This window comes from Streptomyces sp. NPDC002156 (assembly GCF_053593675.1).
In genome coordinates this window covers 1-55,491 of the sequence record NZ_JBSFDA010000037.1, presented here as the reverse complement: position 1 = coordinate 55,491, position 55,491 = coordinate 1, and the positions used below count along the sequence as shown (strand labels likewise).

General features: G+C 70.8%; 53 protein-coding genes, 1 tRNA gene and 1 pseudogene (1 of these 55 only partly in view). 29 read left to right on the top strand and 26 right to left on the bottom strand.

Translation table 11 applies throughout. From position 1 onward, the window contains the following. Positions 1-267 carry the 5' portion of an N-acetyltransferase family protein gene (locus ACWCRB_RS17855; protein WP_450996932.1) on the bottom strand. Its footprint begins 252 nt before the window's first position, so only the first 267 of its 519 coding nucleotides appear in the window; the start codon lies at positions 265-267; its stop codon lies off the left edge, out of view. A 189-nt stretch (positions 268-456) separates the two neighbouring features. Here ACWCRB_RS17855 and ACWCRB_RS17850 point away from each other — a divergent pair, with 189 nt between their 5' ends. Together ACWCRB_RS17850 and ACWCRB_RS17845 are read left to right on the top strand one after the other, a co-directional pair. Continuing rightward, on the top strand, positions 457-1,458 hold the full coding sequence (locus ACWCRB_RS17850) for a sigma-70 family RNA polymerase sigma factor (protein WP_450996931.1): 1,002 nt from the start codon (positions 457-459) through the stop codon (positions 1,456-1,458). Between the two features lie 511 nt (positions 1,459-1,969). Further along, positions 1,970-2,626, top strand: a complete 657-nt coding sequence (locus ACWCRB_RS17845) for a TetR/AcrR family transcriptional regulator (protein WP_450996930.1) — start codon at positions 1,970-1,972, stop codon at positions 2,624-2,626. Positions 2,627-2,732: 106 nt separating this feature from the next. Here the strand turns inward: ACWCRB_RS17845 and ACWCRB_RS17840 are convergent, their stop codons facing one another. Continuing rightward, the gene (locus ACWCRB_RS17840) at positions 2,733-3,701 is read right to left on the bottom strand and encodes a helix-turn-helix transcriptional regulator (RefSeq protein ID WP_450996929.1); all 969 of its coding nucleotides are present in this window, start codon (positions 3,699-3,701) and stop codon (positions 2,733-2,735) included. 62 nt (positions 3,702-3,763) lie between these two features. Here ACWCRB_RS17840 and ACWCRB_RS17835 point away from each other — a divergent pair, with 62 nt between their 5' ends. From ACWCRB_RS17835 to ACWCRB_RS17815, 5 genes are all read left to right on the top strand, one after another. Further along, positions 3,764-5,275, top strand: a complete 1,512-nt coding sequence (locus ACWCRB_RS17835; RefSeq protein WP_450996928.1) for an MFS transporter — start codon at positions 3,764-3,766, stop codon at positions 5,273-5,275. 212 nt (positions 5,276-5,487) lie between these two features. Further along, positions 5,488-6,249 (top strand): DeoR/GlpR family DNA-binding transcription regulator, encoded by a 762-nt coding sequence (locus ACWCRB_RS17830; RefSeq protein WP_235477891.1) that lies wholly within the window; start codon positions 5,488-5,490, stop codon positions 6,247-6,249. Then, positions 6,246-7,193, top strand: a complete 948-nt coding sequence (gene pfkB / locus ACWCRB_RS17825) for a 1-phosphofructokinase (RefSeq protein ID WP_450996927.1) — start codon at positions 6,246-6,248, stop codon at positions 7,191-7,193. The genes ACWCRB_RS17830 and pfkB overlap by 4 nt, the downstream gene beginning before the upstream one ends. Continuing rightward, the gene (locus ACWCRB_RS17820; RefSeq protein WP_450996926.1) at positions 7,190-8,053 is read left to right on the top strand and encodes a hypothetical protein; all 864 of its coding nucleotides are present in this window, start codon (positions 7,190-7,192) and stop codon (positions 8,051-8,053) included. Before pfkB ends, ACWCRB_RS17820 begins: the two co-directional genes overlap by 4 nt. Then, positions 8,050-10,077 carry a PTS fructose transporter subunit IIABC gene (locus ACWCRB_RS17815; RefSeq protein WP_450996925.1) on the top strand — a complete coding sequence of 676 codons (2,028 nt, stop codon included), beginning with the start codon at positions 8,050-8,052 and terminating at the stop codon, positions 10,075-10,077. Before ACWCRB_RS17820 ends, ACWCRB_RS17815 begins: the two co-directional genes overlap by 4 nt. Positions 10,078-10,203: 126 nt before the next feature. Here the strand turns inward: ACWCRB_RS17815 and ACWCRB_RS17810 are convergent, their stop codons facing one another. From ACWCRB_RS17810 to ACWCRB_RS17790, 5 genes are all read right to left on the bottom strand, one after another. Then, positions 10,204-10,950, bottom strand: coding sequence for a DUF6227 family protein (locus ACWCRB_RS17810; protein WP_235477896.1), 747 nt, complete (start codon positions 10,948-10,950; stop codon positions 10,204-10,206). A 190-nt stretch (positions 10,951-11,140) separates the two neighbouring features. Next, positions 11,141-12,382 (bottom strand): Ig-like domain-containing protein, encoded by a 1,242-nt coding sequence (locus tag ACWCRB_RS17805; protein WP_450996924.1) that lies wholly within the window; start codon positions 12,380-12,382, stop codon positions 11,141-11,143. Between the two features lie 168 nt (positions 12,383-12,550). Beyond that, positions 12,551-12,958 carry a HEAT repeat domain-containing protein gene (locus ACWCRB_RS17800; protein ID WP_450996955.1) on the bottom strand — a complete coding sequence of 136 codons (408 nt, stop codon included), beginning with the start codon at positions 12,956-12,958 and terminating at the stop codon, positions 12,551-12,553. Positions 12,959-12,998: 40 nt separating this feature from the next. After that, the gene (locus ACWCRB_RS17795) at positions 12,999-14,042 is read right to left on the bottom strand and encodes a P1 family peptidase (RefSeq protein ID WP_450996923.1); all 1,044 of its coding nucleotides are present in this window, start codon (positions 14,040-14,042) and stop codon (positions 12,999-13,001) included. A gap of 39 nt (positions 14,043-14,081) precedes the next feature. Then, complete coding sequence (locus ACWCRB_RS17790) at positions 14,082-15,311, bottom strand: low temperature requirement protein A (protein WP_450996922.1); 1,230 nt, start codon at positions 15,309-15,311, stop codon at positions 14,082-14,084. Positions 15,312-15,436: 125 nt separating this feature from the next. Between ACWCRB_RS17790 and ACWCRB_RS17785 the strand changes: the two genes are divergently transcribed. Beyond that, complete coding sequence (locus ACWCRB_RS17785) at positions 15,437-15,622, top strand: hypothetical protein (protein ID WP_235477903.1); 186 nt, start codon at positions 15,437-15,439, stop codon at positions 15,620-15,622. A gap of 40 nt (positions 15,623-15,662) precedes the next feature. On the opposite strand, the gene mscL is transcribed toward ACWCRB_RS17785, so the two are convergent. The 6 genes from mscL to ACWCRB_RS17755 form a co-directional block, all read right to left on the bottom strand. Further along, positions 15,663-16,133: a large conductance mechanosensitive channel protein MscL gene (gene mscL / locus ACWCRB_RS17780; protein WP_450996921.1), complete on the bottom strand. Its 471-nt coding sequence runs from the start codon at positions 16,131-16,133 to the stop codon at positions 15,663-15,665. A gap of 138 nt (positions 16,134-16,271) precedes the next feature. Then, entirely contained in the window at positions 16,272-16,838 is a 567-nt protein-coding gene (locus ACWCRB_RS17775) for a hypothetical protein (RefSeq protein ID WP_450996920.1), read from the bottom strand. A gap of 144 nt (positions 16,839-16,982) precedes the next feature. Next, positions 16,983-17,843, bottom strand: coding sequence for an S-methyl-5'-thioadenosine phosphorylase (locus ACWCRB_RS17770; protein WP_450996919.1), 861 nt, complete (start codon positions 17,841-17,843; stop codon positions 16,983-16,985). A gap of 87 nt (positions 17,844-17,930) precedes the next feature. Continuing rightward, positions 17,931-18,284, bottom strand: a complete 354-nt coding sequence (locus ACWCRB_RS17765) for an FmdB family zinc ribbon protein (RefSeq protein ID WP_450996918.1) — start codon at positions 18,282-18,284, stop codon at positions 17,931-17,933. Between the two features lie 69 nt (positions 18,285-18,353). After that, complete coding sequence (locus ACWCRB_RS17760) at positions 18,354-19,631, bottom strand: MFS transporter (protein WP_450996917.1); 1,278 nt, start codon at positions 19,629-19,631, stop codon at positions 18,354-18,356. Positions 19,632-19,859: 228 nt separating this feature from the next. Next, a complete protein-coding gene (locus tag ACWCRB_RS17755) occupies positions 19,860-21,365 on the bottom strand; it encodes a potassium/proton antiporter (protein ID WP_450996954.1) in 1,506 nt (501 codons plus the stop codon). A 257-nt stretch (positions 21,366-21,622) separates the two neighbouring features. On the opposite strand from ACWCRB_RS17755, the gene ACWCRB_RS17750 reads away from it, so the two are divergent. Continuing rightward, the gene (locus tag ACWCRB_RS17750) at positions 21,623-24,382 is read left to right on the top strand and encodes a penicillin acylase family protein (RefSeq protein WP_450996916.1); all 2,760 of its coding nucleotides are present in this window, start codon (positions 21,623-21,625) and stop codon (positions 24,380-24,382) included. A gap of 56 nt (positions 24,383-24,438) precedes the next feature. On the opposite strand, the gene ACWCRB_RS17745 is transcribed toward ACWCRB_RS17750, so the two are convergent. Further along, on the bottom strand, positions 24,439-25,047 hold the full coding sequence (locus ACWCRB_RS17745) for a 5-formyltetrahydrofolate cyclo-ligase (RefSeq protein WP_450996915.1): 609 nt from the start codon (positions 25,045-25,047) through the stop codon (positions 24,439-24,441). Between the two features lie 110 nt (positions 25,048-25,157). Between ACWCRB_RS17745 and galU the strand changes: the two genes are divergently transcribed. From galU to ACWCRB_RS17700, 9 genes are all read left to right on the top strand, one after another. After that, complete coding sequence (gene galU, locus ACWCRB_RS17740; RefSeq protein ID WP_450996914.1) at positions 25,158-26,060, top strand: UTP--glucose-1-phosphate uridylyltransferase GalU; 903 nt, start codon at positions 25,158-25,160, stop codon at positions 26,058-26,060. Positions 26,061-26,065: 5 nt separating this feature from the next. Beyond that, on the top strand, positions 26,066-27,409 hold the full coding sequence (gene glp, locus ACWCRB_RS17735; protein WP_450996913.1) for a molybdotransferase-like divisome protein Glp: 1,344 nt from the start codon (positions 26,066-26,068) through the stop codon (positions 27,407-27,409). Between the two features lie 61 nt (positions 27,410-27,470). Further along, positions 27,471-27,953: a cyclic pyranopterin monophosphate synthase MoaC gene (gene moaC / locus ACWCRB_RS17730; protein ID WP_235477922.1), complete on the top strand. Its 483-nt coding sequence runs from the start codon at positions 27,471-27,473 to the stop codon at positions 27,951-27,953. Further along, positions 27,950-28,501 (top strand): MogA/MoaB family molybdenum cofactor biosynthesis protein, encoded by a 552-nt coding sequence (locus tag ACWCRB_RS17725; RefSeq protein WP_450996912.1) that lies wholly within the window; start codon positions 27,950-27,952, stop codon positions 28,499-28,501. Before moaC ends, ACWCRB_RS17725 begins: the two co-directional genes overlap by 4 nt. Positions 28,502-28,527: 26 nt before the next feature. Next, the gene (locus tag ACWCRB_RS17720; protein ID WP_235477925.1) at positions 28,528-29,133 is read left to right on the top strand and encodes a GNAT family N-acetyltransferase; all 606 of its coding nucleotides are present in this window, start codon (positions 28,528-28,530) and stop codon (positions 29,131-29,133) included. A 166-nt stretch (positions 29,134-29,299) separates the two neighbouring features. Next, positions 29,300-30,547, top strand: a complete 1,248-nt coding sequence (gene sepX / locus ACWCRB_RS17715; protein ID WP_450996911.1) for a divisome protein SepX/GlpR — start codon at positions 29,300-29,302, stop codon at positions 30,545-30,547. 138 nt (positions 30,548-30,685) lie between these two features. Further along, positions 30,686-30,759, top strand: a tRNA-Ala gene (locus tag ACWCRB_RS17710). A 169-nt stretch (positions 30,760-30,928) separates the two neighbouring features. Beyond that, positions 30,929-32,239, top strand: a complete 1,311-nt coding sequence (locus ACWCRB_RS17705) for a sensor histidine kinase (RefSeq protein ID WP_450996910.1) — start codon at positions 30,929-30,931, stop codon at positions 32,237-32,239. Between the two features lie 17 nt (positions 32,240-32,256). Beyond that, positions 32,257-32,871: a response regulator gene (locus tag ACWCRB_RS17700; protein ID WP_450996909.1), complete on the top strand. Its 615-nt coding sequence runs from the start codon at positions 32,257-32,259 to the stop codon at positions 32,869-32,871. 59 nt (positions 32,872-32,930) lie between these two features. Here ACWCRB_RS17700 and ACWCRB_RS17695 read toward each other — a convergent pair whose 3' ends face one another. Next, complete coding sequence (locus tag ACWCRB_RS17695) at positions 32,931-33,419, bottom strand: GNAT family N-acetyltransferase (protein ID WP_450996908.1); 489 nt, start codon at positions 33,417-33,419, stop codon at positions 32,931-32,933. Positions 33,420-33,488: 69 nt separating this feature from the next. On the opposite strand from ACWCRB_RS17695, the gene ACWCRB_RS17690 reads away from it, so the two are divergent. Next, positions 33,489-34,292, top strand: a complete 804-nt coding sequence (locus ACWCRB_RS17690) for an exodeoxyribonuclease III (protein WP_450996907.1) — start codon at positions 33,489-33,491, stop codon at positions 34,290-34,292. A gap of 16 nt (positions 34,293-34,308) precedes the next feature. Here ACWCRB_RS17690 and ACWCRB_RS17685 read toward each other — a convergent pair whose 3' ends face one another. Beyond that, positions 34,309-34,929, bottom strand: a complete 621-nt coding sequence (locus ACWCRB_RS17685) for a MerR family transcriptional regulator (protein WP_450996953.1) — start codon at positions 34,927-34,929, stop codon at positions 34,309-34,311. A 211-nt stretch (positions 34,930-35,140) separates the two neighbouring features. On the opposite strand from ACWCRB_RS17685, the gene ACWCRB_RS17680 reads away from it, so the two are divergent. The 4 genes from ACWCRB_RS17680 (at position 35,141) to ACWCRB_RS17665 (ending at position 38,874) form a co-directional block, all read left to right on the top strand. Beyond that, on the top strand, positions 35,141-36,661 hold the full coding sequence (locus ACWCRB_RS17680) for a flavin-containing monooxygenase (protein ID WP_450996906.1): 1,521 nt from the start codon (positions 35,141-35,143) through the stop codon (positions 36,659-36,661). Further along, positions 36,658-37,608, top strand: a complete 951-nt coding sequence (locus ACWCRB_RS17675; protein ID WP_450996905.1) for an alpha/beta fold hydrolase — start codon at positions 36,658-36,660, stop codon at positions 37,606-37,608. Before ACWCRB_RS17680 ends, ACWCRB_RS17675 begins: the two co-directional genes overlap by 4 nt. Next, on the top strand, positions 37,605-38,501 hold the full coding sequence (locus ACWCRB_RS17670) for an SDR family oxidoreductase (RefSeq protein ID WP_450996904.1): 897 nt from the start codon (positions 37,605-37,607) through the stop codon (positions 38,499-38,501). The genes ACWCRB_RS17675 and ACWCRB_RS17670 overlap by 4 nt, the downstream gene beginning before the upstream one ends. 88 nt (positions 38,502-38,589) lie before the next feature. Next, positions 38,590-38,874, top strand: coding sequence for a hypothetical protein (locus ACWCRB_RS17665; RefSeq protein ID WP_450996903.1), 285 nt, complete (start codon positions 38,590-38,592; stop codon positions 38,872-38,874). 121 nt (positions 38,875-38,995) lie between these two features. Here ACWCRB_RS17665 and ACWCRB_RS17660 read toward each other — a convergent pair whose 3' ends face one another. Then, complete coding sequence (locus ACWCRB_RS17660; protein WP_450996902.1) at positions 38,996-42,265, bottom strand: S41 family peptidase; 3,270 nt, start codon at positions 42,263-42,265, stop codon at positions 38,996-38,998. Positions 42,266-42,449: 184 nt separating this feature from the next. Here ACWCRB_RS17660 and ACWCRB_RS17655 point away from each other — a divergent pair, with 184 nt between their 5' ends. The 4 genes from ACWCRB_RS17655 (at position 42,450) to ACWCRB_RS17640 (ending at position 46,949) form a co-directional block, all read left to right on the top strand. Beyond that, positions 42,450-43,058 carry a TetR/AcrR family transcriptional regulator gene (locus ACWCRB_RS17655; RefSeq protein WP_450996901.1) on the top strand — a complete coding sequence of 203 codons (609 nt, stop codon included), beginning with the start codon at positions 42,450-42,452 and terminating at the stop codon, positions 43,056-43,058. A 182-nt stretch (positions 43,059-43,240) separates the two neighbouring features. Further along, positions 43,241-45,466 carry an MMPL family transporter gene (locus ACWCRB_RS17650; RefSeq protein ID WP_450996900.1) on the top strand — a complete coding sequence of 742 codons (2,226 nt, stop codon included), beginning with the start codon at positions 43,241-43,243 and terminating at the stop codon, positions 45,464-45,466. Positions 45,467-45,621: 155 nt separating this feature from the next. Next, entirely contained in the window at positions 45,622-46,107 is a 486-nt protein-coding gene (locus ACWCRB_RS17645; RefSeq protein ID WP_450996899.1) for a YbaK/EbsC family protein, read from the top strand. Beyond that, positions 46,104-46,949 carry an EamA family transporter gene (locus ACWCRB_RS17640; protein ID WP_450996898.1) on the top strand — a complete coding sequence of 282 codons (846 nt, stop codon included), beginning with the start codon at positions 46,104-46,106 and terminating at the stop codon, positions 46,947-46,949. The genes ACWCRB_RS17645 and ACWCRB_RS17640 overlap by 4 nt, the downstream gene beginning before the upstream one ends. 19 nt (positions 46,950-46,968) lie before the next feature. On the opposite strand, the gene ACWCRB_RS17635 is transcribed toward ACWCRB_RS17640, so the two are convergent. From ACWCRB_RS17635 to ACWCRB_RS17625, 3 genes and pseudogenes are all read right to left on the bottom strand, one after another. Beyond that, positions 46,969-47,379: a RidA family protein gene (locus ACWCRB_RS17635; protein ID WP_450996952.1), complete on the bottom strand. Its 411-nt coding sequence runs from the start codon at positions 47,377-47,379 to the stop codon at positions 46,969-46,971. Positions 47,380-47,499: 120 nt separating this feature from the next. Next, positions 47,500-47,961: pseudogene (locus tag ACWCRB_RS17630) on the bottom strand (GNAT family N-acetyltransferase); the annotation flags it as partial. Then, complete coding sequence (locus ACWCRB_RS17625; RefSeq protein WP_450996897.1) at positions 47,958-49,439, bottom strand: metallophosphoesterase; 1,482 nt, start codon at positions 49,437-49,439, stop codon at positions 47,958-47,960. The pseudogene ACWCRB_RS17630 and the gene ACWCRB_RS17625, both read right to left, overlap by 4 nt. 229 nt (positions 49,440-49,668) lie before the next feature. Here ACWCRB_RS17625 and ACWCRB_RS17620 point away from each other — a divergent pair, with 229 nt between their 5' ends. Further along, positions 49,669-49,947 (top strand): DUF1876 domain-containing protein, encoded by a 279-nt coding sequence (locus ACWCRB_RS17620; protein ID WP_235477959.1) that lies wholly within the window; start codon positions 49,669-49,671, stop codon positions 49,945-49,947. Positions 49,948-49,985: 38 nt separating this feature from the next. On the opposite strand, the gene ACWCRB_RS17615 is transcribed toward ACWCRB_RS17620, so the two are convergent. The 6 genes from ACWCRB_RS17615 to ACWCRB_RS17590 all read right to left on the bottom strand — a co-directional run bounded on the left by ACWCRB_RS17615 (position 49,986) and on the right by ACWCRB_RS17590 (position 54,899). Then, positions 49,986-51,176, bottom strand: coding sequence for a serine hydrolase domain-containing protein (locus ACWCRB_RS17615; protein WP_450996951.1), 1,191 nt, complete (start codon positions 51,174-51,176; stop codon positions 49,986-49,988). Between the two features lie 60 nt (positions 51,177-51,236). After that, complete coding sequence (locus tag ACWCRB_RS17610) at positions 51,237-51,641, bottom strand: organic hydroperoxide resistance protein (protein ID WP_450996950.1); 405 nt, start codon at positions 51,639-51,641, stop codon at positions 51,237-51,239. Between the two features lie 152 nt (positions 51,642-51,793). After that, complete coding sequence (locus tag ACWCRB_RS17605; protein WP_450996949.1) at positions 51,794-52,249, bottom strand: MarR family winged helix-turn-helix transcriptional regulator; 456 nt, start codon at positions 52,247-52,249, stop codon at positions 51,794-51,796. Between the two features lie 58 nt (positions 52,250-52,307). Further along, on the bottom strand, positions 52,308-53,081 hold the full coding sequence (locus ACWCRB_RS17600) for an energy-coupling factor ABC transporter ATP-binding protein (protein ID WP_450996896.1): 774 nt from the start codon (positions 53,079-53,081) through the stop codon (positions 52,308-52,310). After that, positions 53,069-53,830, bottom strand: a complete 762-nt coding sequence (gene cbiQ / locus ACWCRB_RS17595; RefSeq protein ID WP_450996895.1) for a cobalt ECF transporter T component CbiQ — start codon at positions 53,828-53,830, stop codon at positions 53,069-53,071. Before cbiQ ends, ACWCRB_RS17600 begins: the two co-directional genes overlap by 13 nt. 1 nt (position 53,831) lies before the next feature. Beyond that, entirely contained in the window at positions 53,832-54,899 is a 1,068-nt protein-coding gene (locus ACWCRB_RS17590) for an energy-coupling factor ABC transporter permease (RefSeq protein ID WP_450996894.1), read from the bottom strand. Between the two features lie 143 nt (positions 54,900-55,042). Between ACWCRB_RS17590 and ACWCRB_RS17585 the strand changes: the two genes are divergently transcribed. Then, positions 55,043-55,393: an SsgA family sporulation/cell division regulator gene (locus ACWCRB_RS17585; RefSeq protein ID WP_450996893.1), complete on the top strand. Its 351-nt coding sequence runs from the start codon at positions 55,043-55,045 to the stop codon at positions 55,391-55,393. Positions 55,394-55,491: the final 98 nt, after the last annotated feature.

Here is a 55,491-nt window from a genome sequence, read left to right as displayed (position 1 = left end):
GGTGCCGTACGCCGGCTTCGCCCGGAAGGCGCCGGATGTGGCGTACCCCAGAATCCGCTGTGAGTCCACCTCTGTGGCAACCATCAGGCGATGCGGGCCGTCTTCAGGGTAGGAGAGCAGCCAAGGGCGGCGCTCTTCCGGTGTGAAGACCTTGGTGTCGAACGTGGTGGGTGTCTCGCGCACGTAGTGGTTGTAGAGGTCGGTGAGAGCTGTGAGATCAGCCTCGACTCCCGGCCTGACCTGCACCTCTGCATGTTCCGACGGCATCACGCCTCCTTTGCGCGCGGCACAGGGTACTGCAAGATCAGAAAAATAGGAGGGCGCGGTGGGAATTCTGTCCTGATTCCAGTCGTTGTTTCCTTCGGATGCCGGGCACGCGAGGAGTGTGCTGAGCGTTCAGAGACAAACAGGAACATCCAGGACCACCCGCTGACCTACCATCGCAAGGGAGCACGCATGGCAACCCGTGCCGTCGCCCGTCGTACGTCGTCCGCCACCGGCGGATCCGTCGGCGGCGCACGCAGTGTTCGCGCCCATGGCGGCGAGATCGCCGACCGCGACCTGGTCGGCATGTACTTGGACGAGATAGCGCGAACCCCGCTGCTCGACGCCGCGAAAGAGGTCGAACTGTCGCAGACCATCGAGGCCGGTGTGTTCGCACGCCAGATCCTCGACGGCGAGACAGAGGCCAAGGCGGACGCGACCGTCGAGGAGCTGGAGGCGCTGGTCGCCGAGGCCGAGCGGGCCAAGGACGTCTTCATCCGTTCCAACCTCCGGCTGGTCGTCGCCGTGGCGCGCCGCTACCCCCGCAGCGGCCTGCCCCTTCTCGACCTGATCCAGGAGGGCAACGCCGGCCTGGTGCGCGCCGTCGAGAAGTTCGACTACCGCAAGGGCTTCAAGTTCTCGACGTACGCCACCTGGTGGATCCGTCAGGCCATCACCCGCTCCATAGCCGACCAGTCGCGCACGATCCGCCTCCCCGTCCATCTGGTCGAGGAACTGGGCCGGATCCGCCGCGTGCAGCGCGAGTTCAACCGCAAGAACGGGCGGGACCCGGAGCCGGCGGAGATCGCCGCCGAACTGGACTCCAACCAGGAGCGCGTGATCGACGTCCTGGACTGGGCCCGCGACCCGGTCTCGCTGAACATGCCGGTGGACGACGAGGGCGAGACACAGTTCGGCGACCTCCTGGAGGACACGTCGGCGGTGTCGCCGGAGCAGTCCGTGCTGACGCTGCTGCGCAGCGAGGAACTGGACGACCTGATCGGCCGCCTCGACCAGCGCACGGCGTCCATCATCAAGATGCGGTACGGCATCGACGACGGGCGCGAGCGGACGCTGACGGAGGTCGGCAAGGAGCACGGGCTGACCCGTGAGCGGATTCGGCAGATCGAGAAGCACGCGTTGCTGGAGCTGAAGAAGTTGGCTCGGGACACCGGGTTCGACGCGGCGGCGTAACTCCGTTGGGTGCGTGGTTCTTTGGCCGCGCGCCCGGTGGGGGCTGGGCGCGCCCGCGCGGCGGTAGCCGCACATCGGATACAGCCCCGCGCCTCTGTCGGGGCGCGTCGGAGGGGGCGCGTTTACGTGCTGCGCGCGCCCTCGGCGTACGACTGTTGGGGGTCGCGTGCGCGGGGTGGCGGGGGGCCGCGCAAAGATAGCGGTGTCACGCTGCTTCAAACCAGCGGGTCCGGGGCACAAGACCTCAGGGCCCAGGACTTCCGGGTCCGGGCGGCAACGCCCCTGGACCCCCTGAGCCAGGTTCCGACGCAACCCCCCCCCGCGTCGGGACCTTCCCAAGCCGGGCTTCGGTACCTAACCCCCCCCAGGTACCGGAGCCCGGCTCACTTCTGCTTCCGCTCGCAGGCTCGTCTGTTCGCCCGCCTCGCTCAAGGGCGGGGCACCCCGTACCTGAACCCCGGGGTGGCCCGCCGGATGGCAGATTGTGCCACAGCGGCATAACCTGGCGTCCGTGTCCCACCCCGATATCTCCGGTTCCTCCGGCTTCTCCGGTTCGCTCACCGAACGGCGCAAGTACGCGACGCGGATGGAGATCGCCCGAGTGGCGGCGAAACTCTTCGTGACCAACGGGCTGCGGGCCACCCGCGCCGAGGACATCGCCCAGGCGGCCGGGGTCGCGCCGCGCACGTTCTACCGCTACTTCGCCACCAAGGAAGAGGCCGTCGGCCCCCTGTTCGGCGCGGGCATGGAGCACTGGGCGGACACGGTGCGCGCGGCGCCGGCCGCGCTGTCCGTGCCGCAGGCCCTGGAACACGCGGCACGGCATGTGCTGACACCGGGCGCCGGGGTGCCGCCGGGCGCCCTGGACTGGGCCCGCACCCTGCTCCGGCTGGCCGAGGAGAGCCCTGCCCTGCTGCGGGTGTGGGCGGAGCGGTGCCGTACGTCGGAACGCGCGCTCGCGGAGGCGCTGACCTCCCGGGGCGCGGGCCCGGCCGACTCACCCGAGGCCCGCTTCACGGCCGCCGTCGCCAGCGCGGCCGTACGCGTCGCCTTCGAGACCTGGGCGGCCGGGGACACCCCGGCCGACGGCCCGACGGGCCCGGCGGCACTGGCGGTACGCAACCTGGGGACACTGCGGGACTTCCCGTGGAGCGGCGCGAGTTCCTGAGGGGCGGGTTTGATGGCCGCCGCAGCGTCGGCTTCTGCGGCGGGAGTTCCTGAGGCGCGAGTTACTCGCGAGTTACTGAGGTGTCGGTCCCGGTGGGCTGCCGGGGTCAGCTCCCCGCCGCCGCCTGGGTCAGCCGGGCCCCCAACTCCCGTACCCGCGCCACCAGTTCGGGCGGTTCCTGGACCGTGAAGGCGCAGTCGACCGACGCGAGCCGTACCGCCAGCCACTCCACCGCGTCGCCGGTCGAGGAGCGGATGCGGCAGCTGTGCTCGTCGAGGGGCTCGGGGGTGCCGAGCCAGGCCGGGACGCGGGCGGCGACATACGCGGCCGGGGCGGCGAACGTCGCCTCGAACGCGTACTCCTCCCGCCGTACGTGGATCGACCGGCGCAGATACTCCGCCGCATCGCCGGTCGGCAGCTCGCGCGGGGCGAAGCGGACGCCCGTGGCGAAGGGGTCGGAGACCCGGTCGACGCGGAAGGTGCGCCAGTCGGCGCGGTCGAGGTCGTAGGCGACGAGATACCAGCGGCGGCCGGTCGACACCAGTCGGTACGGCTCGGTCAGCCGCTTCGTCGCCGTACCGTCCTTGGCGCGGTAGGCGAACCGCAGCCGCTCCTGCCCGGCCACCGCCGAGGCCATCACGGTCAGCGTCTCGGGCGCGATGACCGCACCGTCGCCGCTGGTCAGCGGGGTGGTCGCGGCCTGGAGGGTGGACACGCGCCGGCGCAGCCGGGACGGCAGGACCTGCTCCAGCTTCGCCAGCGCCCGTACGGACGCCTCGTCCAGCCCCTCGACCGCGTGCCCGGCGCCCGCCCGCAGCCCGACCGCGATGGCCACCGCCTCCTCGTCGTCGAGCACCAGCGGCGGCAGCGCCTTGCCCGCGACCAGCCGGTACCCGCCGTCGGACCCCTTGCTCGCCTGCACGGGATAGCCGAGTTCCCGCAGCCGGTCGATGTCCCGCCGCACGGTGCGCCGGGACACCCCGAGCCGGTCGGCCAGCTCGCCGCCGGGCCACTCGCGGGGCGTCTGGAGGAGCGAGAGGAGCTGAAGGAGCCGGGCCGGGGTGTCCGTCGTCATGGGTACGAGGATGCCGTACCACTAGGACAGGATCTGACCTAGTGGGGTCCTAGCGTGAAGCCATGAACTCCACCGAGACCCCCTTGGGCACGCCAACCGCCGTGCCCGACCGGCGGCGCTGGTTCGCCCTCGCCATCGTGATGACCGCGGCCTTCATGGACCTCGTCGACGTCACGATCGTCAACATCGCGATCCCGTCGATCCAGCGCGAGGCCGGCGCCTCCTTCAGCCAGATCCAGTGGATAACGGCCGGATACGCGCTCGCCTTCGCCGCGGGCCTCGTCACCGGCGGACGCCTGGGCGACATCCACGGCCGCAAGCGGCTGTTCCTCGTAGGGATCGGCGGTTTCACGCTGGCCTCCGCCCTCTGCGGCTTCGCCGCGAACCCGGAGATGCTGGTCGCCTCCCGCATCCTCCAGGGCGCCATGGCCGCGCTGATGGTGCCGCAGGTCCTGTCGATCGTCCACGCGACCTTCCCGGCGCACGAACGCGGCAAGGTGTTCGGCCTCTTCGGCGCGATCGTGGGCCTGGGCGCGGTGTCCGGCCCGCTGCTGGGCGCGCTGCTGACGGAGTGGAACCTGTTCGGCCTCGGATGGCGGCCGATCTTCCTGATCAACCTGCCGGTGGGCATCGCGGGCCTGATCCTGGGCCACCGCTTCATCACGGAGTCCAAGGCCCCGCGCGCCCTCAAGCTGGACCTGGTCGGCGTCGCCCTGGTGACCCTGGGCCTGCTGATGCTGCTCTACCCGCTGACCCGCGGGCGCGAGCTGGGCTGGCCGCTGTGGGGGTACGTGTCGATGGCGGGCGCGCTCGTCGTGTTCGGCGCGCTGGTGGCGTACGAGAAGCGGAAGACCCGGATCGACGGCTCCCCACTGATCGAACTGTCCCTGTTCAAGGTGAAGAGCTTCGCCGCGGGCATCGCGGTACAGACCGTCTTCGGCGTCGGGCTCGGCATCTTCTTCCTGGTGTGGACGCTGTACATGCAGTACGGGCTCGGCTGGAGCCCGCTGAAGGCCGGGCTGACCGGCGTGCCGTTCTCGATCGCGGTGTCGGTGGCGGCCGGCATGTCCGTCCAGAAACTGACCCCGCGCTTCGGCCGCAAGGTGCTCCAGGCGGGCGCCCTGGTGATGGGCCTCGGTGTGCTGCTCTACATCTGGGAGTCGGGCAGGTACGGCATGACGATCGCCCCCTGGCAGATGGCCCTGCCCCTGGTCGTCATGGGCGCCGGCATGGGCCTGATCGTCGCCCCGCTGACGGACGCGGTGCTGTCGGAGGTGCCGAGGGAGCACGCCGGGTCGGCGTCCGGGCTGATCAACACCGTGCAGCAGATGGGCAACGCGCTGGGACTCGGGCTGGTGTCGGTGGTGTTCTTCGGCGTGATGGGTGACCGGCTGGCGCCGAGCGAGGTGGGCCCGGCGTTCGTGGACGGCTTCCAGAACGCGCTGGGGTGGGTGGCCGGGTTGATGGGCCTGATCTTCGTGGTGATGTTCGCGTTGCCGGGGCGGGCCGCTGCGGTGACCGGCGGGCCGGAAGAGGCGGTGGAGGACGAGCAGGAGAAGGTCCTCGTCGGCTGAGCGAGGCGCGGTGGAGCAGGGCCCGGCACCTCAGGCATCAGGCCTCAGGTGCCGGGCCCTTTCCCGTGCGCGTATCCGTGCCGCACCCATACAGAAGCCTGATTGTGTCCGTATCACGCCCGAACTTGTTTACTTTCCGGAAATCCGGGCGTAGCCTCCGGATGAAAGCAGCCGAAACAACAAGTTCGGGCATGAGTCGGAGGCGAACGGACATGTACGCACCGGAGCGGCAGCAGGAGATCCTGCGGCTCGCCCGTGACGGCGGGCGGGTGGACGTGCTGTCCCTCGCCGAGCAGTTCCAGGTCACCGCGGAGACCATCCGCCGGGACCTGAAGGCGCTGGACCGCGCGGGCCTCGTACGGCGTGTGCACGGCGGCGCCATACCGGCCGGTCGCCTCGACTTCGAGCCGGACCTCACCGAGCGCGAGTCGACCTACGCCGACGAGAAGGACCGCATCGCCAAGGCCGCCCTCGCCGAACTGCCCACCGAGGGCACGCTCATCCTCGACGCGGGCTCGACGGTCGCACGCCTCGCCGCCGCCATCCCGCTGGAGGCGACGCTCACCGTCGTCACCCACAGCCTCCCGATCGCGGCCCGCCTCGCCGACCACCCCGGCATCCAGCTGCACCTCGTCGGGGGACGCGTCCGGCACCGTACGCGCGCCGCCGTCGACGCCTGGGCGCTGCGGGCGTACGGCGAGATCCGCGCCGACGTGCTGTTCGTGGCCGCCAACGGGTTCTCCGCCGAGCACGGGCTGACCACGCCCGACCTCGCCGAGGCCGCCGTGAAGCGGGCCGCCGTGGAAGCCGCCCGCCGAGTGGTACTGCTCGCCGACTCGACGAAGCATGGCGAGGAGCACTTCGCCCGCTTCGGGGTCCTGGGCGACGTGGACCTGCTGATCACGGACAGCGGCCTGGACCCCGAGGACGCCACCGCGATCGAGCGCGGCGGCACGGAAGTGGTGCGCGCATGATCCTCACCGTCACTCCCAACCCGTCCCTCGACCGTACGTACGAGGTCCCGTCGCTCGACCGTGGCGAGGTCATCCGGGCCACCGGCGAACGCATGGACCCGGGCGGCAAGGGCGTCAACGTCTCGCGTGCGGTGGCCGCCGCAGGTCAGCGCACGGTGGCGGTGCTGCCGCTGGGCGGCGCACCCGGAGCGCTGGTGGCAGACCTCTTGGACGCCCAGGGCATAGAGGTGGCACCGGTACCGATCGCGGGGGCGACCCGCTCGAACATCGCCCTCGCCGAATCGGACGGCGTCCTGACGAAGATCAACGCACCCGGCCCCGAACTCTCCGCCGCCGAACAGGAGTTGCTCCTGGAGACGGTACGCGTGCAATCGGCCGACGCCGACTGGATAGCTTGCTGCGGCAGCCTCCCGCGCGGCCTGGCCCCTTCCTGGTACGCCGACATAGTGGCCCGTACGCACGCCGCAGGCGCCCGAATCGCCCTGGACACCTCGGGCCCGGCCCTCCTGGCGGCCCTGCGCGAACGCCCGGACGTGGTCAAGCCGAACGCCGAGGAGCTCGCGGAGGCGGTAGGCCGCCCGTTGGCCACGATCGGCGACGCGGTGAAGGCGGCGGAGGAACTCCGCGAACTGGGCGCGGGCGCCGTCCTGGCCAGCCTCGGCGCCGACGGCCAACTCCTCGTCAACGGCACGGGCACCTGGTTCGCCAGCGCCCGCGTCGACACCGTACGCAGCAACGTGGGCGCCGGCGACTCCTCGCTCGCCGGCTTCCTGATCGCCGGCGGCAGCGGCCCCGAGGCCCTGGCCTCCGCCGTCGCCCACGGCGCCGCCGCCGTCCAGTTGCCCGGCAGCGTGATGCCGACCCCGTCCGACCTCGATCCATCGGCGGTGACGGTGACGAGCGAGATACCGGTGGACCGGGCGCTGAGGGAGCCGGTGTCATGAACACCCACCTGAGCGCCCGCCCCGGCCCGGCCCTGCCGCGGCCGTCCGCCGCCATGCACGGTGCTGCTGCCGTGCGGTTGCCGGGCAACGTGATGCCGACGCCTGCCGACCTGGGCCTGGGGGCCGGTGTCATGAGCGCCCGCCTGAGTGCCCGCCCCGGCCCGGCCCTGCCGTGGTCGTCCGCCGCCACGCACGGTGCGGTTGCCGTGCGGTTGCCGGGCAATGTGATGCCGACGCCTGCCGACCTCGGCCTGGGGGCCGGTGTCATGAGCGCCCGCCTTGGCCCGGCCCTGGCGCGGTCGGCCGCCGCCATGCACGGTGCGGTTGCCGTGCGGTTGCCGGGCAGCGTGATGCCGACGCCTGCCGACCTGGGCCTGGGGGCCGGTGTCATGAGTGCCCGCCTTGGCCCGGCCCTGGCGCGGTCGGCCGCGGCCATGCATGGTGCGGTTGCCGTGCGGTTGCCGGGCAGCGTGTTGGCGACGCCTGCCGACCTCGGTCTGGGGGCCGGTGCCATCAGGGCTCGTCTGCTCGTCCTCCCTGATCCTGCCCCGACTCGGCGCTCCGCCGCCGTCCAGTTGTCCGGCAGCGTGATGCCGACCCCGTCCGACCTCGACCCGTCCGCCGTGACGGTGACGGGCGAGGTGCCCTTGGACCCTCGTACCGGGGGAGCCCGTCTCGTGACGGCGCCCGCCCGCTGCGCCCGTCCCCCTGAACCGGCCCTGACGCGGCGGGGTTTCCCCGGCCCCGCCGCAGCCACCCCCCTCCCCAAGAGCCCCCACCGCAGTACCCGTACCACCCCCGTCCCCAGCCCCGCCCACCCCACTTCCCGGGCGATACGCGTGCGAAGGAGCCCGCGATGAGCGAGATGATCACCGCGGACCTGGTCGACCTCGACCTGTCCGCCCAGACCAAGGATGCGGCGGCCCGTGCCCTCGCCGAGCGCATGGTGGCGAAGGGGCGGGTGACCGACCTCGACGGTTTCCTCGCCGACGTGGCCGCCCGTGAGGCGCAGATGCCGACCGGCCTCGACGGCGGCATCGGCATCCCGCACTGTCGCAGCGAACACGTGACCGAGCCGACGCTCGCCTTCGGGCGCAGTGCCGCCGGGATCGACTTCGGTGCGGCCGACGGTCCCGCCGACCTGATCTTCCTGATCGCGGCCCCGGCCGGCGCCGACGACGCCCATCTGACGATCCTGTCGGCCCTGGCCCGCCAGTTGATGAACGACGAGTTCACGGCGGCGCTGCGAGCGGTCGGCGACGCGGAGACGGCCGCCGCGCTGATCCGCGGCGACGAGGCTCCGGCCACCGATGACTCCGCGGTGGCTTCGGCGGCGGCCTCCGCCGAAGCCGCCGCGGGTACCAGCGACAGCGACGGGGGCGCGCGTCCGTTCCGTATCGTCGCCGTCACCTCCTGTCCGACCGGTATCGCCCACACGTACATGGCCGCCGAGGCGCTGGAGAACGCGGGCCGCGAGGCAGGCGTCGAACTCGTCGTCGAGCCGCAGGGCTCGGCCGGGTTCACCCGGCTCGACCCGGCGGTCATCGCCGCCGCGGACGGCGTGATCTTCGCCCACGACGTGCCCGTACGGGAGAAGGAACGCTTCGCCGGGAAGCCCACCGTCGACGTCGGCGTCAAGGCCGGCATCAACAAGCCCGCCCAGCTCATCGCCGACGTACGCGGCAAGGCCGAGCGCGGCGAGAGCAGTGCGCCCGCCACCGGCGGTACGCCCGTCGAGCGGGCCGGCGAGTCCGGCGACAGCTACGGCACCAAGCTGCGCAAGTGGCTGATGACCGGCGTCAGTTACATGGTCCCGTTCGTCGCCGCGGGCGGTCTGCTGCTCGCCCTCGGCTTCGCGATCGGCGGCTGGGAGATCAACAAGGCGCCCTCGGTCATGGAGCACTTCTCGTGGACCCAGGTCGACAGCTGGGGCGCGCTGCTCTTCCAGATCGGCGGAGTGGCCTTCGGGTTCCTGATCCCCGTCCTGGCCGGCTACATCGCCTACGGCATGGCCGACCGCCCCGGTCTCGTCCCCGGCTTCGTCGGCGGCATGATCGCCTCGAACATCGCGGCCGGCTTCCTCGGCGGCCTGGTCGCCGGTCTGCTGGCCGGTGGCATCGTCCTCGCGATCCAGAAGATCAAGATCCCACCGGTGCTGCGTGGCATCATGCCCGTCGTGGTGATCCCGCTGATCTCCTCGCTGATCGTCGGCTTCCTGATGTTCGTCGTCGTCGGCAAGCCCATCGCCGAGGCCCAGAAGGGCATGACGGACTGGCTCTCCGGCCTCTCCGGCACCAACGCGATCTTCCTCGGCATCCTCCTCGGCCTGATGATGTGCTTCGACCTCGGCGGCCCCGTCAACAAGGTCGCGTACGCCTTCGCCACCGCCGGGATCGCCGTCCAGGACCCGAGCGACGCCGCCATGAAGGTCATGGCCGCCGTGATGGCCGCCGGTATGGTCCCGCCGCTGGGCATGGCGCTGGCCACCGTCGTCCGCAAGAAGCTCTTCACCCCGGCCGAGCAGGAGAACGGCAAGGCCGCCTGGGTCCTGGGCGCCTCCTTCATCTCCGAGGGCGCCATCCCGTTCGCGGCGGCCGACCCGCTGCGCGTCATCCCGGCCTCGATGGCGGGCGGCGCGGTCACCGGCGCCCTGTCGATGGCCTTCGGCGCCACGCTCCGCGCCCCGCACGGCGGCATCTTCGTGGTCCCGCTGATCGGCAGCCCGTTCCTCTACCTGATCGCCATCGCGGCCGGCACCTGCGTCACGACGGCCCTGGTCATCGTCCTCAAGAGCATGCGCAAGCCGGCAGCGGGCGCCACGGCGGCCGAGTCGCCGGAGGACACGGTGGCCACGCCGGCGAAGAAGGAGCCGGTGGCGGCGTAAGCAGAGCGATGCGCGGGCGCGCTGGGCGAGCCCGCGGGTACCACCGGAAACGCCACGGTCCCGGACAGGAGTTCCCTGTCCGGGACCGTGGCGTCTGTGTCATCGGGTAGGAACAGCGTGCCGGGGTTACGACGCCCGCGCCGCCCGCCGCTCCATCGCGTCCCGCGCCCCGTCCTCCGTCGGATACACCTCGCACATGTGCCGGCCGTCGGGCGTCGCCGTGTGCTCGACCTCCCACAGGGAGATCTCCTCACCGCCCGGCAACAGGAAGGCGTGCTCGTAGAGCGAGAAGCCGATACCCGACCGGCCCGCCCGGCACGGCCGCCCGAACGCCTGGGTGATCTGGTGCGCGAACGCCGTACGCAGCAACTCGGCCGTCTCCGTCCCCGGCCGGTCCGTGTTCTCCGCCCGGCGCAGTAAACGGCGCGCGTGGTCCGCCGAGTCGTCAGGAACGTACACATGCCGAGGCTGGACGACCGGCGTGAGCTGAACCGTCACCGGCAGCTCGAAATCCGGGCCGTCGGCGGGCAGCGGGAGCCGGGCCGTGGCGGCGCGCAGCTCCTCCTCGTCCACATACACCTCGTGCTGCGGACCCGCCCCGGGCGCCGTGTTGTGCACCAGCTCCCAGAGGGTGAGCGCCGAACCGTCGGCGAGCAGCCAGGTGTGACGGTACGTCTCGCGGTGCAGCCCCGCGCTGTGGTGCGCCGAGTGCAGCGAACTGTCGTGCGCCAGCGCGCAGTCGAGCCGCCGTATCGCCTCGTCGGGCAGCTCGAAGGAGTTCAGGGCACGACCGAGGAGCCGCTCGAGGTGCTCCTCCGGAGACTCGGGCGACTCGGGTGGTTCGTACGCTGCCGTCTCGTACGGAACGCTCAAGGCTTCTCCCGGCGTTGCTGCATGTCACCTTGTGGGTGCATACCGTAGCCCCTCGGTCGGACATCATGTCCGGGAACCGAGAAAACATACGCCTAGGAGACGCCCGGGCCGCACGAAAAGTTCCCGCACGGCCCCGAAAACCGTCAATGATCCATCAACACGCCCTGATCGGACGGTACTTCACGCCCTGTCAGGACGTGGCTCCCGCCGTCCACTCGCTCCACGGCAGATTCCAGCCGTTGAGACCGTTGTCCGGCGCGACCTGCTTGTCGGCGGAGTTCTTCACGATGACGACGTCCCCGACCATCGAGTTGTCGAAGAACCACTTGGCGGGCGTGTCCCCGTCGGCACCCTGAACATCCTGCAACCCCACACACCCGTGGCTGGTCCCCGTCCGCCCGAACGGCGGATTGCCCTTCTGGTACCAGTAGTTGCCGTGGATGAACGTCCCCGACGTCGTCAACCGCATCGCGTGCGGCACGTCCGGGATGTCGTACGCGTTGGCCAGATCGACCGTACGGCTGTCCATCCGCGTCTCCTTCAGCTTCTCGGAGATCACCATCTGCCCGTTGTAGGTGGTGAATTCCGGGCTGCCGGCCGAGATCGGGACGCTCTTGAGGGTCTGCCCGTCCCGTACGACCGTCATGGTCTGCGTGTTGACATCGACCGTGGACACCTGCGAGCGCCCGATCGTGAAGCTGACGGTCTTCTTCTGCACCCCGACCACACCGTTGGCGCCCTCGACCCCGTCCAGGTCGATCTTCATCGTGACCTTGGAGCCGGCCTTCCAGTACTCCTCGGGCCGGAAGTCGACCCGCTGCGCCCCGAACCAGTGCCCGACGACCTCCTGCCCGCTGCTCGACGTGACGGTGATGTGCGACCGTACGGCGGCCTGATCACTGATCGCCTTGTCGAACGTGAACGACACCGGCATCCCCACGCCGACCGTCGTCCCGTTGTCCGGCGTGTACGTCCCGATGAAACTGTTCGCCTTGGTGACGGTGGTGAAGGTCGAATCGGCTGCCTGAGTCCGCCCGTCGGAGTCCTTCGCGGCCGCCGATATTCGGTACTGCGTCCCCCGCTCCAGTTGCTCGGCCGGCTTCCAACTCCGCCCGTCGGCGGCTATCGCCCCCGCCACAGCGGCCCCCGTCCCCGCGACGGTCATCTTCACCTCGGTCAACGTGCCCCCGCTGACCTTCACACCGGTCGTGTTGATCGACGCACCCGCCGACCCGTTCTTCGCGGAGATGGCGATCCGGGCGTCCGACGTCGCGACGGACCCACTACCGCCCTTACCGCTACCGCCCTTGCCCCCCTTCCCGTCGTCGCCACCGCTGCTGCCACCGGCGCACGCGGTGAGGGACAGGGCACCGACCATCAGGACGGCACAGGCCCCCAGCGCGCGCCGAGCTGTCGTGTCCGGCGTTGTCACGGGCTGCTCCAGGTTTGTGTGATCCGGGGTGTCCGGGTTCTTTGGGTGATCCGCCCCACTTACGTGAAGAAGGAGGGGGACACCGACGGCCCGGGTTCCCGACGGACCGCCTTCACACCCATCACGTGACAGAACCGCGACAATCGACGTCCCCTGTTCACCCCGCCATCAGCGTCCTGTGTCGTCTGCCCACCCAGACATCTCCGCGGCGCCCCGACGGACAGCTGCCTCCGGGTCCCGGGCGAGCTGCCCGCAGACCGCTGCGACGTCCGGCCCACCGCCCGTTCCTGCGAACGCGTCACGCACCCCGGTCTGTATCCAGTCGGCCTGGTTGTCGTCAGCCTCGGCAACCGCGCGAGCGACGAGTCTCATGGCACCCGTCGTCCCCACCCGGGTCAGGGCCTCTGCCGTCTGGCGGGTCACCGCCGTGTCCTCGACGTCCAGCAGCAGCCCGGCCAACACCTCCGCGACATCAGGATCATCAGCGAAGGAAGCAAGGTCGCGCCCAGCACGCGCACGCCGCGACCACAGAGGAGACGAGGCCTCGGCCAGAGCCGCCGCCAACCCACTCACCATCTCCGGCACGACCGGATGGTCGCCCGCCCACCCCCTCCCGTTAGCGTCCCCCATACAACTCCCCATACGAAGGCCACCCTCCACCCGCCCCCGCCCCCGCCCCCGCCACCGGCCCCGCCGCCCGTACCGCCCGGACGATCGCCCGTGTCACCAGGTCCGCGCTCGCCTCCAGGATCTCGTTCAGTGCGAGGGGGTTGTCCTCGGACAGTGGGCGGGCGCCTGTCGCCAATGTGAACACCGTGTCCCCGTCGGTCAGTAGATGCACCGGACGTACGGCACGTGCGATGCCGTCGTGTGCCGTGCCGGCCACCTTCTGTGCCTGTGCCTTGGACAGCGCCGCGTCGGTCGCGACCACCGCGAGGGTGGTGTTCAGCGGAGGTAGGGGTGACTGTGCGGCGGCTTCGGCCAGTCGCCGCCGCGCCGCCTCGTGCACGTCGGCCGACGGATACTCGACCCGCCGCCCCTCGAACAACTCCCCGTACAGCACCCCCGTTTCCGGATCCACCGAGTACCCCGCCGCGTTGGCCACCACCAGCGCCGCCACCGTGATCCCCGAGCCGAGCGCGGTGCTCGCGGTGCCGACACCGCCCTTGAGATGCCCGACCACCGCCCCCGTACCGGCGCCCACGCACCCCTCCGGCACGGGCGCGCCCAGCTCGCTCGCGGCGGCCGCCTCGACGGCTGCCCGACCGGTGGCCGCGTCCGGCCGCGCCTGGAAGTCGCCGCCCCGGCCCAGGTCGAAGACGCAGGCGGCGGGCACCACCGGCACGACGTGTCCGGGATCGGGCCCGACCCGTACCCCGCGCTCCTGCTCCTCCAGCCAGGCCATCACCCCGGACGCCGAGTCCAACCCGTACGCGCTGCCGCCCGTCAGCACCACCGCCTCGACAGTGCGCACCACGTTCCGCGGATCCAGGGCGTCGGTCTCCTTGGTGCCGGGTCCGCCGCCCCGGACGTCCACGGCCGCCACGGCTCCGCCCTCCGGTGCGAGCACGACCGTCGTGCCGGTGAGCCATCCGTCGCCGATACGCGTCGCGTGCCCCACTCGCAGGCCGGCCACATCTGTCAGAGCGTCAACTGTCATGACGCCCAGTCTTGTCCAGCGCTCCTTTCCGCCGCTTCCTCAGCTGTTCTTCGTCGCTTCCGTGTCTTCGGCCCGGTGCTCCCCGGCCACCGTCCGCGCGGTCAGCGTCACCCCGGTCGCCACCGCGAGCGCCGACAGGAGGCCCGCCGCGAGCACCGCCCAGTCGCCCAGGAACGTGCACACGATCACCAGCAACGCCGTGGTCGGCAGGACCAGTTGCTGGACCGTGCCCACCTTGAAGTGGCGCGAGTGCAGGGCCCAGACCGTGAGGAGGTAGAGCGCCGTCGGCAGGGTCACGGCAGCCGACGCGGCCAGCGTGGAGATGTGCGCCTTGCCGACCGTGTCCTCGACCGCGACCTCCAGGCCCGCCCCGATCGCGGCGACCGACGCGAAGATCAGATAGTGGCCGTAACCCCACAGGAACGACTGCCTGTTGGAGCGCAGATGCCCATGGATGGGGACGGCGAAGTAGATCCACCAGGCGGAGAACACGATCAGCAGCCCACCCACCGCGATCGGCAGCAGATCGCGCAGCGCGTCGTTCTCCTCCACACCCGTCTTCACGGCCACCGTCGCCGCCGCGACCGCCTCGCCCAGCACGATGATCGTGAACAGCCCGTACCGCTCGGAGATGTGGTGCGGGTGCCAGGACGTGGCGAAGCTCCTCTCCGCGTAGAGGGGGACCGCCAGTTCGGCGAGCGCCATCACCAGGAACAGCCACGGGCGGGCGGACTCCGGCAGGAGCACGAGACCCAGCCAGCCGACCAGGCACAGGAGCACGCCACCGGCGTAGCGCAGTGCCATCGTCCGCTCGGCGCCGGTGGCCGAGCGGGCGACCCGCAGCCACTGGGCGGCCATCGGCAGCCGCATGATCAGATAGCCGAGCCAGACGATCAGGAAGTCGTGGCTCTCGAAGGCCCGTGAGATCCCGGCCGCCAGTACCAGTACGCCGGCGATCTGGACCAGCGTGACGATCCGGTACAGCACGTCGTCGTTGTCGTACGCCGAGGCGAACCAGGTGAAGTTCATCCAGGCCCACCAGATGGAGAAGAACACCATCGCGTAGTTGAGGATGCCCTCGCCCGCGTGCCCCTCGGCGACGGCGTGCACCAACTGGACGCCCGCCTGGGCCACGGCCACCACGAAGCAGAGGTCGAAGAAGAGTTCCAGCGGCGAGGCGACCCGGTGCGACTCGCCGCGTCCGCGCGCGGTCAGCTTGCGCAGGGGCGCATCGCGGCCGACACCGTCGACTGCGGGGGAAGACGTCATACGACCCAGCACAGCAGATGAGCCCGCCGTGCGCAGGCCGAAGGGCGGCGCCGGAGCGTGATCGTGATCCGGCGTGCGCCCCACGGCCCGGACCGGGCCCGGCAGGTGGGACGTACCCTGGACTCATGAGCAGCCCCGCCGCCCCCGAACCGCGCGCCCCGAAGCCCGCGCTGATCTTCGACGACCCGCTGGACCAGCAGTCGTCGGACGACACGGACCGTGGGTGGGGCGAGCGCCCGGCTGACGGCGGCGGCGACAGCGCGGCCGACCTGAAGCGCTTCCTCGACGAGAAGCCGCCCCACCACATCTGAACCGGGCCGAGCGACCTCCGAACGAGGCCGAGCGCCCTGCCTACCGCTCGTCGTGCCCGGTGCCCCGCTGGGCCACGAGGGCGTCGCGGATCTCCTTGAGGACCTCCAGCTCGCTCAGCTCGACGACCTCCTGCGCGCCCTCCTTCGCCTTCTGGCGCGCGGCCACCCGGGCCAGGTACTTCGACATCGGCAGGACCATCAGGAAGTAGACGACGGCCGCGGTGATCACGAAGGTGAGCGTGGCGCCCAGGACCGAGCCCCACATGATCTTGACGCCGGTCGCGGTGTCGCCGGTGCCGGTGCAGGGGTCCTTGATGCAGGAGCTGTAGTTGTCGAGGTTCTTCGTCCCGAACGCCCCCACCATCGGGTTGATGACGCCCTTCACCACCGAGTTCACGATGTTGGTGAACGCGGTGCCGATGACTACCGCGACCGCCAGGTCGACGACGTTGCCGCGCGTCAGGAAGGCTTTGAAGCCGTCCCAGACGCTCGGTTGCTTCTTCTCGCTCACCGCGGGGCCTCTCCTCGTACACGCAAATGGGGGAACAAACAGTTCCGCAACCTACGTCAACCTGTGGCGGCCATGTCCAATTGGCCGACTCCAACGAGGGACTTGACGCCAGACGGTTCGAGACGATCATCCAACCGTTCACCACACCGTCACCGCCAACCGTGCCGTCGCACCCGCGCCGGCCAGCCGGGACGCCGTGGTGCGCGGCACCGAGAGCACGACCAGGGCCCCGCCCTCGGCCACGCTGTCCTCGGGCGTCATGGCAGGCGGCACCTTCGTCACCCGGGCCCGGTGCGCGACCACCTGAGCGTCCGTGCCCGTCGGCGACTCCTCGGCCGCGATGACGTCGACCCGGTCACCGGGCCGCAGCAGCCGGACCGTTGCCGCGTCGGCGATCCGCACCGGCGCCGTCACCATCTCGACCGCGCGCCGCTCCCGTACGGGATCCGCCACGGGATGGCCCCGGACCCGTCCGACATCGGGCGGCGGACCTGACGCCCCACGTGGACCCGCCGCCACGATCGCGGCAGCCGTGACGGCGAGCCCGAGGGCCAGCGCCCGCCTCCGATTCCGTACCAGGCGCCGCAGTTGACCCCGCCCGCCGCGCACCCGCACGGGAGCGAAGTGCGGCACCTCGCAGGGCGGGGGGACGAGCGAAACGGAGTGCACGGGACGTACGGGAGACATGGGACGTACGGATGACATGGGGACCACCACCTGTGACGAGGGAGCTGCTTGCGCCCCCACGATGAGGCTTTTCCGCGAACCCCGCTCAGGCCTGTGTGTTACTCACCGGTTGTGGACAACTCGCTCACCCGAACGGGAAGTTCCACCTCTGCCGGTGTCGCTTCAGGGCAGCTCGAACCCCGGATCCATCCCGCCCAGCGCCTTCGTGCACAGGCAGTCCCGCGTCTCGCCCGCAGGCAGCGCCGCCACCGCGTCGGACAGCACGCCCCGCATCCGGTCCACGTTCGCCGCGAACACCTGGAGCACCTCCTCGTGCGAGACGCCCTCACCGGTCTCCGCGCCCGCGTCGAGGTCGGTGACGAGGGTCAACGACGTGTAGCACAGCTCCAGTTCACGGGCGAGCCCCGCCTCGGGATGGCCCGTCATGCCCACCACCGACCAGCCCTGCGCCCGGTACCAGAGCGATTCGGCACGGGTGGAGAACCGCGGCCCCTCGATCACGGTCAGCGTGCCGCCGTCCACCGGCTCCCAGTCGCGGCCACGCGCCGCCTCCAGCGCGACCTTGCGGCCGACCGGGCAGTAGGGGTCGGCGAGGGACACGTGCACCACGTTGGGGACAGCCCCGCCCGGCAGCGGCAGGCCGTCGAAGAAGGTCCCCACCCGGGACTTCGTACGGTCGACCAGCTGGTCCGGCACGAGCAGTGTGCCCGGACCGTACTCGGGCCGCAGACCGCCCACCGCGCACGGCGCGAGCACCTGGCGGACGCCGACCGAGCGCAACGCCCACAGGTTGGCGCGGTAGTTGATGCGGTGCGGCGGCAGATGGTGTCCGCGCCCGTGCCGGGGCAGGAAGGCGACCCGGCGGCCGGCGAGCTCGCCGAGGAACAGGGAGTCACTGGGGGATCCGTACGGCGTGTCCACATGTATCTCGGTCACGTCGTCGAGGAAGGAGTAGAAGCCGGAGCCGCCGATCACGCCGATCTCGGCGCTCGTGGCGCTCACGGGATTCGCCTGATTCACCATGCACCGCACCCTAGCCGCGCGTGGAAACACCGAAGACCCCGTCGCCGTAGGGCGGCGACAGGGTCCCGTGGGCCAAGAGGTGGTGCTTTACGCGGCCGAGCTGGTGCTCGACGAGCTGCTGGAGCCCGACGAGGAGCTGGACGAATTCGACGACGAGCCCGAGCCGGACGACGAGGAGCCCGACGAACTCGACGACGAGTCCGAGGACGACGACGAAGAAGCGGCCGTCGACGGCTTCGACGCGGGCGCGCTGCTCGACGAGGAGCCGCGGCTGTCGTTGCGGTAGAAGCCGGAGCCCTTGAAGACGATGCCGACCGCGGAGAACACCTTCTTGAGGCGGCCGTTGCAGCTGGGGCACTCGGTCAGGGCGTCGTCGGTGAACTTCTGCACCGCTTCAAGGCCCTCGCCGCACTCGGTGCACTGGTACTGGTAGGTCGGCACTGTGTCTTCCTCCTGGCACTCTCACTCGATGAGTGCTAACGATCGTCCATAGTGACGTATTCCCGCCGATCAGTCCACTGTCACCGGCGTGCGGTGACCGACGCCACGTGCGACGGTCAGGGTCGCCGGACGGATCGTGACCCGTGGTGCGAGCCGTGAACGCAGCGCCACCAGGGTCGTCAGGGCCAGCAGAGTGCCGCCCATGGGGACCAGGAATCCGGCGCCGGCCCAGAGGCGGTCCTCCAGCTGGCCCGCGGCGGTGACGGCCGCCGCCTGGCCGAGGGCGACCGCGCCGGTCAGCCAGGTGAACGCCTCGGTGCGGGCGCCGGCCGGGACCAGAGAGTCGACCATGGTGTAGCCGGTGATCAGTGCGGGCGCGATGCACATGCCGACCAGGAGGCCGAGCCCGGCGAGGGTCAGGACGGAGTCGGCCGCCCACAGGCCGGAGGCGGTGACCGCGAGGGCCGCGTACCCGGCGACCAGGCGCCGCTGCGGGGCCATGCGCCAGGCGACGGCTCCGCAGACCAGGCCGGAGAGCATGTTGCCGGCGGCGAAGACCCCGTACAGGACGCCGTTCAGGCCGGGGTTGCCGGTGGACTCGCTGAACGCGGCGAGCGAGACCTGCATGCCGCCGAAGACGGCGCCGATGCCGAGGAATGCGACGATCAGAACGCGCACCCCGGGGACGCTCAGTGCGGAAACGCGCTCCACGCGCGCGTGCCGCCCATTCAGCGAACCGGCCGTCGTCACCGACGGCTGGGTGCTTCTCTGGGCCGCGAACAGCAGGCCGCCCAGCAGAGTCAGCGCGGCCTCGGTGACCAGGCCGGCCGCCGGGTCGACGGCCGTGCACAGGGCGGTCGCGAGCAGCGGGCCGAAGACGAAGGTCAGCTCGTCGGTGACGGACTCGAAGGCCGCCGCCGTCGGCATCAGGGGCGAGTCCTGGAGTTTCGCCGCCCAGCGGGCGCGGACCATGGGGCCGATCTGGGGCGTGGAGGCGCCGGTCAGGACGGCGGCGGCGAACAGGGTCCACAAGGGGGCGCCGGTCAGCGCCAGCGTCGTCAGGGCGAGACCGGACAGGGTGTGCAGGACGACACCGGGGACGAGGACCGCGCGCTGTCCGTGGCGGTCGGCGAGGCGGCCCCCGTAGGGTGCGCACAGGGCCATGGAGACGCCGGTGACGGCGGCCACGGCGCCGGCGGTGCCGTACGAGCCGGTGGTGTGCTGGACGAGCAGCACGATGGAGATGGTGAGCATCGCGAACGGCTGTCGCGCGGCGAAGCCGGGGAGCAGGAACGTCCAGGCGCCGGGGGTACGGAGCAGCTGTCCGTAGGTGACCGTGGATGCCACGGCCGTGCCTTTCTGCTGCCTGGTAGCGCGACCCCTTGTGTGCGGGCGGCGCCGAGAGCTGTCCTCTTGCGCGGACTGCGGTAGATGCCGACGCCCCCGCAGAGGATGTCCCGGCCGCCATACGGTCGCGCCAGCTCTGCTTCAGACAGAGTTGGTTCGATCAGGGTGCGCCTTCACTGTACAGGGGCAATGGGGCCCCGTACCTCGGAAAGGAAGCGGAGAGGTGCGTCACGCCTCTGCTCCGTTGCCGCCCGTCCCCAGCCACTGGGCCAGCTTGCCGCCCTGGCCGACGGCCCGCAGGCGGCGTTCCGTCGCGTCGCGGACCGGGTCGGTGGTCACCACGAGGAGTTCGTCGCCTCGGCGCAGGACCGTGGTGGGAAGCGGAACGAACGATTTTTCATCGCGGACGACGAGGGTGACGGCGGCGCCCGGCGGCAGCCTCAGCTCGCCCACCTCGACGCCGTGCATCTTGGAGCCGTCGGGGATCGCGACGGACAGCAGATGCCCGCGCAGCCGCTCCAGGGGTGCTGATTCGATGCCGAGGTCGGCGGGCCCCTCGCCCTGGCCCAGGTGCAGTTTGCGGGCCAGCCAGGGGAGCGTCGGTCCCTGGACGAGGGTGTAGACGACGACCAGGACGAAGACGATGTTGAAGATGCGGCGGCTGTCCTCGATGCCGCTCACCATGGGGATCGTCGCCAGGATGATGGGCACGGCGCCGCGCAGCCCGGCCCAGGACATCAGGGTCTGCTCCTGCCACGGCACCCGGAACGGCGTCAGGCTGACGATCACGCTGAGCGGGCGCGCCACCATGGTCAGGACCAGGCCGATGACGAGCGCGGGCCAGATGTCGTCGCCCATCTCGTGCGGGGTGACCTGCAGGCCGAGCAGGACGAACATGCCGATCTGGGCGATCCAGCCGAGTCCGTCGGCGAAGCCGCGGGTGGCCGGCCAGTGCGGCAGCTTGGCGTTGCCGAGGACCATGGCGGCCAGGTAGACCGCGAGGAAGCCGCTGCCGTGGGCCAGTGCGCCGGCGGCGTACGCGGTGACCGCGATCGCCATCACGGCGATGGGGTAGAGGCCGGACGCGGGCAGGGCCACGTGCCTGAGGCCCCAGGAGCCGAGCCAGCCGACCGTGATGCCGATGGCGGCGCCGATGGCCAGTTCCAGCACGATGACGCCCAGCAGCGTGTACCAGTGCTCGACCGGGCCCGCGGTGGACAGCGAGACGACCAGGATGACCACGGGGGCGTCGTTGAAGCCCGACTCGGCCTCCAAGGTGCCCGTCACGCGCGCGGGGAGGGGGATTTTCCGCAGGACGGAGAAGACCGCCGCCGCGTCCGTCGAGGAGACGACCGCCCCGATGATGAACGCCTGCCGCCATTCCAGCCCGATCAGGTAGTGCGCGGCCGTCGCCGTGATCCCGACACTGACCGCGACCCCCGCCAGCGCCAGCGCGGAGGCGGCCGGGAGGGCGGGCTTGATCTCCTTCCACTTCGTGGCGAGTCCGCCCTCGGCCAGGATCACGACCAGGGCCGCGTATCCGATGACTTGGGTCAGTTCGGCGTTGTCGAAGTGGATGTCGCCGATGCCGTCCTGGCCCATGGCGACGCCGATCCCCAGGTATACGAGCAGGCTGGGGAGCCCGCTGCGCGAGGAGATCCGGACCGCTGCCACAGCGATGAGGAGGACGAGCGAGCAGACGAGCAGGAGCTGGTTGAGATGGTGGACAGTCAGCGGCCGTTCCCTTCACTGGCCCGGCGCGGCACGCGCGCGGGTCATGTACATCGGACACGACGTGAGGTCACCGCGTACCCGAGTACTTCGTTACCTTACCTAACTCTTGACGATTTCTTGACGCTTCCGCAGGCATGATCGAACGCCCGTCCGTTCGCGTACCCGACTCCGCGTCAAGTCGCGTCGGGCCCTGCGCCTATGGTTGCTCCAGCACTCCAGTACCGCCTGCCGCTCGCGTTAGGACAGCAAGGACAGCGATGCCCCCCACTACCACCAGCTCTTCCGGCCACAAGCCCGGCAAGTCCGGCAGGAAGAAGGGGCGCAAAGCCCGACTGTTCGTGATCGTCCTGGTTCTGGCGATCATCGGAGGCGTCGCCTACGGCGCGTTCTGGTCCGTGAGTACCGTCCGGGCCTCCTTCCCGCAGACCAAGGGATCGATCTCGCTCGAGGGCCTGTCGGGGCCCGTCGACGTCAAGCGCGACAGCTACGGCATCCCGCAGATCTACGCCTCCTCCGACGAGGACCTGTTCATGGCACAGGGCTACGTCCAGGCGCAGGACCGGTTCTACGAGATGGACGTACGCCGGCACATGACCTCGGGCCGGCTCTCCGAGATGTTCGGCAAGGGGCAGGTCGACAACGACGAGTTCCTGCGCACTCTGGGCTGGGACCGGGTGGCGAAGGAGGAGTACGACAAGACCCTGTCGGCCGCCACGAAGAAGTACCTCCAGGCCTACGCCAAGGGGGTCAACGCCTACCTCAAGGGCAAGGACGGCGCGGAGATCTCCCTGGAGTACGCGGCTCTCGGGTTCAGCAACGACTACAAGCCGCAGGAGTGGACCCCGGTCGACTCGGTCGCGTGGCTGAAGGCGATGGCCTGGGACCTGCGCGGCAACATGCAGGACGAGATCGACCGCTCCCTGCTGACCAGCCGCCTCGGCCCGCAGCAGATCGCCGACCTGTACCCGGAGTACCCGTACAGCCGCAACAAGCCGATCGTCCAGGAGGGCGAGTACGACGCCTCCTCCGGGACGTTCGTCAAGAGCGGCACAGGTACGAGCACGCAGACCGGCTCCTCGGGGTCGGGTACGTCGTCCTACGCCTCCGTGGACTCCGCGGCGCTCCAGAGCCAGCTGGAGGGCCTCTACCGGGTCCTGGACGACGTCCCGACGGCCGTCGGTGTGAACGGCAACGGCATCGGCTCGAACTCCTGGGTCGTCTCGGGCGCCCACACCATCACCGGCAAGCCGCTGCTGGCCAACGACCCGCACCTGTCCCCGTCGCTGCCGTCCGTCTGGTACCAGATGGGCCTGCACTGCCGCAGCGTCTCCGCCAAGTGCCAGTACGACGTCTCCGGGTACACCTTTGCGGGCATGCCCGGTGTGATCATCGGGCACAACGGTGACATCGCCTGGGGCATGACCAACTCGGGCGCCGACGTCACCGACCTCTACCTGGAGAAGCTCTCCGGCGACGGCTACCTGTACGACGGCAGGACGAAGCCGTTCACCACGCGCGAGGAGACCATCAAGGTCGCGGGCGGCGCGTCCAAGACGATCGTCGTCCGCGAGACCGACAACGGGCCCCTGCTGTCCGACCGCGACGACGAGCTGGTCAAGGTCGGCAAGAAGGCCACCGTCGACGCCTCCGCCCCCGACCGGGGCGACGGCTACGGCATCGCGCTGCGCTGGACCGCGCTGGACCCCGGCAAGTCCATGGACGCCGTCTTCCTGATGGACAAGGCGTCCAACTGGACCGAGTTCCGCGCGGCGGCGGCCTCCTTCGACGTGCCCTCGCAGAACCTCGTCTACGCCGACACCGAGGGCCACATCGGCTACCAGCTGCCGGGACTCATCCCCAAGCGCGCGGCGGGCGACGACGGCTCGCTCCCGGTCCCCGGCTGGGACTCCAAGTACCGCTGGACCGGCTACCTCAAGCAGTCCGAGCTGCCCTTCGAGTTCGACCCCGCGCGCGGCTACATCGTGACCGCCAACCAGGCCGTCGTCGACAAGGCCAAGTACCCGTACACGCTCACCACGGACTGGGGCTACGGCACCCGCAGCCAGCGCATCGCCGACCTGATCGCCTCGAAGATCAGGGGCGGCGGCAAGATCTCCACCGACGACATGCGCCAGATGCAGCTGGACAACAGCAGCGAGATCGCCAGGCTGCTGGTGCCGAAGCTGCTGGCGATCGACGTCAAGGACAAGTACGTCCGCGAGGCGCAGAAGCTCCTGGTGGGCTGGGACTACACCCAGGACGCCGACTCGGCCGCGGCGGCCTACTTCAACGCGGTCTGGCGCAACATCCTGAAGCTCGCCTTCGGCAACAAGCTGCCTAAGGAGGTGCGGGTCAAGGGCCAGTGCCTCTACGTGAAGCCGGTCAACACCACCAGCCCCGCCGACGCGGACCAGCGCGTCCTCGAATGCGGGCAGCGGGACGCGGACCAGGCGCAGCCGGACGGCGGCGACCGCTGGTTCGAGGTGGTCCGCAAGATCATCAACGACACGGACAACGACTGGTGGAGCACGCCGGCCACCCGTACCGAGAAGGCCGCGACCAACCGCGACCAGCTGTTCTCGCGCGCCATGACGGACGCCCGCTGGGAGCTGACCGCCAAGCTCGGCAAGGACATCGACACCTGGAGCTGGGGCCGGCTGCACCGCCTGTTCCTGAAGAACCAGACCCTGGGCACCGAGGGCCCCGGCTTCCTGCAGTACATCCTCAACCGCGGCCCCTGGAAGCTCGGCGGCGGCGAGGCGACGGTCAACGCGACCGGCTGGAACGCGGCCGGCGGCTACGGCGTCGTCTGGGTGCCGTCGATGCGGATGGTGGTCAACCTCGGCGACCTCGACAAGTCGAAGTGGATCAACCTGACGGGAGCCTCCGGGCACGCCTTCAGCGACCACTACACCGACCAGACGGGCAAGTGGGTCGACGGCGAACTGCTGGACTGGTCCTTCACGGACAAGGCGGTCGAGGACAGCACGAACGACACACTGCTGCTGAAGCCATGAGCCTGCGGTAGTCCCGAAACGGCCCTCCACGCGCGCGTGGAGGGCCATTTCCCGTTCTACGAGAGCCTGCGGAACCGGCGTACTCCCGAAGGCGTGACCACCGCGTGCACCGGCCGGTCGTGCGGCTCGGCCGGGACGCGGGGGACGACCTCGGAGTCGTACAGCAGCACCACCAGGGCCGGATCGGCGCCCGACCGCTCCAGCCGGGCCAGCACCCGGTCGTACGAGCCTCCGCCGCGCCCCAGCCGCATCCCCCGGTCGTCCACGGCCAGGCCGGGCAGCAGGACGGCGTCGGCGGTCGTCACGGCGTCCGCGCCGAGGCGGTCGCCGGACGGCTCCAGCAGGGCCATCCGCCCGCCGTGCCTCACCTCCTCCAAGGACCCCTCGCCGTTGTACGTGCCCCAGTCGAGGTCGTTGTCCGGGAGGAGGACCGGCAGCAGGACGCGCACCCCGCGCGCGTGGAGGGCGTCCAGGAGGGTGCGGGTGCCGGGTTCGGTGCCGACGGCGACGTACGCGGCCACCGTGCGCGCGCGGGCGAGTTCGGGCAGGCCGAGTGCGCGGGCGGCGAGGGCCGTAGCCGCCTCTTGGACATCGGCGGCCGTCAACCTGCTTCTCACCGCCAGGAAGTCCCGCCGCAACATTCGCTTGTCAGGCTGTGCCTCCATGGCTCTCCCACTGTCGTTCCCAGAACTCTCATATGGTTCATATGCTGAAATGAGCGTCAATTAATCGGAGCCTCAGAATCGGCCCAAAGGCACCGGATAAGGTTGCGGCCATGACTGAGTCGCACCCCAGGATCAGCAAGGCTGTCATCCCCGCAGCAGGCCTCGGCACCCGGTTCCTGCCGGCCACCAAGGCCACTCCCAAGGAGATGCTGCCGGTCGTCGACAAGCCGGCGATCCAGTACGTGGTCGAGGAGGCCGTCTCCGCGGGCCTCGACGACGTCCTCATGATCACGGGACGCAACAAGCGCCCCCTCGAGGACCACTTCGACCGCAACTACGAGCTGGAGTCCGCCCTTCAGAAGAAGGGCGACGCCGCGCGACTCGCCAAGGTCCAGGAGTCCAGCGACCTCGCCACCATGCACTACGTCCGCCAGGGCGACCCCAAGGGCCTCGGCCACGCTGTCCTGTGCGCCGCCCCGCACGTCGGCCACGAGCCCTTCGCCGTCCTCCTCGGCGACGACCTCATCGACCCCCGCGACCCCCTCCTCCAGCGCATGGTCGAGGTCCAGGAGCAGCACGGCGGCAGCGTCATCGCCCTCATGGAGGTCGCCCCCGAGCAGATCCACCTGTACGGCTGCGCGGCCGTCGAGACCACCGACGACGGCGACGTCGTCAAGGTCACAGGCCTGGTCGAGAAGCCCGAGGCGGCGGACGCCCCGTCGAACTACGCGATCATCGGCCGCTACGTCCTCGACCCGAACATCTTCGGCGTACTCCGCCGGACCGAGCCCGGCCGCGGCGGCGAGATCCAGCTCACCGACGCCCTCCAGCAGCTCGCCGACGACGAGAAGGTCGGCGGCCCCGTGCACGGCGTCGTCTTCAAGGGCCGCCGCTATGACACCGGGGACCGCGGCGACTACCTGCGTGCCATTGTCAGACTCGCATGCGAACGTGAAGACCTGGGCCCGGACTTCCGGACCTGGCTTCGCAGTTACGTAGCCGAGGAGATGTAGCAACGTTGAGCAGCGCCGCGCCCCGCACCACCGGCCAGGACCACCTGTGGTCGGTGGACGAACACCTGGAGGACATCCTCGCGACCGTCCGCCCCCTCGAACCCATCGAGCTGCAACTCCTCGACGCCCAGGGCTGTGTCCTGGTCGAGGACGTCACGGTGCAGGTCTCCCTGCCGCCGTTCGACAACAGCTCCATGGACGGGTACGCGGTCCGGGTCGCGGATGTCGCCGGCGCGAGCGAGGAGTACCCGGCCGCCCTGACGGTGATCGGGGACGTCGCGGCCGGCCAGGACGGACTGCTCCACGTGGGCCCCGGCCAGGCCGCCCGCATCATGACCGGCGCCCCGCTGCCGCCCGGCGCCGAGACCGTCGTCCCCGTGGAGTGGACCGACGGCGGCCTCGGCGAGGGCCCCGTCACCGGGATGCGCCCCGGCAGCGCGGACCCCGAGGGCCCCCAGGGCCAGGTCTGCGTGCACCGCCCGGCACCGGCACGCGCGCATGTGCGCGCGCAGGGCAGCGACGTCCAGGCCGGCGACCGAGCCCTCGCCGAGGGCACCGTCCTCGGCCCGCCGCAGATCGCCCTGCTCGCCGCGATCGGCCGCGCCACCGTACGCGTGCGCCCGCGCCCGCGCGTGGTCGTCATGTCCACCGGCAGCGAGCTGATCCAGCCCGACGAGAAGCTCGCCGGCGGCCAGATCTACGACTCCAACAGCTTCGCCCTCACCGCAGCCGCCCGGGACGCCGGTGCGATCGCCTACCGCGTGGGCGCGGTCGCCGACGACGCCGAGACCCTCCGCTCCACCATCGAGGACCAGCTCGTCCGCGCCGACCTCGTCGTCACCACCGGAGGCGTCAGCGTGGGCGCCTACGACGTGGTCAAGGAGGCCCTCTCGCACGTGGCCGACGAGGACGAGCCCGGCGCCGGCGTCGACTTCCGCAAGCTCGCCATGCAGCCCGGCAAGCCCCAGGGCTTCGGCACCGTCGGCCCCGACCACACCCCGCTGCTCGCCCTGCCGGGCAACCCGGTGTCGTCGTACGTCTCCTTCGAACTGTTCGTGCGGCCCGCGATCCGTGCCCTGATGGGCCTGCCCGACGTCCACCGGCCCACGGCCAGAGCGGTCCTGGAGACGGGCAAGGCGCTGACCTCGCCGGCCGGGCGCCGCCAGTTCCTGCGCGGCACCTACGCGGACGGGCGCGTGACGCCGGTCGGCGGCGCCGGCTCCCACCTGATCGCGGCCCTCGCGCACGCCGACGCGCTGATCGTCGTACCCGAGGACACGGAGTCCCTGGAGCCCGGCGCCGAGGTCGAGGTCGTGCTGCTCGGCCGGCCGGTGGGCTGGGGCGGCTGAGGGGCGCGGGTTGGGAGTACCGTGTCGCGCACAACAGGCCCGACCGGGAGCGCCGCAGCACATGAGCACGCAGGACGACCGACTGACGCACATCGACGAGGCGGGCGCCGCCCGCATGGTCGACGTATCCGGGAAGGACGTGACCGCGCGGACCGCCCGTGCCAGCGGACGTGTCCTCGTCTCGCCCCGCGTGATCGAGCTGCTGCGCGGGGAGGGCGTCCCCAAGGGCGACGCCCTGGCCACCGCGCGGATCGCGGGCATCATGGGAGCCAAGCGCACCCCGGATCTGATCCCGCTCTGCCACCCGTTGTCGGTGTCGGGTGTGAAACTGGATCTGTCGGTCGCGGACGACGCCGTCGAGATCCTGGCCACCGTGAAGACGACGGACCGCACGGGCGTCGAGATGGAGGCCCTCACCGCGGTCTCGGTCGCCGCGCTCACCGTGATCGACATGGTCAAGGCTGTCGACAAGGGAGCGGTCATCACGGACGTCCGGGTGGAGGAGAAGACCGGCGGGAAGTCGGGCGACTGGAGCCGGTCATGACACCGGCGACACTGCCTGCCGACGCCGGGGGCGCGCTGCTCGCGCCGTACGCCGCCCTGGTCGTGACCGCGTCCAACCGCGCGGCGGCCGGCGTGTACGAGGACAAGAGCGGCCCGGTGCTCGTGGCGGGGCTGGAGAAGTTCGGCTTCGCCGTCGACGGACCGTGGGTCGTGCCCGACGGCGACCCGGTGGAGGACGCCCTGCGGGCCGGCGTCCAGGCCGGGTACGACGTCGTCGTCACCACCGGCGGTACCGGCATCTCGCCCACCGACCGTACCCCGGAGGCGACCCGCGCGGTGCTCGACCGGGAGGTCCCGGGCATCGCCGAGGCCATCCGGGCCTACGGCCGGGAGAAGGTGCCGGCGTCGGCGCTGTCGCGCGGACTCGCCGGAGTCGCGGACGGCACACTGATCGTCAATCTGCCGGGTTCCAGCGGCGGGGTGAAGGACGGACTGACCGTCCTGGAGCCCCTGTTGAAGCACGCCGTCGACCAGATCCGGGGCGGAGACCACCCCAGACCCGACGGCAGCAGTGGGGGTGCGAGCTGAACAGCCCATCCTGGCCGGTCGAGCTGGTGGACGGCGATGTCGTCCTCCGGCCCGTCAGGCTGCGCGACCAGCGGGTCTGGCGTGAGGTCAACCGGCGCAACCGGGACTGGCTGCGCCCATGGGAGGCGACGATCCCGCCTCCGACACCGAGCGGCCCGATCGCCCACCGGCCGACCTACCGTCAAATGGTCCGCCATCTGCGCGCGGAGGCGAACGCGGGCCGGATGCTGCCGTTCGCCATCGAGTACCAGGGGCAGCTGGTCGGCCAGTTGACGGTCGCCGGCATCACCTGGGGCTCGATGTGCTCGGGCCACGTCGGCTACTGGGTGGACGAGGCGGTGGCGGGCCGGGGCGTCATGCCGACGGCGGTCGCCCTCGCTGTCGACCACTGCTTCCGCACGGTCGGACTGCACCGCATCGAAGTCTGCATTCGCCCCGAGAACGGGCCAAGCCGCCGGGTCGTGGAGAAACTCGGATTCCGCGAGGAGGGACTCAGGCCCCGCTATCTCCACATCGACGGGGCCTGGCGGGACCATCTCGTCTTCGCGCTCACAGCGGAAGAGGTGCCCGAGGGGTTGCTGAGCCGCTGGCAGCGGGCACGATCCCAGAACACGCCGCGAAATCCCGCGTAAATTGAATAAGTGTTCGAAAGCGATCGACTTCGGGTGCCAAATGCGCACCCTCGAAGACCCGCTGATCGCACCGATCACAAAAAAAGCTCGAAATATCAGCCAGATCGTGCGACACACCGGCTCAATTGGCAGATGGCCTTACGCAAACCCCTCTACCGTGTGAGGCGTGAGCAGCAGCGGCCTCATCTACGCAGTCATTGTCGGGGCCTGGGCCGCCTACTTGGTGCCGATGTGGCTCCGTAGGCAGGACGAGCTGAACGAGGCTCGTCCGACGGAACGCTTCAGCACCGCCATCCGGCTCCTGTCCGGACGGGCGGGCATGGAGCGCCGGTACGCCAAGGACCTGCGGGCGCGCTCCACCGACGAGGGGGAGCACAGCGCCGGAGACCCGGAGGGTGTCACCGACTCGGTGGACGTCCGGGCCTTCGCCATGCCCCCGGCCCGTCCCCAGGCAAAGGCCCAGGTACAGGAACAGGTTCAACAGGAGCAGGCTCCGGCGCAGCAGCGGGCGCCGAAGCGGGAGCAGCAGGCGCCGGCCCCGGCCCCGACGAGGGAACGGGAGCGCGAGCGCGTACCGGCGGCTCGTCGGAGCGCGGGCACCTCGGCGGAAGCCGCCGCGCGCGCCCGGCGCTCGAAGGTGCTTGCGCGCCGTCGGCGTACGACGGTGATGCTGTTCTTCGCCTTCACGCTCGGCGCGATCGTCGCGGCGGTCGGCGGACTCGCCCTGCTCTGGGCCCCCGCTGTCCCGGCGGTCATGCTGAGCGGATACATCGCCTATCTGCGTACGCAGGAACGGCGCCGTTTCGCCTACCAGATGGACCGGCGCCAGGCCGAGCTGGCCGCGCAGCGACTGCGTGAGCGCCAGCCCCGGCGGCGGCCGTCCACCGACCCCGGCACCGAGGACCAGGACGAGCACCCGGAGCCGGAGACGGACCCCGGTCTGTCGGCACTGTCCGCGCTCGCCGCGGACCGGCGTGCGTTGGTCGAGCAGACCGACCACGCGGAGTGGGTCGACCAGCAGCGCGAACGCCAGCGCCGCCCCGGCCACGGCGACAGCTGGGACCCGGTCCCGGTACCCCTGCCGACGTACGTGACCGCCCCGGTCGCCCCCCGCGCCACGTCCGACGTGGACCTCGGCGCACCGGACGCCTGGAGTTCGGCGCGGTCGAGCACGGTGGGGCGCGAGTCGGAGGAGTCGGCGACGACGGAGGACGCGGCGGAGTCGGAGCCGGACCTGTCGTCGGAGCCGGAGCCGGAGCCGGAGTCGGAGCAGGGCCAGGAAGGCCCGGAGGGTGCGGACGGCCGCACCGACGCCCGTCGCGCGGCATCCGCCCGCCGGGCCCGCGAGCGTGGCCGCACGCCTCTGTTCGACCAGTACGAGGACGGCGAGCGGCCCCGCGCGGCCAACGAGTAACGAGCACCACACGCCTCCGCCCGGCCGCACCCGGCCCGAACTTCGGGCAGGTGGGGGAGCGTGCGGGGGCCTCGACCGAGGGCGCGGAACGGATTTCCGAGCACCCGGATCGGGATGCTAGAGTTTCACTCGTTGCAAGGGCCTGTGGCGCAGTCTGGTAGCGCACCTCGTTCGCATCGAGGGGGTCTGGGGTTCAAATCCCCACAGGTCCACGCACAGCTCGAAGCCCCGGCGGGTTTTCCCGTCGGGGCTTCGGCATGTCCGGGGGCGGTCGGGCAAGTCCGAGGGGTTTCTCGTGACTTGGGGGTAGGGACAGGCATACCCCCAACCCGCCCGCTGGGCCCATGGTGGGACCAACACGCGCCTCCTACCGTGATCGTCATGCAGTCGAAGAGCGTGTGGCAGGCCATGGGCCGGCCGGTGTTTCTGGTGTCGTGGTGGCCCTGGCGGGCGGTCGTCTATCTCGTCAGTGGGGCCGTGACCGGGGCCCTCGTCTTTGCGCTGGTCGTGCTCATGGCGGTGGCCGGTGGGGCGCTCGCCGTGGTGCTTGTGGGGCTGCCGCTGCTGGTCGCCCTCGCGCTCTCCGGGCTTCCCGTCGCCCGGATCGAGCGGCTCAGGCTGCGGATCGTCGATGCTGAGGCGGTGCCCGATCCGCATCGGGAGCCCGTGGTGCCGGGGCTGCGGGCCTGGCTGGTCGTGCGGTTGCGGGAGCGGGCCACCTGGCGGGAGCTGGGGTATGTGGTGCTGTTCGCAGGGCTGTTGTGGCCCGTGGACGCTCTTGTCGTCGCCGTCGGGCTGCTCGTACCGGTGTCCCTCGTGGCGACGCCGGTGCTCATGGCCACCGTCGGCGACGGGCAGGAGGCCAAGGTGCTCAAGGAGTGGACCGTCACCGGGTGGCCGACTGCCTTCGGGGTCTCGGTTCTTGGGCTGGTGCTGCTTGGCTTGAGTGCTTATGCGCTCGGGGTTGTCGCCGGGGCGCGGGCCGGGCTGACGCGGCTGCTGATCGCCGCCCGTGACGTCGAGTTGAGGGAGCGGGTCGTCGAACTCGCCCGTTCCCGTGTGCGGTTGGTGGACGCCTTCGAGGCCGAGCGGCGGCGGATCGAGCGTGATCTGCACGACGGGGCCCAACAGCGGCTGGTCGCCCTGTCGGTGACTCTCGGAGTGGCCAGGCTGGACGCGCCGCCGGGGTCGCCGCTCGCCGAGCAACTGGCCAAGGCCCAGGGGGAGGTGGGGACCGCGCTGGAGGAACTGCGCGAGCTGATCCACGGGATCCATCCCCAGGTGCTCACGGATTACGGGCTTCAGGCTGCCGTCGCCGACGCCGCGGATCGTGCGGCCGTGCCCGTGGACGTCAGCCTCGACCTGCCCGGACGCCTGCCCCGGGCCGTCGAGTCGGCCGCGTACTTCGTGGTCTGCGAGGCGCTCACCAACGTCGACCGGCACAGTGGGGCCAGTCGGGCCGAGGTCGGGGGCGGGCATCGTGACGGGCGGCTGTTCGTCGAGGTGCGGGACGACGGGTGCGGTGGGGCCGATCCCGGTGGTGGTAGTGGGCTCGTCGGGCTCTCGGACCGGGTGTCAGTGCTCGATGGCAGACTTTCCCTGTCCAGCCCGCCGGGTGGACCTACGGCGCTGCGGGTGGAGATTCCTTGCGAGTGGAGCCAGTTGACGGATCGCGGCCGGCGCTCCGCGTAGTCCTCGCAGAGGACAGCGTGCTGCTCAGGGAAGGGCTGATCGGGCTGCTCACCCGCGTCGGCCACGAGGTCGTGGCTGCCGTCGGGGACGCGGAGGCGCTGCTCGCGGCGGTCGCCGAGCACGAGCCCGACATCGTGGTGACGGACGTACGCATGCCGCCCGGGTTCCGGGACGAGGGGCTGCACGCCGCGGTGCAGCTGCGTGAGGCCCGGCCGTCGCTGCCCGTGCTCGTCCTCAGCCAGTACGTCCAGCGGGCCTATGCCGCCGAGCTGCTCGACTCCGGGGACGGCACCGGCGTCGGGTATCTGCTCAAGGACCGGGTCGGGCAGGTCGAGGAGTTCGTCGACGCGCTGGGGCGGGTCGCGGACGGGGGTACGGTCGTCGACCCCGAAGTCGTACGGCAGTTGCTGCGCCGGCGGCGCGACCCGTTGGAGCGGCTGACCCCGCGTGAGCGCGAGGTGCTGGCGCTGATGGCGGAGGGCCGGTCCAACGGCTCGATAGCGCGTGAGCTGGTTGTCTCCGAGGCTGCCGTCGGCAAGCACATCGGTGGCATTCTCGCGAAGCTGGAGTTGCCTCCGGCGGACGAGACGCATCGGCGGGTGCTGGCGGTGCTCACCTATCTGCGGGCGTGAGGGACCTGTTTGCGCGGGCGTGAGCCGACCGGCCCCCCGTATCGGCTATGGGCTGTCGGCTATCGGTCCTGCAGGCTCTTCGCGAAGCAGCGGCTCGATTCGAAGTGGCGGTAGTAGCCGAACTTCTCGCAGGGTTCGTAGCCGCTGGAGGTGTAGAGGGCGATGGCCTCCGGCTGTCTGTCGCCCGTCTCCAGGACCATGCGGGTGCGGCCGGCGGTGCGGGCGTCGTCCTCCAGGGCGGCGAGTATGCGGCGGGCCAGGCCGAGGCCGCGGGCCTCCTCGACGACGTACATCCGCTTCAGCTCGGCGTCGCCGGGCAGATAGCCTTCCTCGGTCTCCTCGTCGTGGCCGCGCCAGCCGCCGGTGGCCACCGGGCGGTCCTGCTCGTCGTACGCGATCAGATACAGGCCGGACGGCGGGTCGAACATCGCCGGGTCGAGATGCGTGACGTCTCCGTCGTCGTTGTAGCGGGCGGCGTACTCGGCCTGGACCTGGTCGTTGAGCTTCACGGCGTCGGGGTGGTCGAAGGAGACCCGGCGGATATTCATGCCGACCACCGTACATCTATGCGCGCTCCTGTCGCCAGGGAGTTTCGGTCGGGCGGGTATCGTGCCCGCGTGCTGACAGTGACCTCTGTGAATGTGAACGGACTGCGGGCCGCCGCGAAGAAGGGCTTCGTGGAGTGGCTCGCCGAGACCTCCGCCGATGTGCTGTGCCTCCAGGAGGTGCGCGCCGAGCCCCAGCAGCTGCCGGAGGAGGTCCGCGCGCCCGAGGGCTGGTACGTCACGCACGCGCCCGCCGCCGCCAAGGGCCGCGCCGGCGTCTCCCTCTACAGCCGCCGTGAGCCCGACCGTGTCCAGGTCGGCTTCGGCTCCGCCGAGTTCGACGGCAGCGGCCGGTACGTCGAGGCCGACCTGCCCGGTGTCACCGTCGCGAGCCTGTATCTGCCGTCCGGCGAGGTCGGCACTGACCGGCAGGACGAGAAGATCCGCTTCATGGACGAGTTCCTCGCCTATCTGAAGGACCTGCGCGAGCGGGCCGCCGCCGACGGGCGCGAGGTCGTCGTCTGCGGCGACTGGAACATCGCCCACCAGCCGGCCGACCTCAAGAACTGGCGCGCCAACCAGAAGAACTCCGGGTTCCTGCCGGAGGAGCGGGAGTGGCTCGGGCGGGTGCTCGACGCGGGGGACGGCGGGTACGTGGATGTGGTGCGGGCGCTGCATCCGGAGGTCGAGGGGCCGTACTCGTGGTGGTCTTATCGGGGGCGGGCCTTTGACAACGATTCAGGGTGGCGGATCGATTATCAGATCTCGACGGCGGGGCTCGCCGGCAAGGCCGTCAAGGGGTACGTCGAGCGCGCGGCCACCCATGCCGAGCGCTGGTCCGACCATGCGCCCGTCACCGTCGTCTACAACCTCTGAGCGAGCCGCCTGACTTTCACGGGTTCTGGCGCAGTCTGCGGTCGAGCGCCAGGGACAGTTCCGCCTCCACCACCCGGCGGGCCAGTGGGCGCAGACGGGCCGGGTCGCCCTCCGGGGCGTGGGTGAGGATCACGTCCGTGAAGATCTCGGCCAGGGCGTCCGCGTGGTCGCGTACCCGCTTGCCCGCCGCCAGGACCGCCGACAGCGGGATGCCCTCCTGGACCAGTGCCGCCGACGCCTCCAGGAGGCTGCGGCTGATGTGGACGATCTGGTCGCCGTCGATGCCCAGATAGCCGAGGTCCATCGAGGCCGCGAGGTTCTCGGGGGTGGCGTCCGGGCCGAAGCGGTCGGCGAGGTCCTCGGGGGTGAGGCGGACCGGGGTCTCCTCGGTGGGGGCGCCGAGGCCGAGCAGGTCGGCGACGTCCCGGCCGTGGTCGAAGGCCTCGGCGAGTTCCGCGATGCCGCTCAGGGTGTGGCCGCGTTCCAGCAGCGCCGAGATCGTGCGCAGCCGGGCCAGGTGGTGGTCGTCGTACCAGGCGATGCGGCCCTCGCGGCGGGGCGGTGGGATCAGTTTGCGTTCGCGGTAGAAGCGCAGGGTGCGGACGGTGATGCCGGCCAGGTCGGCCAGCTCCTCCATCCGGTACTCCGTCCGGTACTCCGTCCGGTGTTCGCGTCCTTCGGCGTTCTCCGCCGTGTCTGCGTCTGCGTCTGCCACGTCGGAACCCTAAGGCGTACCGTCGGTAACTTTCCTCCTTCCGGCCCCTACCGGTCAGTACGCCCCTCCTCTACTCTCCCCATTGCGCCAGTGTTCACTGGCGGAGTCGCGTACGACGCATGGAGGCATCGGCATGGCCGAACACGAGCACGTGCGGGTGGTGGTGATCGGGTCCGGGTTCGGGGGGCTCGGGGCCGCCGTGCGGCTGCGCCGCGAAGGGATCACCGACTTCGTTGTGCTGGAGCGGGCCGGCGGCGTCGGCGGGACCTGGCGGGACAACAGCTATCCGGGGTGCGCCTGCGACGTGCCCTCCCACCTCTACTCCTTCTCCTTCGCGCCCAATCCCGACTGGCCGCGCGCCTTCTCCGGGCAGGAGCACATCCGTGCCTACCTGGAGCGCGTCACCGACGTCTTCGGGCTGCGGCCCCATCTCCGCCTCAACTCCGAGGTGAAGAACATGACTTGGGACGGGGGGCGGTTGGTGTGGGTTGTCGAGACCAGTAGCGGGACTCTCCTCGCCGATCTCGTCGTCTCCGCCACCGGGCCCCTCTCCGATCCCAAGGTGCCGGACATCCCGGGGCTCGGCACCTTTCCCGGGAAGGTCTTCCACTCCGCCCGCTGGGACCACGACTACGACCTGCGCGGCAAGCGGGTCGCGATGGTCGGTACCGGGGCCTCCGCCATCCAGATCGTGCCCGCCGTCCAGCCCGACGTCTCGCGCCTCACCCTCTTCCAGCGCACCCCGCCCTGGGTGATGCCCCGCGTCGACCGGGCCATCGGCGGCGCCGAGCGCGCCGTGCACCGCGCGCTGCCCTTCACCACCCGGCTGCGGCGCGGATTCCTGTGGGGCATGCGGGAGTTGCAGGTCCAGGCGTTCACCAAGCATCCGGGCGAGCTGGGTGTGGTGGAGGCGCTGGCCAAGCGCAACATGAGCCGCTCGATCAAGGACCCGGCCCTGCGCGCCAAGCTCACCCCCGACTACCGCATCGGCTGCAAACGCATCCTGCTGTCGAGCGAGTACTACCCGGCCCTCACCCGCCCCAATGTGGACGTCGTCGCCAGTGGGCTGAGCGAGGTCCGCGGGTCCACTGTCGTCGGGGCCGACGGGAGCACCGCCGAGGTCGACGCCATCGTCTTCGGTACGGGGTTCCACGTCACCGACATGCCCATCGCCGACCGGGTCGTCGGCGCCGACGGACGTACGCTCGCCGAGGCCTGGGCGGGCAGCGGGATGCGGGCGCTGCGCGGGGCCTCCGCCGCCGGGTTCCCCAACTGGATGACGATCATCGGGCCCAACACCGGCCTCGGGAACTCCTCGATGATCCTGATGATCGAGTCCCAGCTGAACTACATGGCCGACTACGTACGGCAGTTGGGCGTTCTCGGGGGGCGGGTGGCTCTCGATGCCCGGCCTTCCGCCGTCGACGCCTGGAACGGGCGGGTGCAGGAGCGGATGCGGCGCACGGTGTGGAACACGGGTGGGTGCAGTAGTTGGTACCTCGACGCCGAAGGGCGCAACACCACCGTCTGGCCCGGTACGACGTCCGAGTTCCGGCGGGCCACCCGGCGCGTGGATCTCGCCGAGTACGAGGTTCTGCGGGCGGCGACCGTCGGCACCGGCGATGCCAACTCCCGTGCCGAGGTGGGCGCGTGAGCCGGTTGACGTCCGTGACGGGCGGTCCGTACGCCCCTCCCGTCCCCGTCCGGGAACTCACCGCCGTCTCCGCCGACGGGGCCCGGCTGCATGTCGAGGTGCACGGCGTGGACGACGGACCCGTGGTCGTCCTCTCCCACGGCTGGACCTGTTCCACCGCCTACTGGGCCGCCCAGATCCGCCAACTCGCCCCCGATCACCGGGTCGTGGCCTACGACCAGCGTGGCCACGGACGCAGCCCGGCGAGCCCCGTCTACAGCACCGACGTACTCGCCGACGACCTGGAAGCCGTACTCGCGGCCACCCTCGCACCCGGCGAGAAGGCCGTGGTCGCCGGGCACTCCATGGGCGGGATGACGATACTGGCCGCGTCCGCGCGGCCGGGGTTCCGGGAGCACGCGGCGGCCGTACTGCTGTGCAGCACCGGCAGTTCGCGGCTCGTCGCCGAGGCACTGGTCGTGCCGATGCGGGCCGGGCGGCTGCGGACCTGGCTCACACGGCTGGGCCTCAGTTCGCGCGCGCCGTTCGGTCCGGTCACGCCCGTCTCCCGGCGCATCCTCAAGTACGTGACCATGGGCGCCGGTTCGTCGGCCGCCATGGTCGAGGCGTGTGCCCGGATCGCGCACGCGTGCCCGCGCAAGGTGCGGTACGCGTGGGCGCGGGTACTGGACGGAGTCCAACTCGACGCCAACATAGGGGAGTTGACCGTACCGGCCGCTGTTGTCGTCGGTACGGCCGATCGGCTGACCCCTCCTGTGCACGCGCGTGCCCTGGCCGCCGCGCTGCCCGACTGCCACGGTGTGACCGAGCTGGCCGGGCTGGGGCACATGACTCCGGTCGAGGCGCCGGAGGCGGTGGCCGGGGTCATTCGTGAACTCGTGGTGGCGTACGGGCAGTTGGACGCGCACGGTACTGAGGTCGACGTACGGATCGAGGAGGGCGCATGAGCAAGGTCAGTCTGGACGGGCAGGTCGCTGTCGTGACCGGGGCCGCTCGGGGGGTCGGTGAGCTGCTCGCGCGCAAGCTCTCCGCGCGCGGGGCCAAAGTCGCGCTGGTCGGGCTGGAGGCCGACGCGCTCAAGCAGGTCTCCGAGCGGCTGCACACCGAGAGCCAGGCCTGGTACGCCGACGTCACCGACCACGAGGCGATGTCCCGGGTGGCGGCTGAGGTCAAGGAGCGGTTCGGGAAGGTCGACATCGTCGTCGCCAACGCGGGGGTCGCGAGCGGCGGGCCCTTCGTCGACTCCGATCCGGAGTCCTGGCGGCGGGTCATCGAGGTCAATCTGATCGGGTCGGCGGTCACCGCTCGGGCGTTTCTGCCGGTGCTGATGGAGAGCAGGGGGTATCTGCTGCAGATCGCGTCGCTTGCCGCCATCACTCCGGCGCCGATGATGACCGCGTACTGCGCGTCCAAGGCGGGTGTCGAGGCGTACGCGCACTGTCTGCGGGCCGAGGTCGGGTACAAGGGTGTCCGGGTGGGGGTCGCGTATCTGTCCTGGACCGACACCGACATGGTGCGCGGGGCCGATCAGGACGACGTCATGCGGGAGTTGAGGCAGCGGTTGCCGGGGCCGGCCGGCAAGACGTATCCGCTGGGGCCTGCCGTCGACCGGCTCGTGGCCGGGATCGAGCGGCGGTCCAGCCATGTGTACGGGCAGTGGTGGCTGCGCGGGATGCAGGGGGTGCGGGGGTATCTGCCGGGGCTGATCGGGGCGGTCGGGCAGCGTGAGGTCGGGCGGTTCTCGGGGCGGTTGCAGGGGATGGGGACCGGGCTTGTGGGGGCGGGCGGGGCGGCCGATGAGGAGGCTCGGGGCGTGGGGTCGGGTACTGGCAGTGACTGAACGTTACTGATCGAAATGCGTGCTTTGTTCCGGCGTGTGAGTCTGGTCGAGCCCCGATCCCCTCACCCACATACGGGAGTGAACTCACATGGGCATGAAGGACGAGATGCAGGAGAAGGCCCGACAGGCCAAGGAGAAGATGGAGCGGACCCGGGAGGGTCAGCGCCAGCAGGGTCAGCAGGGCGAGCGCCAGCAGGGTCAGTCCGGCGAGCGTCAGCAGGGCGAGCGCCCGCAGGGTCAGGAGCGTAAGCCTGGCCAGGAGCGTAAGCAGGGGCGGGAGGAGACTCCTGAGCGGGGGCGGCCGCGCGACGAGGACACGGAGCGGGCCATGCGGGAGGAAGAGGACCGGTTGAACCAGGACTACGACATCTAGTCCTGGCTTGAGCCGATGACGTGGGGTGCCCTTGGTTTTGAGGGCACCCCACATCTTGCTTTGTGGGGTGCGTTGTTGGGTGCGGGTCCGGTGGGGGCTTGTCGCGCAGTTCCCCGCGCCCCTAGGTACGTCCACGCGGGGGGAGTTTTGGGCGTGCTCTGTTCGGGACGCCGTCGTACGTCGGTGGGGTGGCCGCCGGGTGTGTGTCCAGGAGGGTCAGGGCCAGGCGGATTGCGTCGTCCATTTCCACGTGGCGGCCCTCTGCCCAGTCCAAGGGGGTGCGCAGGATCTCCAAGTCCGGGGACACGCCCTGGTTTTCGACTGTCCAGCCGTACGTGTCGAACCAGGCCGCGTTCATCGGGACCGTGATCACCGTGCCGTCGCCCAGTCGGTGGCGGCCGGTCATGCCGACCACTCCGCCCCAGGTTCGTTGGCCCACCACCGGGCCCAGCTCCAGCAACTTGAATGCCGCCGTGATCATGTCGCCGTCCGACGATGTCGCCTCGTCGGCCAGGGCGACTACCGGGCCCCTGGGCGCATTTGAGGCGTACGACACCGGCTGGGCGTTGCGGGTCAGGTCCCAGCCCAGGATCGTGCGGGTCAGTTTCTCCACCACCAGTTCGCTGATGTGGCCGCCCGCGTTGCCGCGTACGTCGACGATGAGCGCGGGCCTCGACACCTCCATGCGCAGGTCGCGGTTGAACTGGGCCCAGCCCGAGCCGCCCATGTCGGGGATGTGCAGATAGCCGCAGCGGCCGCCACTCAACTCCCGTACGACTTCGCGGCGTTTGGCCACCCAGTCCTGGTAGCGCAACGGCCGCTCGTCGACCAGGGGGACCACCGCTACCCGCCTCGCCCGGCCCTCGCCCTCGCCCCGAGAACCCTCCGCCGGCGTGAACGTCAGCTCCACCGTCGTACCGCCCGCCCCCGCCAGCAACGGGAACGGGCCCGTCACCGGATCCACCGGGCGTCCGTCCACATGCGTGAGCAGCGCGCCCTCCCGGATGCCCGAACCGGCCAGCGGGGAACGGGCCTTGGAGTCCGAGGAGTCGCCGGGGAGGATGCGGTCCAGCATCCAACCACCCTCCCTGCGGACGAAGTTCGCGCCCAGGAGGCCCTGCCTGCGCTGGTAGTGCGGTGGGCCCTCGTTGCGGCGGGCGGCCGTGACGTACGCGTGGGAGGTGCCCAGTTCGCCCAGGACCTCGCGGAGCAGGTCCGCGAACTCGTCGGGGGACGCGACCCGTTCGACGAGCGGGCGGTACTGCTCCAGCACCGCGTCCCAGTCGATGCCGCACATCTGGGGCTCCCAGAAGTAGGCACGGATCAGGCGGCCCGCCTCCTCGTAGGACTGGCGCCACTCCGCCGGGGGATCGACCTCGTGCAGGACCCGGCGCAGGTCGATCCAGACGGTCGTATCGCCGTCGCCCGGGTCGGTGGACGGCACCGCGCGCAGCTCGTCGTCGTCCACGACCACCAGTCGTGAGGCGTCGCCGCTCACCGCGAACCAGTCGAGGTGGTCGACGAGTTCGGATTTCTTGGCCTTGCTGATGTTGAAGTATTCGAGGGTCGGCCGGCCGCTCGTGTCCGCCGGGTTCGCGAACGTCTCGCCCAGCGCGCCCGAGATCGGCCAGCGCAGCCAGACCAGCCCGCCGCCCGCGACCGGGTACAGGGCCGAGTACTTGGAGGCGGTGACCGGGAAGGGGGTGACCCGGCTCTCCAGGCCTTCGACCTCGACGGTCACCGTGCCGTCCCCGCCCTCCTCCTCGGGGTCCAGGCCACCCGCGGCCGGGCGGCCGTCGGGGGAGAGGGCGAAAGGGGAGGGGGTCGCGGAGGAGAGCGGGACCAGGTAGGGGCGGCAGCCGAGCGGGAAGGAGAGGTCGCCCGTGTGGACGTCGTACACGGGGTCGAAGCCGCGCCAGGAGAGGAAGGCCAGGTAGCGGCCGTCGCGCGTGAAGACCGGGTTCTCGTCCTCGAAGCGCCCGTTCGTCACGTCCACGATCAGGCGGTCCTTTATACGGGCCATCTTGATCTGGCGGAGGGAGCGGCCGATGCCCGGGTGTGACCAGGTCAGCCAGGCGCCGTCCGGGGAGAAGGCCAGGTCGGTGACCGGTCCGTTGAGGGAGCAGATCAGCTCCGTCGCGTCCCCGTCCGAGTCCTCCGTGCCCGCGGCGGTAGCCGCTCCATCAGACACAGTGAGCAGCAGGAGGCGGCCGTCGTGGGCGGCGACGGCGAGGCGTTCGCCCGCCGGGTCGGACACCAGTTCCAGTACCCGGCCCAGCTCACCCGACGCCAGCCGCCTCGGCTCCCGCTCCCCGCTGGCCCTCGGGAGGTAGGCGATCTCGATCGCGTCCTCGCCCTCCGCGTCCGTGACGTACGCGACCTGGCCGCCCGAGCCGAGCATCTCGGGGAGCCGGACCCGTACGCCGGGGGTGTCGGTGATCGTCCTCGCGGGGCCGTCGCGGTGGGTCAGCCAGTACAGGCTGCCGCGTACGACGACGGCGCTCGCGCGGCCCGTCTCGTCGACCGAGATGCCGTCGACGTGCTGCGCGGCGGGCACCTGGTACGTACGCCGGCCCGCGCGGGGACCGCCGAGCCGCACGTCGAGGCGGCGGGGGAGGGAGCCGGCGGCGAGGTCGTCGACGATCCACAGGTCGCCCGCGCACTGGTACACGACCCGGGTGCCGTCGCTGGAGGCGTGCCGGGCGTAGAAGGCGTCGTGGTCGGTGTGCCGGCGCAGACCGGAACCGTCGTACGCGCACGAGTACAGGTTGCCGATGCCCTCGTGGTCGGAGAGGAAGGCGATGCGGTCGCCGACGAACATGGGGGAGTGGAGATGGCCGTCGAGGCCGGGGAGGAGGCGCTCGCCGTGCAGCCAGAGGCGGCCCATGGCGCCGCCGCGGTAGCGCTTCCAGGCGGCCGGTTCGTGCGGCGGGGTGCCCGTGAGGAGGAGGGTCTTGCGCTCGCCCTCGATGTCGGCGACCTGGATGTCGGAGACCGGGCCCCAGGGGAGCCGGCCGCCGGGGCCGCCGCCCGCCGGGACGCTGTAGGCCCAGGTGAAGTAGGAGAAGGGCTGGCCGTGCGAGGCGACGGCGAGGATGTCACCGTCCGGGGACCAGCCGCAGACCTGGGTGTCGGCGCTGCCCCAGTAGGTGAGGCGCTGGGCGGGGCCGCCGTCCACCGGCGCGTGGTGGATCTCCGGCACGAGACTGCGCCAGCTCGTGTACGCGATGTGCCGTCCGTCCGGCGAGAAACGCGGGTGCCCGACCTTCGTACGGTCGACGGTGAGCCGCCAGGCTCGGCCGGGCCCGTCGAGGGAGGCGAGCCAGAGGTCGTCCTCGGCTACGAAGCACAGCAGGTCGTCGCTGAGGTGGGGCAGGCGCAGATAGCTCACCTCCCCATGCTTTTCCGGGAAACGGGCCCCAGCAACTTCTGAAATCACCTGCAGGACATGTGAACATGCGCAGGACACGTACGAAACAGTTTCGTTTCTGTCATTCTCAGGCTATGCTCATTGACGTACGGCGGAGCTGTACGAAACGGTGTCGTCCGATACTGGAACCGGAAGGGTGAGTGGCATGACCGAGGTCGCAACGGCGCGTCGTAGTCGGATCACTCCTGAGCGGGAGGCCGAGTTGTACGGCGCCACGCTCGACCTGCTCCGGGAAGTCGGCTACGAGGCGCTCACCATGGACGCCGTCGCCGCCCGTACGAAGTCCAGCAAGGCCACGCTCTACCGCCAGTGGGGCGGCAAGGCCGAACTGGTCGTCAGGTCGATGCGGCACTTCAAGCCCGGTGGTGCCGCCGTCGCCGACGTCGACACCGGGTCCCTGCGTGGTGACTTCCACGCCCTGCTGGTCCGCGAGGACGACTGCGTCATGGAACAGAACTCCGCGCTGATGCGGGCTCTGGGCATGGCGGTCCACGCGAACCCCGATCTCCTCCTGGCGTTCCGGGAACTGCTCGTCGAACCGGAGATGCTGGAGTTCCGCAAGGTGATCCAGCGTGCCATCGACCGCGGTGAGGTCAGTCCGGACAATCCGGCGGCCGACTATGTGTTGCACATGATGATCGGCGGCTTCGTGGCGCGCACGCTCATCGACGAACTGCCCCCGACGCAGGCCTACTTGCGCGACTACATCGACGCCGTGGTGCTCCCCGCCCTCGGCGTGCCACCGGTCTCGTAAGGCAGCCTGCCTCTCACCGGTCCGCCCGCACCATCCGCGGGGCGGCCCCGACACCCCTGTGAACGACCCCACTTGCACCTGACGCGACCGCTCACGTCGTCGGGCTGATCACCCCTGCCCCCCAACAGGCCGATCAACCCTGCCCATTTGCACCTCAACGACCTGACCGGGAGTACGCCCCAGTGGCCACGTTCCTCTACAAACTCGGCCGGCTCGCCTTCAGGCGACGGCATTTCGTCGCCCTGATCTGGGTGGCGCTGCTGACGCTCGCGGGAGTCGGCGCGGCCAGCGCGCCCGCCGCCGGCACCACCTCCTTCTCCATACCGGGTACGGAGGCCCAGAAGGCCTTCGACCTGCTGGAACAGCGTTTCCCCGGCGCCAGCGCCGACGGAGCGACCGGGCGCATCGTCTTCAAGGCGCCCGAGGGCGAGAAGATGACGGACGCCGACAACAAGGCGACCGTCGCGAAGACCGTCAAGCAACTGAGCGACGGCTCCGAGGTCGTCTCCGTCACCGACCCGTTCACGACGAACGCCGTCAGCAAGGACGGGTCGGTCGCCTACACCTCGGTGAAGTACGAGCTTCCCGGCATGGAGTTGACGGACTCGACCAAGGACGCCCTGGAGAAGGCCGGCGACGAGGCCCGGGCCACCGGGCTGACCGTCGACGTCGGCGGTGACGCGCTCCAGGCCGCGGCCGACCCGGGAGCGGTCGGCGAGATCATCGGCCTCGCCATCGCCGCGGTCGTCCTCGTCATCACCCTGGGTTCCATGGTCGCCGCCGGGCTGCCGCTGCTGACCGCGATCATCGGCGTCGGGATCGGTGTCTCCACGATCACCGCCCTCGCCAAGGCGCTCGACCTGGGCGACACGACCTCCACGCTGGCCCTGATGATCGGCCTCGCGGTCGGTATCGACTACGCGCTGTTCATCGTCTCCCGCTACCGCAGCGAACTGGCCGAGGGCCGCGACCGCGAGGAAGCGGCAGGCCGGGCCACCGGCACCGCCGGTTCGGCGGTGGTCTTCGCGGGCCTCACGGTCGTGATCGCTCTGGCGGGCCTCGCGGTCGTCAACGTCCCGATGCTGACCAAGATGGGCCTCGCGGCGGCGGGCACGGTCGTGGTCGCCGTACTCATCGCACTGACGATGGTCCCGGCGCTGCTCGGATACGCGGGCCGGAAGGTGCAGCCGGCGGGCGAGAAGAAGAGCAAGAAGAGCAAGAAGAAGGGTGCCGCGCCGGAGGGGCCGGCGAAGCCCAACATGGGTGCGCGCTGGGCGAGTTTCGTCATCCGTCGGCCGGTCGCCGTCCTGCTGTTCGGTGTGCTCGGTCTGGGCGCGATCGCGGTCCCGGCCACACAGCTGGAGCTGGGCCTGCCCGACGACGGCTCGCAGCCGACGTCCACGACGCAGCGCCGCGCCTACGACCTCCTCTCGGAGGGCTTCGGCCCCGGCTTCAACGGCCCGCTGATGGTCGTGTACGACGCGGCCGGCAGCGCCGACCCGAAGGCCGACGCCGACGCGCTGACCGACCGGATCAAGGGCATCGACGACGTCGTGTCGGTCAGCCCGGCCGCCTTCAACAAGGCCGGCGACACCGCGACGATCACCGTGATCCCGGACTCCAAGCCGTCCTCGACGCAGACCGAGGACCTGGTGCACGCCATCCGTGCCGAGGGCGCCGACGTCAAGGCCGACACGGGCGCGAACGTCCTGGTCACCGGCACGACCGCGATGAACATCGACTTCTCGCAGAAGCTCAACGACGCCCTGATCCCGTATCTGGGCCTGGTCGTGGGCCTCGCCTTCCTCCTCCTGATCGTGGTCTTCCGCTCGATCCTGGTCCCGCTGAAGGCGGCGCTGGGCTTCCTGCTCAGCGTGCTCGCCGCACTCGGCGCCGTGGTGGCGGTCTTCCAGTGGGGCTGGCTGAGCGGCCTGATCGGCGTGGAGGAGACCGGCCCGATCATGTCGATGATGCCGATCTTCATGGTCGGCGTGGTCTTCGGTCTCGCGATGGACTACGAGGTGTTCCTCGTGACCCGGATGCGCGAGGCGTACGTCCACGGCGAGTCCCCGACCGAGGCCGTGGTGACCGGCTTCAGGCACAGCGCCCGGGTCGTGGCCGCCGCCGCGGTCATCATGATGGCCGTCTTCGGCGGCTTCATCAGCTCCAGCGAGTCGATGATCAAAATGATCGGCTTCGGCCTGGCGATCGCGGTCTTCTTCGACGCGTTCGTGGTCCGCATGGCGATCGTCCCGGCCGTACTGGCCCTGCTGGGCAAGAAGGCCTGGTGGCTCCCGAAGTGGCTGGACCGCGCCCTGCCGAACGTCGACGTGGAGGGCGAGGGCCTGCGCGCCCTGGACGACGAAAACCGCCCGAAGGACGAGGACAGGGAGCTGGTACGAGCCTGACGCACCGCGTCTCCTGACGTACCGCGCCCGAGAAAAGCCGGCCGGTGAGGGCCCCGTGGGGACGGGGAGCCCTCACCGGCTTCTTTCATGACGTGGGCGTACGGCTGACCGGAATTCGTTCGTGATGCATCTGTCCGCCCGCTAACGTGCCGGGCATGACCACGTCCCCCCGTTTCGCCGAGGCCCTCGAACAACTGGGGCTCGGTGAACTCACCTCCCGTATCCGGCGGTTCCCCGACGAGACGCGTACCGCTGCCGAGGCCGCTGCCGCGATCGGGTGTCAGTTGAGCCAGATCTGCAAGTCGCTGATCTTCTCCGCCGACGGGGTTCCGGTGCTCGTCCTCATGGACGGGGCCTCCCGCGTCGACGTCGAGCTCGTCCGGCGTGAACTCGGCGCCGCGAAGGTCACCCGCGCCAAGGTGGACGTCGTACGGGAGACCACCGGGTACGCCATCGGAGGCGTACCGCCCTTCGGGCACCGGACCAGGACAGCTGTGCTCGCCGATCGTTCGCTGCTGGAGCACGACCTCGTCTGGGCCGCCGCCGGCACCCCGTACACCGTGTTCCCCATGGAGCCGAAGGCGCTGATCGCCCACGCCGGAGCCACCCTCGTCGATGTGCGGGAGTCGGCGGCTTCGTGACCCCGACCGTCACCGCCGCCGTACTGCTCGCCGCCGTCACCCATGCCTCCTGGAACGCGCTCGCGCACCGCATCACCGACAAGCTGGTCGGGTTCACGCTCATCGCCGGTGGCGGAATGCTGATCGGGCTGCTCGCCGTGCCGTTCGTGCCCTTTCCCGCCGTCGGCGCGTGGCCGTATCTGGCCGTCTCGGCCGTCGTCCACCTCGTCTACTTCGTGCTGCTCATGCGGTCGTTCCGGCTCGGTGACTTCGGGCAGGCGTATCCGATCGCGCGCGGCACCGCGCCCCTCGTCGTCACCCTGCTCGCCGCCGTCTTCGCGCACGAGGTGCCCGACGGCTGGGCTGCAGCCGGAATCGCCTTGTCCTGCGCGGGACTTACCGGGGTCGCGCTGTGGGGGCTGCGCGGGCGGCGGCCCAACTGGGCGGCGATCGGGGCCGCGTTGGCGACCGGGCTGTCCATCGCCGCGTACACCGTCGTCGACGGGTTGGGGGTACGGGCGTCGGGGTCCGCGCTCGGCTATATCGCCTGGCTGATGGCTCTTGAGGGCATCGCCATCCCCGCCTATGCCTTGTACCGCTGGCGGGGTCAATTCCTCGCGAAGGTACGGCCGTTCGCCGGGGTCGGGCTGCTCGGGGCCGCGCTGTCCGTGGCGGCGTACGGGCTTGTGCTGTGGGCCCAGACCAAAGCCGAACTGGCGCCGATCGCTGCCCTCAGGGAATCCTCGATCATCGTGGGCGCGGCCATCGGAGCCGTGTTCTTCAAGGAGCGGTTCGGGGCTTCGCGTATCGCCGCCGCCGGACTGCTGGTCATCGGGATCGGGCTGATGCTGCACGCCGGTTAGGCGGCGGCACCCCGGCCCCCTACGGGCGGATCGCCACCGCGTCCACCTCGAACAGCATCCCCGGCAGGGCCAGCGAGGCGACACCGCTCAGTGTCTGTGCCGGCAGCCGGTCGCCGAAGCGGGCGTGCAGCGCCTTGCCGAGGGTCTCCAGCTTGCCGAGGTCGTGGTCGACGATGAACGTGCCCAGCCGGACGACGTGTTCGTAGCCGAGGCCGGCCCCTTCGAGTGCCGAACGCAGCCGGTCGAAGGCCAGCTCCACCTGGGCGGCGAAGTCGCCGGGGACGGGGGCGCCGGTGGCGTCCGAGGCGTACTGGCCGCCGATGTACACGGGTTCGCCGGGTGCCGACACCACGTGGCTGTAGCCGAAGGGTGTCGGGTCGTGCAGGGCGGGCGGGTTGGTGATCGTGCGCTGGTCGGAGTCGGAGGTCATGTCGGGGCAAACCCCGGCGGATGCCTGCCCATTCCTGCCTGGTCTTTTTCTGAGCGGGTCGGGTGTCGGTGCCGCATAGCAGCGGACCTTCACCCGCTGCCCCGGCCCCCACTCCTGCTCCACCTCCGCCGCCAGCAGCGTCCAGCCCAGCCGCTCGTACAGGGCCGCCGCCGCTGTGTCCGTCGACGCCACGTCCAGGACCGGGTGCAGGGCACGGGAGTTGGCGTCTGTCACCGCCCGGGTCATCAGCGCCGCGCCGACCCCGCGACCCCGGGCCGCCGGATCTACGTACAGGCGGTTGATCACGGCCGTCGGGCCCCCGGTACACAGGGCCGCCGCCGCGTCGCCCTCCTCGCTGCGGGACAGGACGATGTGGCCGACCACCTTCTTTCCCTCCTCTGCCACCCACGCCGTGAGCAGTGAGCGTGGCGTCAGCCAAGTGGGCGGGTCCTGCGGCCAGTTGAGGGGGTACGCGTTCCGCTCGTGGACCGTCGCCAGTACGCGTACGCACGCTTCCAGGTCGGCCTCCGTGCGGGGGCGGATACGGAACAGAGCTGCTGCCGCTGGGCTGTCGGCTGTCACGCGGGCATGTAAGCACGTACGCCGGACAGGTCGTGGAGGCGCATGCTGTTGCGGTCGGTCACCGCGCGGCCGAAGGCGTGGTGGGGCCAGAGGCCGCCTGCCGTGCGGCGGCTGCGTTCGACCCAGGCGCGGGCCGGGACGCTGCTGTTCTTGTAGTAGTTGAGGGCGTAGCCGCCGGTGTGGATCCGGAGCAGGCAGAAGCCGCCCGGGTAGTCCTTCACCGCGCTGACCTCCTGCTGGGTCACGTGCGGCGCGCTGGTCAGTGCCGTGCGCTTGTTGCGGTGGGTGTGGCCCGCGTGGTGCAGGAAGACGCCCGGGGCGGAGGCGTACGCGTCGACGATCGAGCGCGCCTGGGCGCGGTCCAGGCGCTGGCCGCGGCCCATCGGGAACACCGAGTCCCTTGTCGTCAACGGGTGGTGGCCGAAGACGAGCGTCGGCTGGTCGCGGTCCGTCCTCAACTGGGTTCTGAACCATGCCAGTTGTTCCGGGCTCAGGCCGCCCGCGTCGCCGCCGTTGCCGCTCTTCTCGTACGTGTCCAGGCCGATCAGGCGCAGCCCGCCCAGGTCGCGTGCGAAGTAGCCGAGGCCGTCGGCGCCGCCCAGGAAACCGTCGCGGAAGGACTCGCGGAACGAGTCGTCGGGGTGTCTCGGGCGGTCGTGGTTGCCCCGTACGACGAAGTAGTCCCGTCCATGGGTGCCGAAGCCGTCCAGGATGCGGCGGGCCTCGGCCAGGTCCCGGGGTGCGCCGGCCGCCGAGATGTCCCCGGCCGCGAGAAGTACGTCCGCTCCGCGTCGATGCGCCTCCTCGACCATCGCCCGGCTCATGATCTCCGGGTACGGGTCCAGGCCGGGCTGCTGCGAGACGCCGCGCAGCATCGGTACGCCGGCCACCAGGCCCGCCGTCGTCTCGCCGAGGTGCAGGTCGTTGCAGAGCGCGATGGAGAGGAGATGGCGGCCGGGGGGCGGCTGGGGGGTCGTGAAGGAGTACGGGCCGCCGTGCGAGCCCAAGCCGTGGAGGGATGTACCCACCGCGTTGCCCCGGACCAGGTGCAGCGGGGTCGGGGTGGCCGCCCTGCCCCGCGAACGGGCCCGGTAGTAGTACGTCTGGCCCGGCTCCAGGTCTGTCAGCTCCACGTAGTGGTGGGCCGTCGGGTGGTCCTCCGCCGCCGTGCGGTCGAGGTGCGCGGGGTGGGTGCCGTACACGACCTCGCCCTCGGTGACCGCCGGGACCAGGTGTCCGAAGCCGTCGTCGGTGCCGGGCACGGCCGTGTACCAGGTGATGACGGCGCGGTCCTCGGTGAGCGTGACCAGCTCCAGGTTGAGGGCCGTCACGGTGTCGGGGTGGGCGAGCCGCTCCCGGCGTGCGGCGAGCGCGGAGCGGAGCACGGCGGGCGTGAGGAGCGCGCCGGAACGGGCCAGGTCGCGGGGGGAGGGGAACGCCGCCAGGGCGGCCAGGGGAGCGGAGAGACAGCAGCGCATGGGTGGGTACGTGCCCGTGGCCCGTTAACGGCTGCCGTGGGGATGGCGGCGGCGCGAGGTATGGGGCACGACAACTCCTTGGTGTCGGGAAGCTTTCAGCAGAGCACGGTGGGAGGCCCGAGGACACAGTAAGTAGGGTCATCGCGACGAACGTCACACAACGGGCGTGCGTGCGGCGACCGACAGGAGCACCCTGGAATCAGCGGTACCGGTACCGGAGGTGATCGTCATGACGCACACCGCAGTGGGATGGCATGTCGAGCTGGAGTTCGAAGAGGACGAGCAGCGCACGAGGGCCGCGGCGCTCGTACGGCTCGCGGACGGGAGCGAGGTACGGGCCCACGGCTACGCCAGCCGTCACCGGTCCGACGAGAACCAGCCGCGCGTCGGCGAGGAGATCGCCGGGGCGCGCGCCCTCAACGAACTGGCGATGAAGCTGCTGACGAAGGCGCACGACGAGATCGACGAGGCGTCGGGGCGGACGTCGCGTTCGCTGGGTCTCGGGTAGGCAAACCTGGCTGCTGGGTCTGCCTGCCCCGCGGCCCCCTACAGCCCCGTCTGCAGCCCCTGCAACGCCACCCGCACGCCCCGAACCAACGCCTGCGCCCGCGCATCCGCCGTCACGCTCTTGCGGAGGCCGTTCGTGACGTAGCCGAAGGCGGTGCCCGACTCGGGGTCGGCGAAGCCCAGGGCGCCACCGCGGCCGGGGTGGCCGAACGAGCCGGGGGACAGGAGCGGCGAGGCGGTGCCGTGGAGCATGTAGCCGAGGCCGAAGCGGGTGCCGATCACCAGGACGCGGTCCGGCCCGGCGGATTCCTCGCGCCGGGCCAGTTCGACCGTCGCCGGGGTGAACAGCCGTGTCCCGCCGTCGACTTGGCCGATCAGGGAGGCGTAGAAGCGGGCGAGTCCGTCGGACGTGGCGATGCCGTTGGAGGCGGGCAGGGCGGCGGCCCGGTACGCGGGGTCGTTCTCGTCCGGGAGCGGGGTGATCGCGGCGAAGGCGCGGCTGGTGAGGGACTCCGGGTCGGCGTAGGCGGCGGCGACGGAACGCTTGGGGCGCGTCTTGAGGGCCCCCGACTCCGGAGTCTCCGGCGTGGGGACCCGCCCGACCCGGCCCACGCGCCCCGCCTCGGCCTCCGCCTCCGGCAGCCCGATCCAGAGGTCGAGCCCGGCCGGGCCCGCGATCTCCGTCGCGACCCACTCGCCGATCGGACGGCCACTGACCCGCCGTACGAGTTCGGCGGTCAGCCAGCTGTACGTCTGTGCGTGGTACCCGTGGTCCGTGCCCGCCGCCCAGACCGGTGCCTGGGCGGCGACCGCCGCCGCGCCGAGGGCGGGGTCGATGGCCTGCGCGGGCGTGAGCGGCCGGTCGAGCACGGGGACGCCCGCGCGGTGCGAGAGCAGGTGCCGTACGAGAGTCCGCTCCTTGCCCGCCGCCTTGAACTCGGGCCAGTACTCGCCGACGGGAGCATCCAGGTCCAGCTCGCCGCGCTGGGCCAGCATCAGCAGTACGGCGGCGGCGACGCCCTTCGTCGCCGAGCGCACGATCTGCGCGGTGCCCTGCTCCCAGGGTGCGTCGCCGTCCACGTCGCGGGTACCGGCCCACAGGTCGACGACCCGGTGCCCGTCCCGGTACACGGTGACGGCGGCGCCGCGCTCGCCGCCGGTCGCGAAGTTCCGTACGAACGCGTCCCTGACCGGCTCGAAGCCCTCGGTCACCGTGCCATGTACGTCCACGTTCAAGTCCACGCGGGGGTAACGCGCACTCACCCGCCGGCGATTCCTCGGCCCAGGAGATCAGCCCAGGATGATCGTCACATCGATGTTGTCGCGGGTGGCGTTCGAGTACGGGCAGACCATGTGCGCCGCGTCGACCAGCTTCGCCGCGATGTCCTGGTCCAGGACCGGCAGCGAGACGCTCAGGGCGACCGCGAGGCCGTAGCCGCGCTGCTTGTTCGGGCCGATGCCGACCTTCGCGGCGACCGTGGAGCCGGACAGGTCGAAGCCCTCGCGGCGGCCGACCAGGACCAGCGCGTTGTGGAAGCAGGAGCTGTAGCCGGCCGCGAACAGCTGCTCGGGGTTGGTGCCGTTGCCGTCGCCGCCCAGCGCGGGCGGCATCGCGACCTTCAGCGCGATCTGGCCGTCCTGGCTCGTGATCTCACCGTCCCGGCCGCCGTGGGCGGTGGCCTCGGCGACGTACATGATCTTCGTCGGACGAGTGTCGACAGCCGTACCTTCGTCGGTCACTGCAAAACCTCCCCCAAAAACAACTGCGTCAATTACATCGTGCACAAGGTACCGGCCGGTAGGGATGCGCTCATTACCCGGGGGTAGAAACCGCGGGTAACCTCAGGTCAGCGGCGGGCCCGGTCCGCGGCCCCTTGCGCCCGTTCCGCCAGCTCCCACAGCTCGCCCCGCAGTCGCGCGACCTCGCCCCCGCTCAGCTCCGTCGCTGCGAGCAGCGCGCCCGGTACGAGCGCCGCGCGCTCCCGGAGTTCCGCGCCGCGCCCGGTGACGCCGACGGACACCGACCGCTCGTCCAGCGCCGACCGCTCCCGGCGGACCAGCCCCGCCGCCTCCAGCCGCTTGAGCAGCGGCGAGACCGTGCCGTAGTCGAGGCACAGGGCGGTGCCCAGCTCCTTCACGGTCACCTCGCCGCGCTCCCACAGGACCAGCAGCACCAGGTACTGCGGGTAGGTGAGGCCCAGCTCGTCCAGGAGCGGACGGTAGGCGGCGGTCACCGCGCGCTGGGCCGCGTACAGCGCGAAGCACAACTGGTCGTCGAGGCGCGGCGACCCGGGGCTGTCCATATCGTCGTGCGCGTCCTCTTGTTCGATCACGCGCCCATTGTCACGGATCGAGGGGATGTCACGGGGTGCGGGCGGGCACGGAACGCGGGTCGAAACCGAACGGCAACTCCAGGCGGTGCGCGCTCATCAGGGCGTCGTCGGCGAGGAGTTCGCCGGTGGGGCCGTCGGCGGCGATGACGCCCTCGCTGAGGATCAGCGCGCGCGGGCACAGCTCCAGGGCGTACGGCAGATCGTGCGTGACCATGAGGACGGTGACGTCCAACGACCGCAGGATGTCGGCCAGTTCGCGGCGCGAGGCGGGGTCGAGGTTGGACGACGGCTCGTCGAGGACGAGGATCTCGGGCTCCATCGCGAGCACGGTCGCCACGGCCACCCGGCGCCGTTGCCCGAAGGAGAGATGGTGCGGCGGCCGGTCGGCGAAGTCGACCATCCCGACCAGGTCGAGGGCCGTACGGACGCGCTGTTCGAGCTCCTCGCCCTTCATACCCGCCGCAGCGGGCCCGAAGGCGACGTCTTCCCTGACGGTCGGCATGAAGAGCTGGTCGTCGGGGTCCTGGAAGACGATCCCGACCTTGCGTCGGATTTCGGCCATGTGCCGCTTGCCGACGGGCAGTCCGGCCACGGTGACCGTCCCCGCGCCCGCGCTGAGGATGCCGTTGAGATGCAGCACGAGGGTCGTCTTGCCTGCCCCGTTCGGCCCGAGCAGCGCCACCCGCTCACCGCGCCCGACGGAGAAGTCGACGCCGAAGAGGGCCTGGTGGCCGTCGGGGTAGGCGTAGGCGAGCCCGGCCACTTCAAGTGAGGGTGAGGGTGAGGTTGTCACAGGGTCCATCCCAACAGACAGACGACAAGCGCGGCGACCGGCAGGGCGAAGGCGTACGACCACTGTGCCCGGGACGCGGTCACCTCGTCGATGACGGGCATGGAACCGGCGTACCCCCGGCTGACCATGGCCAGATACACGCGCTCACCCCGCTCGTACGACCGGATGAACAGCGCCCCGGCGGACTTCGCCAGGACCCCCCAGTGCCGCACGCCGCTCGCCTCGAAGCCCCTGGACTCCCGGGCGATCCGCATCCGCCGCATCTCATCCGCGATGACATCGCCGTACCGGATCATGAAGGAGGCGATCTGCACGAGCAGCGGAGGCAGTTTGAGTCGCTGGAGCCCGAGGAGGAGGGCGCGCAGTTCGGTGGTGGAGGCGAGGAGTACGGAGGTGGCGACGCCGAGGGTGCCCTTGGCGAGGACGTTCCAGGCGCCCCAGAGCCCGCTGACGCTGAGTGACATCCCCAGTACCTCGACCCGCTCGCCCTCCGCCACGAACGGCATGAGCACGGCGAAGGCGACGAAGGGCACCTCGATCAGCAGCCGCTTGAGGAGGAAGGCGGCGGGTATGTGGGCGGCGCGGGCCACGCCGGCCAGGAGCACGGCGTATGCGGCGAAGGCCCACACCGCCTCCCGGGGCGTGGACACGACCACGATCACGAAGGCGAAGGCGGCGGCGAGCTTGGTGTGCGGCGGGAGTGCGTGGACGGGTGAGTGGGCGTGCCGGTAGAGCCGGTGGGCGTGCCCCGCACCCATGTCAGACGCTCGCGGTGGGGGTGGCGGCGGCCGAGGGGTCCTCATCCGTACGGCGCCTGCGCACCGCCCAGAAGACACCGGTCCCGGCGACGACCGTGACGCCGACGCCGATCACACCGGCGAGGCCACCGGACAGCCGTCCGTCGCTGATGCCCTCGACGCCGTAGTCGGCGAGCGGGGAGTCGGCGGCGGCGTGCTCCTCGACCTTGGCGTCGATGCCCTTGTCGGCGGCGACTTTCTCCAGGCCGTCGGGGCTGGCGGAGGCGTAGAAACTGACGACACCGGCGAGGACGAGGGAGGCGGCGAGGCCGGTGAGCCAGACGTTGCGGGTGCGGTGGGAGGGGGCGGGGGTGAGGGCGGGCTCCGGCTGTTCCGGGGCCGCGTCGACCAGCTCGCCGTTCACGCGCAGTTGGAGCTTCTGGGTGAGGCCCCGGGCGCCGTGGACGAGGTCCGGCCGTACGGCGATGACGGCGCCGACCGTGAACGCGGTGATCGCGGCCTCGCCGAGCCCGATCAGGACGTGCACACCGACCATGGCGGTGAGGACCCGCCCGATCGGTACGTCCGTCGTGCCGCCGATCGCGTAGACGAGCGTGAAGGCGAACGCGGCGGCCGGTACGGAGATCGCCGCGGCGACGAAGGCGGAGACGGTGACCGAACGGCGCTTCTTGGGCAGCACCTTCACCAGTCCGCGGAAGGTGGCGTAGGCGACGACGCTCGTCACGACGGCCATGACCGTGATGTTCACGCCGAGCGCGGTCAGGCCGCCGTCCGCGAAGAGGATGCCCTGCATGAGGAGTACGACGGACACGCAGAGGACCCCGGTGTAGGGGCCCACGAGTATCGCCGCGAGCGCACCGCCGAGCAGATGTCCGCTGGTCCCGGCCGCGACCGGGAAGTTCAGCATCTGCACGGCGAAGATGAACGCGGCCACCAGACCGGCGAGCGGCGCGGTCCGTTCGTCCAGCTCGCGCCGGGCGCCGCGCAGGCTCACGGCTACGGCGCCGGCGGCGACGACTCCGGCCGCTACGGAGACGGGGGCGTTGATGAATCCATCAGGCACATGCACCGTTCGATAATAGTGGCTTGTTGCGAACTCCTTGCAAGAGCGAGGCGAGAGCAATCTGAGGCGCGATCGGGAAAATGTGCGACATTGGAGAAGAAGTGGATTCACAGCTTCTGCACAGGTCACGCAGCGTAAGGGGCCGTCCGATGTCCGCAGTCGAGCAGTACGCCCGAGCCCATATCGTCACGGACACCCAGGACGACGATCGCGACGCGGTTCCTGTGGTCCTGCGCTACGACCCGGAGGCGGATCCGCGGGCGGTGCGGATCGGGTTGCCCGGGCCGCACGAGTGGACGTTCTCGCGAGCCCTCTTGGAGGAGGGCCTGCGGGCGCCTACGGGCACTGGCGAGGTCCGGGTGTGGCCGTGCGGCCGGGTCCAGGCGGTGGTCGAGTTCCACTCGGCGGGTGGTGTCTCGGTGGTCCAGTTCGAGACGAAGACGCTGAAGAGGTTTTTGCGGCGGACGTACATGGCGGGTGGCGCGCGGGTGGCGGGCTGATTTCTTTCGCCCCCGCCGCCCCTACCCGTCCCATCCCTGGGGGCTGCGCCCCCAGACCCCCCTTTCGGCCTGAACGGCCTTGTCCTCAAACGCCGGAC

What these genes read in the sequence shown, in the direction of transcription:
- ACWCRB_RS17830 (WP_235477891.1), top strand. Translation starts at nt 5,488, where the DNA reads ATGTACGCACCGGAGCGGCAGCAGGAGATCCTGCGGCTCGCCCGTGAC.
- ACWCRB_RS17705 (WP_450996910.1), top strand. Translation starts at nt 30,929, where the DNA reads ATGCAGTCGAAGAGCGTGTGGCAGGCCATGGGCCGGCCGGTGTTTCTG.
- ACWCRB_RS17610 (WP_450996950.1), bottom strand. Translation starts at nt 51,641, where the DNA reads ATGTACGTCGCCGAGGCCACCGCCCACGGCGGCCGGGACGGTGAGATC.
- ACWCRB_RS17665 (WP_450996903.1), top strand. Translation starts at nt 38,590, where the DNA reads ATGGGCATGAAGGACGAGATGCAGGAGAAGGCCCGACAGGCCAAGGAG.
- ACWCRB_RS17625 (WP_450996897.1), bottom strand. Translation starts at nt 49,439, where the DNA reads ATGCGCTGCTGTCTCTCCGCTCCCCTGGCCGCCCTGGCGGCGTTCCCC.
- ACWCRB_RS17585 (WP_450996893.1), top strand. Translation starts at nt 55,043, where the DNA reads ATGTCCGCAGTCGAGCAGTACGCCCGAGCCCATATCGTCACGGACACC.
- cbiQ (WP_450996895.1), bottom strand. Translation starts at nt 53,830, where the DNA reads ATGGGTGCGGGGCACGCCCACCGGCTCTACCGGCACGCCCACTCACCC.
- ACWCRB_RS17725 (WP_450996912.1), top strand. Translation starts at nt 27,950, where the DNA reads ATGACACCGGCGACACTGCCTGCCGACGCCGGGGGCGCGCTGCTCGCG.
- ACWCRB_RS17695 (WP_450996908.1), bottom strand. Translation starts at nt 33,419, where the DNA reads ATGAATATCCGCCGGGTCTCCTTCGACCACCCCGACGCCGTGAAGCTC.
- ACWCRB_RS17605 (WP_450996949.1), bottom strand. Translation starts at nt 52,249, where the DNA reads ATGGACAGCCCCGGGTCGCCGCGCCTCGACGACCAGTTGTGCTTCGCG.
- ACWCRB_RS17850 (WP_450996931.1), top strand. Translation starts at nt 457, where the DNA reads ATGGCAACCCGTGCCGTCGCCCGTCGTACGTCGTCCGCCACCGGCGGA.
- ACWCRB_RS17635 (WP_450996952.1), bottom strand. Translation starts at nt 47,379, where the DNA reads ATGACCTCCGACTCCGACCAGCGCACGATCACCAACCCGCCCGCCCTG.
- ACWCRB_RS17835 (WP_450996928.1), top strand. Translation starts at nt 3,764, where the DNA reads ATGAACTCCACCGAGACCCCCTTGGGCACGCCAACCGCCGTGCCCGAC.
- ACWCRB_RS17785 (WP_235477903.1), top strand. Translation starts at nt 15,437, where the DNA reads ATGAGCAGCCCCGCCGCCCCCGAACCGCGCGCCCCGAAGCCCGCGCTG.
- ACWCRB_RS17620 (WP_235477959.1), top strand. Translation starts at nt 49,669, where the DNA reads ATGACGCACACCGCAGTGGGATGGCATGTCGAGCTGGAGTTCGAAGAG.
- ACWCRB_RS17745 (WP_450996915.1), bottom strand. Translation starts at nt 25,047, where the DNA reads ATGGAGGCACAGCCTGACAAGCGAATGTTGCGGCGGGACTTCCTGGCG.
- ACWCRB_RS17815 (WP_450996925.1), top strand. Translation starts at nt 8,050, where the DNA reads ATGAGCGAGATGATCACCGCGGACCTGGTCGACCTCGACCTGTCCGCC.
- ACWCRB_RS17790 (WP_450996922.1), bottom strand. Translation starts at nt 15,311, where the DNA reads ATGACGTCTTCCCCCGCAGTCGACGGTGTCGGCCGCGATGCGCCCCTG.
- moaC (WP_235477922.1), top strand. Translation starts at nt 27,471, where the DNA reads ATGAGCACGCAGGACGACCGACTGACGCACATCGACGAGGCGGGCGCC.
- ACWCRB_RS17645 (WP_450996899.1), top strand. Translation starts at nt 45,622, where the DNA reads ATGACCACGTCCCCCCGTTTCGCCGAGGCCCTCGAACAACTGGGGCTC.
- ACWCRB_RS17750 (WP_450996916.1), top strand. Translation starts at nt 21,623, where the DNA reads ATGCCCCCCACTACCACCAGCTCTTCCGGCCACAAGCCCGGCAAGTCC.
- ACWCRB_RS17800 (WP_450996955.1), bottom strand. Translation starts at nt 12,958, where the DNA reads ATGGTGAGTGGGTTGGCGGCGGCTCTGGCCGAGGCCTCGTCTCCTCTG.
- ACWCRB_RS17770 (WP_450996919.1), bottom strand. Translation starts at nt 17,843, where the DNA reads ATGGTGAATCAGGCGAATCCCGTGAGCGCCACGAGCGCCGAGATCGGC.
- galU (WP_450996914.1), top strand. Translation starts at nt 25,158, where the DNA reads ATGACTGAGTCGCACCCCAGGATCAGCAAGGCTGTCATCCCCGCAGCA.
- ACWCRB_RS17775 (WP_450996920.1), bottom strand. Translation starts at nt 16,838, where the DNA reads ATGTCATCCGTACGTCCCATGTCTCCCGTACGTCCCGTGCACTCCGTT.
- pfkB (WP_450996927.1), top strand. Translation starts at nt 6,246, where the DNA reads ATGATCCTCACCGTCACTCCCAACCCGTCCCTCGACCGTACGTACGAG.
- ACWCRB_RS17600 (WP_450996896.1), bottom strand. Translation starts at nt 53,081, where the DNA reads ATGGACCCTGTGACAACCTCACCCTCACCCTCACTTGAAGTGGCCGGG.
- ACWCRB_RS17670 (WP_450996904.1), top strand. Translation starts at nt 37,605, where the DNA reads ATGAGCAAGGTCAGTCTGGACGGGCAGGTCGCTGTCGTGACCGGGGCC.
- ACWCRB_RS17685 (WP_450996953.1), bottom strand. Translation starts at nt 34,929, where the DNA reads ATGGAGGAGCTGGCCGACCTGGCCGGCATCACCGTCCGCACCCTGCGC.
- ACWCRB_RS17795 (WP_450996923.1), bottom strand. Translation starts at nt 14,042, where the DNA reads ATGACAGTTGACGCTCTGACAGATGTGGCCGGCCTGCGAGTGGGGCAC.
- ACWCRB_RS17655 (WP_450996901.1), top strand. Translation starts at nt 42,450, where the DNA reads ATGACCGAGGTCGCAACGGCGCGTCGTAGTCGGATCACTCCTGAGCGG.
- ACWCRB_RS17840 (WP_450996929.1), bottom strand. Translation starts at nt 3,701, where the DNA reads ATGACGACGGACACCCCGGCCCGGCTCCTTCAGCTCCTCTCGCTCCTC.
- ACWCRB_RS17820 (WP_450996926.1), top strand. Translation starts at nt 7,190, where the DNA reads ATGAACACCCACCTGAGCGCCCGCCCCGGCCCGGCCCTGCCGCGGCCG.
- ACWCRB_RS17680 (WP_450996906.1), top strand. Translation starts at nt 35,141, where the DNA reads ATGGCCGAACACGAGCACGTGCGGGTGGTGGTGATCGGGTCCGGGTTC.